The sequence below is a fragment of the Sediminimonas qiaohouensis DSM 21189 genome, from assembly GCF_000423645.1.
Lineage (GTDB): Bacteria > Pseudomonadota > Alphaproteobacteria > Rhodobacterales > Rhodobacteraceae > Sediminimonas > Sediminimonas qiaohouensis.
Window position 1 is genome coordinate 1 of record NZ_AUIJ01000023.1, and the last position, 42763, is coordinate 42763.

Consider the following 42763-nt stretch of genomic DNA (forward strand, 5'->3'; position numbering starts at 1 on the left):
GGATACCACCGCCGAAGCCGCGTCGAGACCAAAATGCACTGCGTGAAAATGCTGGGCCAGCGCCTCATGGCGCGGGACTTCGATCGTCAGGTTGCGGAAGTCCAAGTCCGCATCCTCGTCATGAACGGCTATACCGCGCTCGGCATACCCATAACTGAGCCCGTAGGATGAGTCTGTCTGGGGAAAGGGGGCGTCTGGCCTTCAACCAATTTGTGCAACAGAGTCATCGGGGCCTCTCATTTACCTGCCCCGAATGCCAGAAGGACTTCTGGGTCCCTGGAGAACGCTACGATGCATTGAGAAGTGACCAACGCCTAAATTGGGTGTGCGAATGCGGTCAATCTGGTTTCATCAGGCACATCCAGCCTGAGATCTTAGCTCTAAAGGACCAGAATACTTAGGTGCCGAAATGTCCCACCCAGGACCTGAAAACACTGACACATTTGCCTTGCCATCGTCCGCTTCGGGCGCAGAGAGCGGTCTTTGCATGAGGCATGTCGAACGGCAGATCCGTCCGCATAGCTATTATCTGACCTACACGGCTCCCTAAGATTCTTCGGGAGCCGTTGCTCGTCATGGTTACGCAGTCACAAGGGGTTTCGCCCACGCGTGCACCATTTACTGCAAAGGGCTGCGTTCTTTGCAGGGCGGCCAAGGCGGCATTTGTCTTGGAAATACGGGCCGCGCGTGCGAGTCTTGAGCCAAGCAACCGACAGGCATGCCATGGAGCCAACAGACCTCGACAGCCAATCGGCGCCGCAAGACATCGTGATGGATCTTGCAACGCAGGTTCAAACCTTTGCCGAAGGGTTGCTGAGGCCGTGGAACGCCTACCAGGTCGCGATCGCGCTGGCGCTGCTGCTGGTGGCACACGTGGCCGCCCGGATACTGGCGCCGCGGCTGCACGACTGGCTGCGCGGGCGCGAAGGCTGGCCCAAGTGGCGGATGCGGGCGATGGTGATCGTTCACCGGAGGCTGCGCGTGCTGATCTTCGTGGCGCTGATCTGGCCCGTTGTCTGGATCATGGGCGAGGTGACGTGGCCAAGCCGGTCTTACCTGCTGGACATCATCGGGAAACTGGCGCTGGCGTGGCTGGTGATCGCGGTGCTGTCGCGCCTGATCCAGAACCGGTTCCTGCGTCAGATCATACGCGTCGGGGTCTGGATCTGGGTGACGCTGTCGGTGCTGAACCTGACCGACAGGGCGCGCGCGTTGCTGGACAGCGCCGCCATGAACATAGGCGAGACACGGTTCAGCCTTTGGCTGATCCTGCAGGCGGCGGTGTTGCTGACCCTGCTGATCGTGGGGGCGCGGTTCCTGTCGCAATCCTCGGCAAGCTCGATCCGGCGCAACGACGATATATCGCCGTCGATGCAGGTGCTTCTGATCAAGCTGCTGCAGGTGCTTTTGTATGGTGCGGCCTTTATCATAGGCTTGCGCACCGTTGGCGTGGACCTGACCGGGTTGGCGGTTCTGTCGGGGGCGATTGGCGTTGGCCTTGGTTTTGGCCTGCAAAAGGTGGTGTCGAACCTGGTTTCAGGGGTGATCATCCTCTTGGACAAGTCGATCAAGCCCGGCGACGTGATCAGCCTGGACGAAACGTTCGGCTGGATCAGCAGCCTTGGCGCGCGGTATGTCAGTGTCGTCACGCGCGACGGCAAGGAATTCCTGATCCCGAACGAGGACCTGATCACCGGGCAGGTCGTCAACTGGTCCCATTCGAACGAATTTGTGCGACTGGACATATATTTCGGCACCGCCTACGGCGACGATCCGCACGAGGTACGCCGGATCGCCGTCGAGGCCGCCAGGGGCGTGGACCGGGTTCTGAGCTTCAAATCGCCGGTCTGCCATATCGTGGGGTTCGGGGACTCCTCGGTCGATTACATCTTGCGCTTCTGGATCAGGGACCCCACAGGGGGGCTGACCAATATTCGCGGCAACGTCTACCTGGCGCTGTGGGACGCATTCCAGGCCAACGGCATCTCCATCCCCTTCCCGCAGCGCGAGGTGCGCATGCTGGACGGAGCGGGCGATTGATTTCGGCAGGTGCGCGCCGCAAGGCGATGGGGTTTCATTGAAATGTCGTCTGCCGCTTGCTATTTTGGCATTATGTCCAGCGCCGGGACACTGGCGGCGTGAAAAAAGGAGGACGATGTTCTGTCTCTCAATCTCGAAGCGGCGCGGACCGCGACGCAGGGGGCGCCGATGACCGGCGCACCGGCAAGGAATTCCGCCCAAGATGCGACGAGCGAGGAATTGCTGGATCGCATCATTGCATCCCTACAAGACGACAAGGCCGAAGACATCGTGCAGATCGACCTGCGCGGGAAAACGGCGATTGGCGACTACATGGTTATCTGCTCGGGGCGGTCCTCGCGGCAGGTGGCGGCGATCGCCGAGAAGCTGGCCAAGCGACTCAAGCAGGACCTGGGCCGCGTGGCGCGTGTCGAAGGCAAGGATGCGGGTGATTGGGTGCTGATCGACACGGGCGACGTTGTCGTGCACATCTTTCGGCCCGAAGTGCGCGAGTTCTACCAACTTGAAAAGATGTGGGCGCCGACAGTGGCGAGCACAGAAAGCTGAATGCGCGTACATCTGTGCGTAGTCGGGCGGCTGCGGGCCGGGCCCGAACGCGATCTCGTTGACGACTACCTGGCCCGTTTCGACAAGACCGGACGCGCCATGAACCTTGGCCCCGCGCGCGAGCACGAGGTCGAGGATAATCGCGGCGGCGGCATGAGCGCCGAGGCCGCGCTGCTGGAGCGGACGATCCCCAAGGGGGCGCTTCTGATCACCCTGGACGAGCGGGGGCGGACCCTGAGTTCGCCGCAATTCGCGGACAAGCTGCAAGGCTGGCGCGACGAAGGGCGGCAGGATCTGGCGCTGGTGATCGGGGGGGCCGATGGCATCGCGCCCGAGCTGCGCAAGCGCGCCGATTTCAGCTTGTCCTTCGGCGCGATGGTCTGGCCGCATATGCTGGTGCGGGTGATGGCGGCCGAGCAATTGTATCGCGCGGCGTCCATTCTTGCCGGTAGCCCCTATCACCGCGCCTGAGCCGCGAAGTGGGCGGATTTCCGGCCAGATGCGCCACCTTGCGGGGAAACCGGTTCACCTGCCGGGCCAGACGCGCTAGGACGGGGCCAATCAAGGCAGGAGCAGACCGATGAACACCCCCAAACCCGTTGTATTGTGCATACTTGACGGCTGGGGCCTGTCGGAGCAGCGCGAAGCCAATGCGCCAGCACTGGCCGACACCCCGAATTTCGACGCGATCATGCAGCAGGGCCCCAATAGCCAGCTTATCACGCATGGCCCCGACGTGGGCCTGCCAAGCGGGCAGATGGGCAATTCCGAGGTTGGGCACACCAATATCGGCGCGGGCCGGGTGGTGGCGATGGACCTTGGCCAGATCGACCTGGCGATCGAGGATGGCAGCTTTGGCCGGAACGAGGCGCTGACGCGGTTCATCGACAAGATGGCAACCTCCGGTGGGACGGCACATCTGATGGCGCTGATCTCGGACGGGGGGGTGCACGGACACCTGACCCACGCGCTGGCCGCCGTGCGCCAGATCGCGGGGGCGGGTGTGCCGGTGGCCCTGCACGCGATCACCGACGGGCGCGACGTGGCGCCGTCCTCGGCGCAGGGTTTTGTTGCAGAGCTGGAACGCGGCCTGCCGGAGGGCGCGCGTATCGCCACGCTATCGGGGCGCTACTTCGCGATGGACCGCGACAATCGGTGGGACCGCGTCGCGCGCGCCTACGGCGCCATGATCGGAGGTGCGGCGGATCAGCGGGCCGAGGATGCGCAAGGGGCCATCAAAGCGGCCTATGCGCGGAATGAGACCGACGAGTTCATCGCCCCCACGGTGATCGGCGATTACGCCGGGGCGCGCGATGGCGACGGGGTTTTCTGCCTCAACTTCCGCGCCGACCGCGCGCGAGAGATCCTGCGCGCGGTGGCCGAACCGGGGTTCGACGCGTTTGACACGGGCGCGCGGCCCGAATGGGCGGCTTTGCTGGGCATGGTCGAATACTCAAAGTCCCACAACGCATGGTTCGACACGGTATTTCCGCCCCGCGACATCGTGAATACGCTGTCGGAATGGGTGGCCAAGCAGGGCCGCACACAGTTTCACATCGCGGAGACGGAAAAATATCCGCATGTCACCTTCTTCCTTGCCGGCGGGCGCGAAGAGCCTGAACAGGGCGAGGATCGCTACATGGCCGCCAGCCCCAAGGTGGCGACCTATGACATGCAACCCGAAATGTCGGCCGAAGAGGTGACCGATCACCTGGTTCAGGCGATCGAGGCGCGCTATGACGTGATCGTGGTGAACTACGCCAACCCCGACATGGTGGGCCACACCGGCGATCTGGACGCGGCGATCGCGGCCTGCGAAGCCGTGGATCGGGGGCTTGGCCGCGTGTTGCAGGCGCTGACGGCGGCGGGTGGCGCGATGCTGGTGACTGCCGATCATGGCAATTGCGAGGTGATGGTAGACCCTGATACTGGCGGTCCGCACACCGCGCACACGACCAACCCGGTGCCCCTGATCCTGGTTGGCGGGCCGGAGGGTGCGGTGCTCGATTCCGGGCGGCTGGCCGATCTGGCGCCGACGCTGCTGGATCTCATGGAGCTTGATCAACCCCCGGAAATGACGGGGCACAGCCTGTTGCGATGATACGCGCCGCGCTCATAGCCCTAGTGCTGTCCGGTGGGGCAGTGGCGGCCGAGCCGTCGGCCACGCAGGCCGCGCAGCAGGCAGCAGAGCGGTTGGAGCAGGCGACGCGCGCCCTGAACAACGCGCAGGATGCCCAGGACCGTATCGCGGCGCTAACCGAGACGCTGCGGGGGTTCGAGGACGGGCTTGAGGCGATGCGCACGGGATTGCGCAAGGCGTCGATCCGCGAGCGCCAGCTATCCCGCGATCTGGCCGCGCGCGACGAAGAGGTCGCGCAACTGCTGGGTGTCCTTCTGACGATGGGGCATGACCCGGCGCCGGTATCCATCTTGCACCCGGCGGGTCCGGTGGGCACGGCGCGGTCTGGGATGATCCTGGCCGAGGTGACGCCGGCCCTCAACGCGCGGGCGGCCGATTTGCGCGACTCGCTGCGTGAAGTTGCGACACTGCGCCTGCTGCAGGAAAGCGCGGTGGAGACCCTGGAAAAGGGCCTGCAAACCGCGCAAGAGGCGCGCGCGACGCTCAGCCAGGCAATCAGCGACCGCACCGACCTGCCGCGCCGGTTTGCCGCCGACCCGGTGAAAACGGGTATCCTGATCGCCTCGACCGAGACGCTGGCAGGGTTCGCAAGCGGGCTATCGGAGATCGGCGATGGCGGGGATGCGCCCGCCGACGAGGCGCTGGAGGCGCGCAAGGGCACGCTGCGGTTGCCGGTGCAGGGGCGCATCCTGCACCGTGCGGGGGAAACCGACGCCAGCGGGGTCACGCGCCCCGGTCTGGTGCTGGCGACACGGCCGCGGGCATTGGTCACAACGCCGGCGGCGGCGACGGTGCGGTATGCCGGGCCGCTACTGGACTACGGAAACGTGATCATCCTGGAGCCGCAAGCGGGCACTCTTTTCGTGCTTGCAGGGCTGGATGTGGTTTACGGTGAAACCGGACAGGTCCTGCCCGAGGACAGCCCACTGGGCCTGATGCCCGGTCAGGACGCGGAAATTGGTGCCATTGTGCCGCAATCGGGCGATGGTGCTGGAAATGACAATACGGAAACGCTCTATATAGAGGTCAGACAGGACGACTCACCGGTTGACCCCGAGGATTGGTTCCAAACGCAGGAAGGATGATTGAACGATGAAGAAATTCGTCATGGTAGCGATTAGCGGCATTCTGGCCGGTATCGTCGCGACAACGCAATTGACCGGTCCGTTGCTGGCGCAGGATGGCGCGCAGAAGACCGACGTTTATCAGCAACTCGACCTGTTCGGGGATATTTTCGAGCGTATCCGCGCGCAATACGTCGAGGAGGTGGACGAGAGCGAACTGATCGAGGCGGCCATCAACGGCATGCTGACATCGCTGGACCCGCATTCAAGCTACCTGTCGCCGGATGACGCCGAAGACATGCGCGTGCAGACACGCGGCGAGTTCGGCGGGCTGGGCATCGAGGTCACGCAGGAAGACGGGTTCGTCAAGGTGGTGTCGCCGATCGACGGCACCCCCGCCGACGCGGCCGGTGTCGAGGCGGGCGATTTCATCACCCACGTGGACGGCGAGAGCCTTTTGGGTCTGACCCTGAACGAGGCGGTGGACCTGATGCGCGGCCCGGTCGGCAGCGAGATCATCATCACGGTCGTGCGCGAGGGCAAGGAACAGCCCTTTGACATCTCGATCATCCGCGACACGATCACCCTGACGGCCGTCCGCTCGCGCACCGAACAGGACACGGTTGTCCTGCGTGTGACCACGTTCAACGACCAGACCTATCCGAACCTCGAATCCGAGTTGAAGAAATCAGTCGAGGAAATCGGCGGCATGGAGAATGTCAAAGGCGTGGTTCTGGACCTTCGCAACAACCCCGGCGGCCTTCTGACCCAAGCGATCCGGGTATCGGATGCATTCCTCGATAAGGGCGAGATCGTTTCGACCCGCGGGCGCGACCCCGCCGAGGGAGAGCGCTATAACGCCACGCCCGGCGATCTGGCCGAGGGCAAGCCGATGGTGGTGCTGATCAACGGCGGCTCTGCCAGCGCGTCCGAGATCGTCGCCGGCGCCCTCCAGGATCATCGCCGCGCCATCGTTGTGGGAACCAAGAGCTTTGGCAAGGGATCGGTTCAGACGGTGATGCCGCTGCGGGGCAACGGCGCGATGCGCCTGACCACGGCGCGCTACTACACGCCGTCGGGGCGCTCGATCCAGGCGCTTGGCGTGTCGCCCGACATCGTGGTGCAGCAGCCCCCGCAACGCGAGGAAGACGGGGCCGACGAGGACACATCGGCGCGGCCTTCGCGTTCCGAGGCGGACCTGCGCGGGCGTTTGAACAACGACAGCCTGACCGAGGACGAGATCCGCCAGATCGAAGAGGATCGCGCAAAGGCCGAAAAATCCGCCAAGCTGCGCGATGAGGATTACCAACTCGCCTATGCGGTGGATATCCTCAAGGGACTGATGGCTCTCGGGCCGCAGGACTGAATCCAGGCGACAAGATCGGCGGCCCCAAGGTGTGCACCCTGGGGGCCGCCGACGGGCAAAGCGGGGGCGCCGGAATGACGGATGCCGAGATCGAAAACCTTCCCTATCGCAAATGCGTGGGCGTGATGCTGGTCAATGCGCGGGGCGAGGTGTTCGTCGGGCAACGGATCGACACGCCCACCCCGGCCTGGCAGATGCCGCAAGGCGGGATCGACCCGGGCGAAGGGCCGCGCGAAACCGCGATGCGCGAACTGGAGGAAGAGATTGGCGTCGCGCCCGATCTTGTCCGCATCGAGGCGGAAACGGATGGGTGGCTCTATTATGACCTGCCCCCCGACATCGTGCCGCATACGTGGGGCGGGCGTTTTCGCGGGCAACAGCAGAAATGGTTCCTGGCCCGTTTCCAGGGGCACGATGAACAGATCGACATCGCCACCGCGCATCCAGAGTTCTCACAGTGGAAATGGCTACCTGCGGATCATGTGCTGGAACAGATCGTGCCGTTCAAGCGCGCGGTCTACCGCGAGGTACTAGAGACCTTCGCGCACCGCCTTTGAGGCGGCGCGCGGGTGCCCTGACCGCTTAGCGTCGCTTGAGCCGGCGCATCAGGTCTTCGCTGGCGTAGCCATCGGGCGTCATGCCCTGCGACACCTGGTAGGCACGGATGGCATTGACGGTGTTGGGGCCGATAATGCCGTCGATCTTTTCCACGTCGAACCCCTTGCGGCGCAGGCGGCGCTGCATGTCCTTGCGCTCGGAAAACGACAGGGGCTTGTAGCCGCGCGGCCAGCTTGCCTGTATCGGCGGGCCACCGGCGAGGCGGTCGGCGAGGTGGCCAACGCCGATCACGTAGGCATCGGCCTTGTTGTAGCGCTCGATCACGCCGAAATTGTCAAAGATCATGAACGCCGCCCCCTGCGCCCCGGCAGGCAAGAGGATGGACGCGCGACCGTGGTTTGGCACTGCGTTTCCGTCGATCCCGCGCACGCCCATCGACGCCCACTCGGACGGCATGCGGCGCACGTCGCGCCGGGCCAGCGAATGATCGAAGCCGCGCGGCAAGCGCACCTCGACGCCCCATGGCTGCCCCTTGGTCCAGCCGAACCGTTTGAGATAGGCCGCCGTCGAGGCCAGCGCATCACCCGGATCGTCCGACCAGATATTGCGCCGCCCGTCACCGTCGAAATCCACCGCGTAGGCGAGATATGAGGTGGGGATAAACTGCGTATGGCCCATGGCGCCGGCCCAGCTTCCGCGCATGTCGCGCGGCGCCACGTCGCCCGATTGCAGGATCTTCAGCGCGGCGATCAGTTGCTTTTCAAAGAACGCGCCGCGACGGCCATCATGGGCGAGCGTGGCCAGCGACGCGATCACGTCGCGCTGTCCGCGGCGGGCGCCATAGGCGCTTTCGAGGCCCCAGACGGCGGCGACGATTTCCTTGTCGACGCCATAATGCGCCTCGATCGCGCGCAATGTGCGGGAATGCTTGCGCAGGGCCGCCTTGCCGTTGGAGACGCGGGTGGGCGAGGCGGCGCTATCGAGGTAATCCCATATCTGCTTGGTGAACTCGGACTGGTTGCGGTCTTTCTCGATCACCTCGGTATCATAGCGCACGCCGGCGAAGGCCCGCTCCAGCACGTCCTCGCGGATACCCTGCGCGCGCGCGCGGGCGCGGAAATCCTGCACCCAGCGGGCGAAATCCCCACGCGCCGGCGCGAGCTGCGGGTTGATCTGCATCGATGCAGGGCGCACCTCGGGCCGCAGGGATCGCTCGATCGGTCCGGCGCAGGCGCTGGTGGTGGCGACCACGGCCAAGGCCGTGGGGATGATAGATGTCAATCGCATTGCTCGGCCCCGCTTTGTGCTTGGTCTTTTGCGGTAAACTAGCGTGATTTTGTCGATTTCGGAAGAAGCGTTGTCAACCGCGCGCGAATTGATGCCGAGCAATGCGCGGAGCGTGGGCCATTATCCGCGCTTGCGCTTGGCCTTGCGCTTGATCTTGTCGGTCTTTCGTTTCGCCTTGACCTCGGCACGCCGCTTGGGCCCCCCGCGCCGCCTGCTGCCGCCGCCCGGCGCGGGGCGCGGTAGCTCGTCCCCCTCGATCGCCAGCAGCTCCAGCGCGAGGCCGCCGCTAACCGGGGCGGCCTCGGTCAGGCGAACGGTAACGCGCTGGCCCAGCGACAGGGTCAGGCCGGTATCGGCGCCCATCAGGGTGCCGGCGTCGCGGTCGAAATGGAAATACTCCTGCCCAATGGTACGAATGGGCACGAGGCCGTCGGCGCCGGTTTCGTCCAGCTTGACGAACACCCCGAACTTGGCAATGCCGCTGATCCGGCCGGTGAATTCGTTGCCGACACGCTCGGCCAGGAAGGCGGCGAGGTAGCGGTCGGTGGTGTCGCGCTCGGCGGTCATGCTGCGGCGCTCGGTGTCGCTGATATGGGTGGCGGTGGCCTCCAGCTCTTCGATCTCAGCGGGGCTCAGGCCGTCGTCGCCCCAGCCATGCGCGGTGATCAGGGCGCGGTGCACGACCAGGTCGGAATAGCGGCGTATCGGCGACGTGAAATGCGCGTATTTCTGCAGGGAAAGCCCGAAATGCCCGAAGTTTTCGGGGCTATAATAGGCCTGCGTCATGGCGCGCAGGGTGGACAGGTTGATCAGCTCGTCCTGATCGGTGCCCTCGGCCTGCGCCAGCAGCGCGTTGAGGTGCGATGTCTTGAGCACCTGCCCCTTGGCCAGAACGAGGCCGGCGGCCTCGGCCACCTCGCGCAGCGCATCGAGCTTTTCGGGCGCGGGTTCCTCGTGGACGCGGAAGAGGAGCGGCGATTTCTTGGCGGTCAGAGTCTCGGCGGCGGCGACGTTCGCGAGGACCATGAATTCCTCGATCATCCGGTGGGCATCGAGGCGGTCGGCGAAGTTGACCGACAGAACCTTGCCCGCGTCGCTCAGCACGATCTTGCGCTCGGGCAGGTCCAGGTCAAGCGGCTGGCGGCGGCGGCGGGCCTCGGCCAGGGCGCGGTAGGCGGCGAAGAGGGGGTGGATCACCTCGTCCACCAGCGGCGCGGTTTTGTCGTCGGGGTTGCCATCCTCGGCGTCCTGCGCCTGTTTGTAGGTCAGCGCTGCCGAGGATTGCATGATCCCACGCGTGAACGTGTGGCCTAACTTGTTGCCATTGCTGTCAATTTTCATCCTGACTGCGACGCAAGCACGTGGGACGCCCTCGTGCAGGCTACACAAATCGCCGGACAGGCGATCGGGTAGCATCGGCACGACGCGGTCGGGGAAGTAGCTGGAATTGCCGCGCTTGCGCGCCTCGTTGTCCAGCGCCGAGCCGGGCCGGACGTAATGCGCGACATCGGCAATGGCGACCCAGATCACGTGCCCGCCCTCGTTGCCGGGGTCGTCATCGGCATGCGCCCAGCAGGCATCGTCGCGGTCGCGTGCATCCCACGGGTCGATGGTGATCAGGGGCCTGTCGCGCAGATCCTCGCGGCCCGACAGGCCGGCGGGTTTCATCGCGTCCGCCTCGGATATCACCTTGTCGGGGAAGGAATCGGGAATGCCATATTGGTGAATCGCGATCAGGCTGACGGCCTTGGGCGCGGAGGGGTCCCCCAAACGTTCGACCACGCGGGCGCGGGGCAGGCCCATGCGGGCGCGCGGGCCACTCTGCTCGGCCTCGACCAGCTCGCCGTCCTTGGCGCCGCCGGTTGCGCCTGCGGGCACGTTCCATTCCTTGCCGTCACCCTTGTCGATGGGCACGATGCGCCCGCCCTCGTCGCCGGTGCGGAACACGCCCAGAACGCGACGCGGATTGGCGCCGATGCGGCGGATCAGGCGCCCCTCGTAATGGTGCGCCTCGCCCTTGACCTCTTGCAGGCGGGCAAGGATGCGGTCGCCTTCGCCCAGCGCCGGATCAGAGGCGCGCGGGATCATCAGGATCACGGGCTCGACGCCCTCGCCCTGCCACTCCAACGGGCGCGCCAACAAATCGCCATCATCGCTTTGGCCGGATACCTGAACCACGCTGACGGGCGGCAGGCGATCGGGGTCGCGATACGTCTTGCGGCGCTTTTCGAGGTGGCCCTCGGACTCGAGCTCCTTGAGGACGCGCTTGAGATCGATCCGCGCAGCCCCCTTGATGCCAAAGGCCTTGGCGATATCGCGTTTCGAATTGAGGGTCGGGTTGTCGGAAATCCATTGCAGGATCTCCGCCTTGGTGGGGATATGGCTCATGCCGTTCCAGTAACACAGGCACCAACGGGCGTCATTGGCGAAAATGCCCCTGCGCGCGGGTCATGGCCAGATCGGCGGAGGTGTCCACATCGTGCAACGTATCGACCAGCGCGATTCGCGCGCGGGGCAGGCTACCCATGCTGTCGGAAAGCGCATGTTCACTGGACCAGCGCACCGAACGAAAGAGGGTTGCAGGCGGCGGTGTGGTGCGTTTCATCCCCACCAGCCAGAACCCCCCGTCGCCCGCCGGGCCGAACACCGCGTCATTGCGCCCGAGCGCGGCAAACGCCCGCGCGATATGGACGGCGCGAACGCCGGGAATATCGCCGCCGATGATGCAGGCCGGGCCGGGCGGAAGGCCGCGCAGGATACGCGCCATCCGCGCGCCCAGATCACCGCCGCCCTGCGCGATGCGCGGCAGGTGCGCGGGCCAGGCGCGGCTATGCAACCCGGCATGATCGGGCGAGACCGCGAGAACGAGCTGCCAGCGCGGATCATCCAGCCGCCGCAGCACGCGGGCCACCTGATGGCGGAACCACCACACCGCGGGCACATGCCCGATCTCGCGGCCCAGCCGGGTTTTCACACGCCCCGGGCGCGGTTCCTTGACCATCACCACAAGGCGCGGACGGCGGCGCATGTCAGCCGAAGAATTCACGCAACACGCGGGTATAGACCGCCTTGAGCTGCTGGATCTGGTCGATATCGACCCGCTCGTCGACCTGGTGCATGGTTTGGCCGACAAGGCCGAACTCGACCACCGGGCAGTGATCCTTGATAAAGCGCGCATCCGACGTGCCGCCGGTGGTGGACAATTCCGGGCGGGTGCCGGTTTCGGCCTCGACCGCGCCGCTGACCAGATCGGACAGGGCGCCGGGCGGGGTGAGGAAGCTTTCGCCGGAGATTTTGACATCGACATCGACGCTTAGGCCAAACTCGGCGGCGACGCGATCTGCCTCGTCGCGCAGCCACTCGCTCAGCGATGCGCCGGAATGGGTGTCGTTGAAGCGGATGTTCACCGTCGCCCGCGCCTGCGCCGGGATCACGTTGGTGGCCGGGTTGCCGGTGTCGATGGTCACCACCGCCAGCGTCGAGGGATCGAAATGATCGGTGCCGGTATCCAGCGTGTGCGATGACAGCCGGTCCATCAGCCGCGCCATCGCCGGAAGCGGATTGTTGGCGCGGTGCGGATAGGCCGAATGCCCCTGCACGCCTGTCACGGTGAACCACGCCGACAGCGATCCGCGCCGCCCGATCTTTATCATCTCGCCCATGTGGTTGGGGCAAGTCGGCTCTCCCACCACGCAGGCGGCCATCGCCTCGCCCTCGGCCTGCATCCAATCCAGCAGGGCGGTGGTGCCGTCGATCGACTCGCCCTCCTCGTCGCCGGTGATGGTCAGGATCACCGCGCCCTCGGGCGGCGTGTCGCGCACGAAATCGATCGCCGCGGCAACAAAGGCCGCCACGCCCGATTTCATGTCGCAGGCGCCGCGCCCCCACAGCATGCCATCGCGGCACTCGGCGCCAAAGGGATCGACGGACCACGCCGCCGGCTCGCCCACCGGCACCACGTCGGTATGCCCGTTGAAGCCGAACGTTCGCGGGTGCCCTTTCGCCCCCCAGCGGGCAAAGAGGTTCGCCACCCCGCCGCGATCCACGCGGGTGCAGGCAAATCCGGCGTGTTCCAGCATCCCCTGCAACAGCACCAGCGCGCCGCCTTCCTTTGGCGTCACCGAGGGGCAGCGGATCAACCGCGCAGTCAGCTCCACCGCGTCGGTTGGCGTGGGCGTGTGGTTTGGCATTGCTGGCTCCTTCTTTTGCGTCGTGGCTGCGCGCCGGGCGCCTGCGTTGCGGAAATGGCGCGACGCCCGTCCGTCCCGCACGGGCGGGTCCGAATGGACTTAACAGGCGCGCAAGCGGCGTGCTAGGCTCTCGGTAATAATAGCCCGAGGCAGGGCAGACCGAGCAGGCGACCCGCGCAAAGCCGACAGAAGCACGGCGGCGGGGCATTGTAGTAACATGGATTCAAGAAGGGGCACCCCCCTTAGCGCTGCGGGCTGTGCTGTCTCCAACCGGGTTGGGGCAGGATGACGATGTATTGCAAAGGCGACAGAGCGCCGAACATGGGCCGCACGGCGCCCCACGGACGAGGCGCCTAGGATGGCGTGGATCGGCATCGCGGGCCCGAATGAGCACCTGTTCTCGATTCTGGGGCTGGAGGCGGACACGCCGCCCGGCCGCCATGCCCCGCCCGATCTGTCATGCGCCGATAGCCTGCTTGCGCGCGGCACGATCCTTGTCGAGGCGACACTTTCCCCGGATCGGCGGCCCCAGACCCTGATCGGGTTCAACCGCGATCACCCGTGGTGTAGTAGCCTCTCGCTCAATACCCTGCCCGGCGGCGGCGTTGCCCTGGTTTTGACGCAAGGCACCGACGTGATCCACGCCACCCTGCCCGACAGGTTGCCTGCGCGCGGCGAGACGGTGCGCATCACCTATGCCTGGGACGCGCCCGCCCGTCATGGCCGCCTCAGCGTCGAACACCCAAGCAGCGGGCGCATCTTCCTGACCGATGTCGAGGCGCCCAAACCGATTCCGCTCACCGATCTGCGGCTACTGGTGCACGATCCGGCCTGGACCGAGCCGGGCGGCGAGATCAGCCTGCTGGCCGTTTCCACCACGCCCGAGCCGATCGGCCCGCAACCCACGCTGCGCCCCGATGTGCCGATCGCAACCCCCGGCGGCTACAGGCCGGCCGGATCGCTGCGCACCGGCGATCTTGTCCGCACCATGACCGGGCAGAGCGTGCCGGTGCTGGACGTGCTGCACCGCACCGTTCCCGCCAGCGGCAGCTTTGCCCCGGTGCGCCTGCGCGCGCCCTATTTCGGGCTTCGCCGCGATATCGTCGTGGCCCCGGATCAGCACCTGGTGATCGGGGGGTCGGATGTTGAATACACCTTTGGCCGCGAACGGGTTTTGGTCCCTGCCCGGCACCTGGTGAACGGCACGTCCGCGTTGAATGAGCGCAGCGGGCCAACCACCCGGTACGTTCAGGTCCTGTTGCCCGGTCACGAGGTCCTGATCGCGGCAGGCGCCCCCGCTGAAAGCCTGTTCATCGGTCGCTTGCGGCGCAAACGTGCCCTGTTGGCCGCCAGCGTGCTGCACCGCTATCCGCGCGCCTACCTGCCCGAGCACGCGCAATCGGCCTACCGCGTTTTGAAACCCTACGAGGCGATGACCCTGGCGGCGCAGCGCGCGGCGTAAGCGATCAGTCGTAATGCGGCGTGATCTGCGCCACGATGACCGAATTCTCGTCAAGCGCGCGCTGCATCAGGGCGCGCTCGTCCTCGTCCATCTCGTGCCCTTGGGCGGCGCGCTCTTCTGCGGTGCCGTACCCGGTCACATCCAGCGGCGCCTGGTCGGCCTGCTTGAGAATGGCAACGGTCTCGCGCACGGCTTCGGCCTCGTCCACGCCGGAGGCATAACACATCAGCGCCGCGCCCGTGGCCCCCTTGGGCAGGCCATCGCCATCCTTGCGGCCCAGTTGCACCAACAGGGTATAAACCTTCTGCCGGTTGGGTTTATCGGTCTTGTCGGCCATCTTGCCTGCTTTCATCTTGCTCAAAATACTCCCGCCGGAGGCGTCCACGGCAGCCGCACGCGCCCCGGCGGGGGTTGGATCAATCCCGCAGCAATTCGTTGATCGAGGTCTTGGCGCGGGTCTGCGCGTCCACGCGCTTGACGATCACCGCGCAGTAAAGGTTGAGGTTGTTCTTCGTGGGCATCGATCCGGACACCACGACCGATCCGGACGGCACTTCGCCCATGAACACCTCGCCGGTTTCGCGATCGACGATCTTGGTCGATTTGCCGATATAGACCCCCATGCCAAGGACCGATCCCTCGCGCACGATGCAGCCCTCAACCACCTCGGAACGGGCACCGATAAAGCAGTTGTCCTCGATGATCGTCGGACCGGCCTGCATCGGTTCCAGCACGCCGCCGATGCCGACGCCGCCCGACAGGTGCACGCCCTTGCCGATCTGCGCGCAGCTTCCCACGGTAGCCCAGGTATCAACCATCGTGCCCTCGTCCACATAGGCACCAAGGTTCACGAAGGACGGCATCAGGACAACACCCGGCGCGATATAGGCCGAACGGCGCGCGACGCAGTTGGGCACCGCGCGGAACCCGGCGCCTTGCCAGTCGCTGTCGGACCAGCCCTTGAACTTGCTATCGACCTTGTCCCACCAGCCACCGCCCTGCGGGCCGCCGGATTGCTGTTCCATGTCCTTGATGCGGAACCCCAGAAGGACCGCCTTCTTGGCCCATTGGTTGACGTGCCACTGCCCGTCGTCGCCAGGCTCGGCGACGCGCAGCTTGCCGCTATCGAGCGCATCGAGCGTGGCCTCGATCGCGTCGCGCGTCTCGCCCTTGGTGGCGGGGGTGATCTGATCGCGGGTTTCCCACGCGGCCTCAATGGCGGTTTCGAGTTGGGCGTTGGACATGCGGGCACACTCCCTGATTTTTCGTGTTGCGGCTCAACCCTCGCCTATAAGGTCTGATGGGGCGCCCTGCAATGCGGCGCTGCGCGGGGCATGCGCGACATGGGCGCATCAGGCGGCACGCCTTGCGGCTTTCGCTGGCAATCTAGGCTGTCAGCCGATAGGTCTGGGGCAGTATTCAACATCGGGGTTTCACAGTGACCAAGAAGGATAGGAGCCGCGTCTTTCGCGATGCCCAAGCCGATTTCCACAGCGCGCACGGTGTGCCCGACACGCCGCAAACGCGGGCGCCGTCCTACAAGCTGGCTTTTGCGGATGACGATTTCCTTTGCAGAGATGAATTGCGCCCGGTGAGGTTGCAGCTTGAGCTGTTGAAACCGCAATTGCTGATGGATGAATACGGCATCCACAGCACCGTGGTTCTCATGGGTGGCTCGCGTATTCCGCGGCCCGAGCACAAGCAGTCCGCGCGCACGCAGACCTTGGCGGATCTATCGCACTACTACGACGAGGCGCGCGAATTTTCGCGGCTGATGACGCTCAGGTCCCTGGAAAACGGGGATCATGAGAACGTCATCTGCACCGGTGGCGGCCCGGGTGTGATGGAGGCGGGCAACCGCGGTGCGCATGAGGCGGGCGGCGTTTCCATCGGTTTCAACATCGTGTTGCCGCATGAACAGGCACCGAACGATTTCGTCACGCCGGATCTGTGCTTCAACTTCCACTATTTCGCGATCCGCAAGATGCATTTCCTGATGCGCGCAAACGCGATCTGTATCTTTCCCGGCGGGTTTGGCACGCTGGACGAGATGTTCGAGAGCCTGACGCTGATCCAGACAAACCGCATGCGGCGAATTCCATTTCTGCTGTTCGGTCACGAATTCTGGAATCGAATCATCAACTGGGACGCGTTGGCCGACGCGGGCACGATCAGCGACGAGGATCTGGACCTGTTCCGGTTCGTGGAAACCGCCGCCGAGGCGGTCGATATCATCGACAACTGGAACTACGATCAGGACCCGGTCAAGGGGTGATCGCCCCGCTCAGGCGGCGGTTGGCAGGTGGCACAGCTCTTCGCCGCCCAGCATCGATGTCACGCAGACCCCGGCATCGGTTTCCTTGAGCTTGTAGCCATACCCGGCCAGGCGGTGTTTCCATTCGCGGGGGGAAACGGCCTTGCTGCGTTCGCGCAGGACAAAATCGCGGATTTCGTTGGCCTCGGTGTCGTGCTTGATATGGTCGTTCAACATTGTGATGCCCTCCTGCATCTGGGTTTCGATACAGGCACGCTGCGCGCCCAGCATGGCAACAATTCATCCGGATTGAGGCAATTGAACGGCGATCTGTGAACAATAATGGCGGCACAGGCCTGTCACGCGTCGCGGTGCACGGCCTGTAACTGCCCGCGCGCCTCGTCATGTGCACGTGCGGCGCGCACCAGCGCGCGGAAAAGGGCCTGCTGGCGGCGAGCGTAGAACAGGTGCTCGGGATGCCACTGCACCCCGATGGCAAACGGATCGCTGTCGCGCTCGATCGCCTGAATCATCCCGCCGCGATCGCGCGCCGCCACGCGCAGGCCCTTGCCAAGGCTATCTACCGATTGGCTATGGAGGGCATTGACCGTCATCGGCTCGGCCCCGGCGAGGGCGGATAACAGGCTACCCGCCTCAAGGTGCACGATCTTGCGCGGCAGGATGGTCCAGCGCCTGTCGCTGGCGGTGTAGGTGCCATAGGCGTCCTGATGCAGCGTGCCGCCCAGCGCCACGTTGATCATCTGGCTGCCGCGGCAGATTCCCAGAACCGGCAGGCCCGCCTTTGTGGCGTCGCGCACAAGGCGTTGCTCCAATGCGTCGCGGTCATGATCCAGCCGCGCCGAGGTCACCAGCCGCCCGCCATAAAGATCGGGCGATATGTCGTCCCCGCCGCCGATCACCAGCCCATCCACGTCGGCGACGTCGGGGCGGTGGTCGCCCGGGCTCCAGCGGCGGGCGCGTCCGCCGGCCATCCAGATGTTGAAGGCGATCAGCGGAAAGATGCGCCATCCCGAGCGCCGTGACACCGTGACACCGATCAGGGGACGCGTCATGCCGGGCGCACCCCGCCCGCATCGTCCAGTCGCGCCCGGTGCAATATGGCACCGGCGCGATCCGCCCAGTGTTGCCGCAGCAGGGTCAGGGCACCGTGATCGTCCAACCACGCATCCGCCAACGCCCCCAGCAGCGCGGTGTCGGCCGCTACCCGCTCGACCGTGATCCAGCGCTGCCATTCCTGCGCGATGGACCAATCGGGATTGTCGATGCGGCTATCGGGCAGGCGGAAATGAAAGGCGGGCCGCGCTGATGTGGCCTTGGGCAAGGTATGCGCGACCAGATCGGGGCGCAGATGTGCAAAGATCGGCAGCATGTCGAGGCCGCGGTTCCGCGTCGGGGTACGTTGCAGGTAGAGGGTGATCACATCGGTCAGCGTCGCATCGGGGCCAAGCCCAATCAACCCGCGCACGAAATCCGTTGGGTACGGGTCGGAGAACGGTAGAACGCGGCGCGACTCGTCGATCGGGTTGGCGCTGCGCATCCAGTCTTCGATCAGGGCATAGGCCAGCAAAGGCCGCACGATATCGGCATCACGATCCGAGGCAATCTCGATATTGAGGTGCAGGCCGAAGCCGAACAGCAAGCCGCCCTCACTCCCCAGTGCGCCGGCATGACGCAGCGCGTCGCAAAGCCCCACAAGCGCCTTCAGCCCGTTCATGTCAAGCGGATCGGTCACGATCTCGACCGGGATCACCTCGCGCCCGATCTCAAGCGCGAAATCGCGCAGGGCGCTGCGCTCGGCCTTGCGCAGGAAGATGTCCAGATACACCTCGATCTTGCCGATACTGCTCTGCGTGATGGTCCAGAAGGGGCCATCCCCTTGGGTGGCTATGCCGCCCAACGTGGCGGTGCAGACCTCGGCCACGCACGCCTCGGACAGGCCGCCAAGCTCGATCTCGACCCCGGTTTTGCGCGGCTTCCCATCCGCATTGAGCGGCGTGGGGAGGGGGGCGAAATCGGGGTCGTCGGGCATGGACGGTATCCTTGGCGGTGCGGCCTGAACGCTGCGGCGAGTGTACACACCTGACACGAGGTGCCAATGGCCTGTCGCTGACATCTGGTGACCGGCCGAGGAACCGCGCATCGGCGGGCCGCGGTGCGGCGATCCTACGCTGGTGGAGTGCGCTTTATGCCCGCCAAATCCGAAAAACCTCAGAGCATTGCGCAGGTGGCAGCCAAATCGCCGTGCCGTCACGCCGGAGGCGTGCCGATGATGGGCGGCGCCCCCGCGGGGCGACGTGCGGCCCGGCGCTGCGCGGCGGCGCTACGCGCCCTGATTTCGCGCATTGGTGCCAGGCCGAAACCAGACCCCCACTGCCGGACATAACCCCCTAGCCCAGGCCGCTTTCGGCCTCGATCTGGCGGCGGGATTTGCGTTCGCGTTCGCTGGCCGATTTCAACTGTCCGCAGGCGGCCATGATATCCTCGCCGCGCGGGGTGCGGATGGGGCTGGCATAACCGGCCTTGTAGATGATGTCGGCAAAGGCGTGGATGCGGTTGTTCGACGACCGCTTGTAGGGGGCGCCGGGCCATTCGTTGAACGGGATCAGGTTGATCTTGGCCGGGATGCCCTCGATCAGCTTGACCAGGCGGCGCGCGTCTTCGTCGCTATCGTTGACGCCCTCCAGCATCACGTATTCGAACGTGATCCGTTCAGAGTTGGACGCCTTGGGATATTCGCGCAGCGCGTCCAGAAGCGTTTCAATGTTCCAACGCTTGTTGATCGGCACCAGCTTGTCGCGCACCTCGTCCGTGGTGGCGTGAAAGCTGACCGCCAAGAGGCAGCCGATTTCGCGCGCGGTGCGGGCGATCTCGGGCACGACGCCGCTGGTGGACAGGGTGATACGCCGCCGGCTAAGCGATATGCCCTCGCCGTCCATCGCGATCTTCATCGCGTCGCGCACGTTGGCGAAGTTATAAAGCGGCTCGCCCATGCCCATAAGCACGATGTTGGACAAAAGGCGCGTCTCGTCCTTCGGCTCGCCGGGTTTGGGCCATTCACCAAGATCGTCGCGCGCCATCATGATCTGGCCGACGATCTCACCGGCCGTCAGGTTGCGTACCAGCTTTTGCGTGCCGGTATGGCAGAACGAACAGGTCAGGGTGCACCCGACCTGCGAGGAGACGCAAAGCGTGCCGCGCCCTTCCTCGGGGATATATACGACCTCGACCTCGTGACCGCCGGCGATCCGAACCAGGTACTTGCGGGTTCCATCCTCGCTGACTTGGCGGCTGACCATCTCGGGGATTTCGATCACGAAGGCCGCGTCCAGATCGGCGCGGTACGCCTTGGAAAGGTTGGTCATCTCGGCAAAGTCGCGCACGCCCCACTGGTAGATCCACTGCCAGATCTGCCCGACACGCATCTTGGCCTGCCGCTCAGTGGTGCCCATCGCGATCAGTGCCTCGCGCATCTGGTCGCGAGTCATCGCGACGAGGTTGACCTTCCCCTCCTGCGGCAGCTTGCGCGGGAGTGTCATCACGTCCTGAGTTATCGGAGCCTTGGCCGTCATTGCGCATTCATCCCATGAAGTGAAGCCGCCCCCTTACAGGATTCGGCCCCGAAAGCCAAAGCAAACTTTGACCTCTCCGCGGATCACCGCGCGCGGCGCATCCGGTTATTGGCAGCGCTTCTCGGCCTCTTCCAGCGCCGCGGTGAACCCCAGAAGCGAAAACTCGTCCTCGGTCTTGGTCCCGCGCGAGGACATGGCGGTGAGCGTCGCCTTGGTTCCGGCCTTCATCGCCGCGATGATCTTGGCATCGTCGTCCGATGACGCGGGCCAAGCCCATTCGCCCTCGGTAAACAGATCGAAATCGGTGCCGTCGACATCAAGGTTCACGGTGGACCCTTCATCGAAAGGGTAGCCGCCGGTGAAGGTGACTTGCCCGGTGACATCGGCCTCGGGGCGGTAGAACGCCATCAACAGGATCTCGCCGCGCCGCACGGATACGACGCGCCCATCGCGTGTGTTGACGGTTTTCTTGGGCGAGGAAACCGCCCAGCATTCCTTGGGATCGGAATCCTCGAAAACGCTCCAGTCGGTTTTGGCCGCGACCTGATTGTCGCTTTCTTCCTGCGCGAGCGCGCCCGACGCCACAAACGCCATCGCCACACCGGCCAAACCACCTGCAATTCGTGAAATCATCGTCCAGCCTCCAGCCGTCCTAGCCTCAATACCTCGGGGCCCATGCATGCCTGTTCCGACATCTTGCACAAGGGCCATTTCCTTCTCGACAGTGCTACATTAGCCTGAAACAGACCACCAGAGAAAGAGCAATTGGCGAATTTTCGCTATCGCCAGAACAGACCCGTCGAAAGGACCAACCGCCAATGACACACCCCGTTCCACTGGCAGAAATATGGCGCGGCCCATTCCTGGAAAGCGTGCACAGCGGTCATGCCGTCGTATGCGACGCCGGCGGCGAGGTGGTGCATGCCTGGGGCGATCCCACGGCGACCGTGCTGCCCCGGTCATCGGCCAAGATGATACAGGCGCTGCCGCTGGTGGAAAGCGGCGCGGCCGACGCCGCCAGTTTGTGGCAAGAGCATCTGGCGCTGGCCTGCGCCAGCCATCAGGGCGCGGATATCCACACCCGCCGGGTGCGCGGCTGGCTGGAGCATATCGGCATGAGGGACAGCGATTTCCGCTGCGGCGCGCAGGTGCCCGCGGACACGGACGCGGCGCATGCGCTGATCCGCGAAAATGCGCGACCCTGCCAGTTTCACAACAACTGTTCCGGCAAACATAGCGGGTTCCTGACCCTGAACAGGCATCTGGGCGCAGGTCCGGAGTATATCGAGCCGGACCACCCCGTGCAGAAAGCGGTGCGCGAGGCGTTCGAGGATGTCACCGGGCAAGATAGCCCCGGCTACGGGATCGACGGGTGCTCGGCCCCGAATTTCGCAACGTCGCTGAACGGCATGGCCCGCGCGATGGCGTTCTTTGCGGCAGCCCGCACCGACGACAGCGCCCCCCGCGCCAGCGCCGCCGCGCGGCTGCGCGAAGCGATGGCGGCCTATCCCGAGCTGGTCGCGGGCGAGGGACGCGCCTGCACAGAGTTGATGCGCGCAGCAGGGGGGCGCGTTGCCCTCAAGACGGGGGCAGAGGCGTTTTTCGTCGCCATGATCCCCGAGAAAAAGCTGGGCGTGGCCCTGAAGGTGGCCGATGGCGGAACACGCGGGGCGGAATGCGCCATCGCCGCGATATTGGTCAAGCTGGGCGTACTGGAGCCAGAGCACCCCGCCACCCGCAAGCGCATGAACGCACCGATCCGGAACTGGCGGGGAATCGAGACCGGCATGATACGGCCATCGGCGGAGATGGCGTAGCAAAGGTGGATTTCCGCCCAAATCGCGCACAGCCCCAAGCGACGTCCTGCCATCCGCGATGACACGCATTTGTCGCGGCAGTTCATCGCCGAGGCAAATCACCCGTTTCGGCCCCTTTCCGCACGATTGAGGCCCCAGCGGGACGACAGGGCAGACAGCCCCGCATACGCCCGGCAGGGTCTGTTTCCGGGGGCGATTGAACCCCCGATGCAGTAACCCTAACAGGAGCAGAAACATGTTCAGGAAAATGACTGTCACAACCCTCACCCTCGCCCTCGGCCTGCCGGGAGTCGTTCTGGCCGAGACCGGAGCGAAGATGGATGCCGATGGCGATGGCATGGTGACGACATCCGAGTTCGAGCAAGCCTACCCAGAGGCCGATCCCAACACCTTTGCCACGATCGATGCCAACGGCGACGGCGCGCTAAGCGCCGAGGAAATCGAAGTGGCGAAGGCCGACGGCACCCTGCCCGAAATGGACTCGGAAGGCTGATCTGCCTGCTTTTGCGACCGGGATGCGCGGTATTTTCCGCGCTTCCCTCCTCCCTGTCACACGCTTGTCCACCCACCCAGGGCCCGGCCCTGGGTGGGTTTTCAATACAAGGGGCCAATCCTGTTGTCCGGATGCCACTTCAAGCAGTTCCAAACGACGTGTAGGAAAAGCATACTCAGGACAGATCGACCAATTTCCATATGACCACGATCATCCATAGCCACGGACAGGACACCCATATGAGTACCGACGCCGCATTCTGGGATAAGATCGCCGCGAAATACGCCGCGCGCAAGGTTGGCAACCCAACCGCATACGAGGAAACCCTGGCAGAGACGATCGCGCATCTGGGCGCGAATGATCGGGTTCTGGAGTTGGGCTGCGGCACGGGGACCACCGCGCTAAAGCTTGCGCCGCACGTCAAATCCATGGTCGCCAGCGACATATCCACCGAGATGATCGCCATCGCGGAACAGAAACGGCAGGCAGAAGGGGCGGAGAATGTTCGCTTTGTCGCCGCGGGGCTTGCGGAGGCTGGCGCCGATGAAGGGCCCTTTGATACGGTGCTGGCCTTCAACCTGTTGCACCTGGTGGCCGATCTGGACGAGGCGCTTGCCACGATCCACGCGCGGATCAGGCCCGGGGGGCTGTTCATCTCGAAATCGGGGTGCATCGGCGAAATGAACGTGCTGTTCCGGCCGTTGATCCGGGCAATGCAGTTGATTGGGCGCGCACCCTATGTTCGCATCATGAAAAAGCCCGAATTGGAAGCCGCGATCGTTGGGGCGGGTTTTGTGCTGGAGCAGTCGCGGTGTTTTACTGGCGCGCCTGAATCGCTTTACATCGTTGCGCGTCGCCCGTGATCACGTGCCGGCGAATTCGTCCCGCGCATAGCCTTGCAGGAACAGCAAAGCGGTCAGATCGCCGTGGTTGATGCGCACGTCGCATTGGGCGGCGACCGTCGGTTTGGCGTGCAACGCCACGCCGGTGCCGGCGCGTTCCAGCATGCCCAGATCGTTGGCCCCGTCGCCAACGGCGATCACGTCAGCCTCGGGGATATCCAGGTGTTTTGTCACCCGCTCCAGCGCGTTGATCTTGGCGGCGCGGCCAAGGATGGGGTGCGCCACCTCGCCGGTGAGGCGGCCATCCTCGATCAGCAAGACATTGGCATGCGTCTCGTCAAAGCCAAGCAACCGCCCGACATGGTGGGTAAAGGCCGTGAACCCGCCTGAGACCAGAACCGCGTAACCGCCCATCGCGCGCATCGTCGCGACCAGTTCCGGCCCACCGGGGGCCAGCGTGATGCGGGTTTCCAGCACACGGGCGATCACCGATTCGTCCAGGCCCCTGAGCAGGGAAACGCGCGCCTCCAGCGCCTCTTCGAAGTCCAGCTCGCCGTTCATCGCACGGGCGGTAATGCCTGCGACATGCGGCCCGACCCCGGCCTCGTCCGCCAGTTCGTCAATGCACTCCTGCCCGATCATGGTGCTGTCCATATCCGCCAAGAGCATCGTCTTGCGGCGGCCTTGCGCGGGCTGAATCACCAGGTCGACCCCCTTGCGTTGCCACGCCTCCCACGCCGGCCAGCGATCATCGGGTACCTCGGGTAGCGTGAATTCCGCCGCCTCGCCCGGCGCCAGCCAGACGATATCGCCGCCCTGCCACGCGTCGCGCTGTGCGGCCACGGTGGCCTCGGTCAGGTGCGGCTGCTCCGGGTTGGTCAGGAGGGTGGCAATATACATGGCGAGTTTCCGATCGTAGCTGCTCGACGTCGTGAATGGACATTCAAGCGGCGCTATAGCGACATTTTTTCTGTTGTGAAACCCGGCAAACCTCGCTAACAGCGTCAGTGGGACACCCCTCCCCAACGAGGGGCGCTTATCTGGAAGGGTAGCAAAAATGACGACTGAACAACCGGCAACGCGGCCGGGCAATCCGCGTTTTTCCTCCGGCCCTTGTGCCAAAATCCCCACATTCGACCTGTCGAAGCTGTCTGACGCGCCGTTGGGCCGCAGCCACCGCGCCGCCGTTGGCAAGGCCAAGCTGAAGGCCGCGATCGAGGGCACGCGCGAGGTGCTGGGCATCCCCGACGACTATCGCATCGGCATCGTTCCGGCCTCGGATACGGGCGCGTTCGAGATGGCGATGTGGTCGATGCTGGGTGAACGCCCGGCCGAAATGGTCGCGTGGGAATCCTTTGGCGCTGGCTGGGTGACCGACGTGGTCAAGCAGCTCAAGATCGATGCACAGGTGCACGAGGCCCCCTACGGGCGGATCGTGGACATGGCCGCGCTGAACTACGACAACGATGTCTGCTTTACCTGGAATGGCACGACAAGCGGCGTGCGCGTGCCCGATGGCGGCGTCATCCCGGCGGACCGCGCCGGCCTGACCATGTGCGACGCAACCAGCGCCGCCTTTGCGCAGGATCTGCCTTGGGACAAGCTGGATGTGACGACGTTCTCCTGGCAAAAGGTGCTTGGCGGCGAAGCGGCGCATGGCATGCTGATCCTCAGCCCGCGCGCGGTCAAACGACTGGAAAGCTACACGCCTGCATGGCCCCTGCCCAAGATCTTTCGCCTGACCAAGGGCGGCAAGCTCAACGAGGGTATCTTTGAGGGTGCGACGATCAACACGCCCTCCATGCTGGCGGTCGAGGATTACCTCGTCGCGCTGGATTGGGCGCGCTCGGTGGGCGGGCTCAAGGGCCTGATGGCGCGCGCAGACGCCAATGCGCAAGCGATTTGGGACTTCTGCGAAAGCCGCGACTGGATCGCCAACCTGGCCGAGGATCCGGCGACGCGCTCGAACACCAGCGTGTGCCTGAAGTTCACCGACGATCGGATCAAGGACGGTGCGACATTCGCCAAGGCCGTGGCCAAGCGGCTTGAGGCCGAAGGCGTGGCCCTGGATATCGGGGCGTACCGCGATGCGCCGGCCGGCCTGCGCATCTGGTGCGGCGGCACGGTGGAAACCTCAGATATCGAGGCGCTACTGCCCTGGATCGACTGGGCGTTTCACGCCGAGATTGCCGCGCTCGGCGAACCGGCGTGACGCCGATTTCTTGAAAAGAAATCGGCCCGGAGTCTTTTCAAGACTCCGGGCCCTTCCCCTGAATTTTCGTTGAAGGACCACAGACATGGCTCCCAAAGTACTCGTATCCGATAAACTCTCCGAAACCGCGGTTCAGATCTTTCGCGATCGCGGCATCGACGTTGATTTCCAGCCCGACCTGGGCAAGGACAAGGACAAGCTGCAGGAAGTCATCGGCAACTATGACGGCCTCGCGATCCGCTCGGCCACCAAGGTGACCGAGAAGATCCTTGCCGCCGCCGACCACCTGAAGGTGATCGGCCGCGCCGGGATCGGCACCGACAATGTCGACAAGGAAGCCGCCTCGAAAAAAGGCGTGATCGTGATGAACACGCCTTTCGGCAACTCGATCACCACGGCCGAGCATGCCATCGCGATGATGTTCGCCGTGGCACGGCAGATCCCTGCAGCCAGCGCAAGCACCCAGGCCGGCAAATGGGAAAAGTCCAAGTTCATGGGGGTCGAGCTGACCGGCAAGACCCTTGGCGTGATCGGCGCGGGCAATATCGGCTCGATCGTGTGCGACCGCGCCCGCGGCCTGCGGATGAAAGTGATCGCGTTCGACCCGTTCCTGTCCTCGGAAAAGGCCGAGAAGATGGGCGTCGAAAAGGTGGAATTGGACGACATTCTGACGCGCGCCGATTTCATCACGCTGCACGTGCCGCTGATTGACGCGACCCGCAACATCCTGTCGCGCGAGAACCTGGAAAAGACCAAGAAGGGTGTGCGCATCATCAACTGTGCGCGCGGCGGCCTCGTGGATGAGCAGGCCGTGGCCGACCTGATTGAATCCGGGCATATCGGCGGCGCGGGCTTCGACGTGTTCGCCGCAGAGCCGGCGACGGAAAACCCGCTGTTTGGCCTGCCCAATGTCGTGTGCACCCCGCACCTGGGCGCAGCCACCACAGAAGCACAGGAAAACGTCGCCCTGCAGGTGGCCGAGCAGATGTCGGATTACCTGCTGACGGGTGCGGTGGCCAACGCGCTCAACATGCCATCGGTGACGGCGGAAGAAGCCAAGGTCATGGGGCCGTGGATCAAGCTGGCCGATCATCTGGGCAGCTTCATCGGGCAGATGACCGATGAGCCGATCAAGGCGATCAACATCCTCTATGACGGGGTGGTGTCCGAGATGAACCTCGAGGCGCTCAACTGCTCGACGGTGGCAGGCATCATGAAGCGGGCCAATCCCGATGTGAACATGGTCAGCGCGCCGATCGTCGCCAAGGAACGCGGCATCAAGATCAGCACCACCAACCAGGACAAGTCCGGCGCATTCGAGGGCTACATGAAAGTGACGGTCGTCACGTCCAAGCGCGAACGCTCGGTTGCGGGCACCGTGTTCTCGGACGGCAAGCCGCGCTTCATTCAGATCAAGGGCATCAACATCGACGCCGAGATCGGCGCGCACATGCTCTATACCACGAACGAGGACGTGCCGGGCATCATCGGCACACTTGGCCAGACGATGGGCCGGGCCGGTTCGAACATCGCCAACTTCACCTTGGGCCGCGCGGCCTCGGGCGGGGAGGCGATCGCGCTGCTTTACGTGGACGAACCCGTTGCCGCCAACACGCTCAAGGAGCTGGAGGCGACGGGCCTCTTCCGGCAGGTCAAGCCGCTACAGTTTGACGTGGCCTGATACCGTCCACCATCGACGCAAGCACAGCGCCGCCCCGATCGGGGCGGCGCGCCTCGTTTCAGGTGGTATCGCCACCCGCGTTGCGCAAAACGATAAACAAGAACAAAAGCATGGACGCCACGCTCAGAATCGAGCCGACCTTGGCCAGTGTCTCGCCTGTTTCACGCAGCGCCATGACTATACCGGGCACGATGATCACCACCCCAAGAACCGCCAACGCGAAATGCAGCTTTGGCAAAACGCCCTGTGCGGCCCTTGGGCACAGGTGGTAATAGATCCCGAACAACGCCAGCGTCACCCAACCCAGAAGGTTTAGGTGCGCATGCGCGGGTGATAGCAGGTGATTGTTCGTCGCCGACATTTGTATGCCCCATGCCATGCCTACAACTGCGGCCACGACACCTAGGGCGAAGAAGTATAGTGCAAGTCCCCTCATCGATCTCACTCCCCTATTCGTGCCCCCTCTTTTCCATGGGGAGCATGCCAGTCAGGGTACATCAGATCGGCCATTCGCGAAATTTCATTCACATATCAACGATTCTGCATATTGAAGCGCGACCTGCAAAAGTGACGGAACGTCCCCCTGCCCTTTGCCAAGATGCTGCGTTAGCATGGCGGCAAATTCAAAGGACAAGAGGACCAGATGAGCGATATCGTGATACTCGGCGGTACCCGAACCGCGATCGGAACCTTCGGCGGCGCACTGGCGGGCGTGCCGCCAACGCAATTGGGCGCGATTGTCGCCCGCGAGGCCCTCAGCCGGGCCGGCGTGACACCCGACCAGATCGGCCACGTGGTATTTGGCAACGTCATCAACACCGAACCGCGCGACATGTACCTGAGTCGCGTCGCCGCGATCGAGGCGGGCATCCCCGACACGACCCCGGCGATGAACGTCAACCGCCTGTGTGGATCGGGTGCGCAGGCGGTGGTATCGGCGGCGCAATCGCTGATGCTGGGGGATGCGGAGTTCGCGCTGGCGGGTGGCGCCGAATCCATGTCGCGCGCGCCCTATATCGTGCCGGATCAACGCTGGGGCGCCAAGATGGGCGATATCCGCACGCTCGACATGCTCCTGGGCACGCTCAATTGCCCGTTCGGCACCGGCCATATGGGCGTAACGGCCGAGAACGTGGCCGATGAAAACGATATCAGCCGCACCGACCAGGACGATTTCGCCCTGCAAAGCCAAGCCCGCGCCGCCGCCGCCATCGAGGCCGGGTATTTCAAGGATCAGATCGTCCCGGTCGAGGTGCGCGCCAAGCGCGACACGATTCAGTTCGACACCGACGAGCACCCCAAACCCACCACCGCCGACGCGCTGGCCGGGTTGCGCCCGGTGTTCCGCAAGGACGGGACCGTCACCGCAGGCAACGCCAGCGGCATCAACGATGGCGCCGCCGCGCTGGTCATGGCGCGCGCGGAAGCCGCCAAGAAGGCCGGGCTGACACCCCGCGCGCGGCTGCTGGGATACGCCCACGCCGGTGTGCGCCCCGAGGTCATGGGCATCGGCCCCGTCCCCGCGGTCAAAGCGCTGCTCACCAAAACCGGCCTCAACATCGGCGATTTCGACCTCGTCGAATCGAACGAAGCCTTCGCCGCACAGGCCGTCGCCGTCAACAAGGGCCTCGGGCTGGACTCCGCGATCGTGAACCCGAACGGCGGCGCCATCGCCCTGGGCCATCCCGTCGGGGCAACCGGCGCGATCCTGACCATCAAGGCCCTCTACGAGCTTGAGCGCACAGGCGGCAAACGCGCCCTGATCACGATGTGCATCGGCGGCGGCCAGGGCATAGCGCTGGCGATCGAACGGCCCTGACCGCTCAAAGCCACCCCTGCTGCATCTTCTGGCCCGAAATATCCCGGGGGAATCGCCATCGGCGATGGGGGCAGCGCCCCCTCCCCCGCTCAGTCCAGGCGCAGCTGCGCGTGATCTGCGCGGCCCTCGGCATCGATCACCGTCAGCGTCAGAAACCCCCGCCCGGGATCGGGTAGGGTCACCTCGCGCCGACGCGCGCCGGTGACAACGGGGCGCCCGTTGGCTAGCCAACTGAACGGCGGCACGCCGGCGCGCACCTTGGCGGTCAACCCCTCCTGCCTGACAGGCAGGCGCGCTCCATCGGGCGGGAAGGCAAGGCGTGGCGCATGCCCCCGCGCGGCGCGCCTGGCCTCCGGCCCGCGCGGGCGAAACACCTGCAGCGGCGTAGGCAGGCCCGCGTTCGGCACCATCAACGCCCCCGGCGGTGGCGACGGCAAGGGTACGGGCGCGCCTCCCAATCGTTCGAACGCAGCAAACAGGACAGGCGCGGCCAGATCCCCGCCAAAGGCGCCGGGCACGGGCGTGCCATCGGGCCGGCCGATCCATACGCCCACGACATGCGCGCCGTCATAGCCAACAGCCCATGCATCGCGGTGACCATAGGACGTGCCCGTCTTGTAGGCCATCGGCCAAGCGCGCGCGCCCGGCGGCGGGGATAGGCGCGACAGGATATGCCCCACGTGCCACGCGGCCGCCGGACCAACCAGGCGCTGCGCCTGCTCATTGTCTCGCGCACCGCGCCTCCAGCGCAAATCGACCACGCGGCCACCATTGGCGAGCCCCGCGTAGAGCTGCACCAGCCCCTCAAGCCGCAATCCGACACCGCCCAGGGCCACCGCCAGCCCCGCGCGCCCGCCGGGCAACTGCGGGTCGGCGCCGGCGCGGCGCAAGCCGGCCATCAACCGCGCGGGCCCCAGCGCCCGGGTCAGGCGCACCGCCGGGATATTGAGCGACAGCCGTAGCGCGTCCGACACCCGCAGACGCCCGCGAAACTCGCCGTCGAAATTCTGCGGCGCGTAGCCCCCGAAATCCACGGGCGTATCATCGATCAGCGTTTCAGGGTGCGCCAGCCCCTGATCGAAAGACAGCGCATAAACCAGCGGCTTGAGCGTCGAGCCGGGCGAGCGCAGCGCGCGGGTCATATCGACATACCCCTCGCGTGGTCCGGCGCGGTATCCGCCCGACCCGACAGAGGCGAGGATCTCGCCATCGCGGTGATCGGCGGCAACAATCGCGATCGACAGGTGCCGCGACTTGCCCTGCAATACCTGCCCCGCAAGCCGCTCGAACCGGCGTTGGACCGGCGCGCGCAGCGTCAGATCATGGCGGCGCGCATCCGGCGCGTCCGCCACGGCCCGGTCAGCCATATGCGGGGCCAGCGCCGGAAACGCGCGGCGGGCGGACGGCACGGGCGCGCGTAGCGCCGCCTGATGCGCCTCGGCCGTCAGCACTCCCGCCTGCACCATACGGGCCAGGACGCGGTCGCGGGCCACGCGGGCGGCGGCCGGGTTCTCATCGGGGCGGCGCGCCTCGGGCGATTGCGGAAGCGCCACCAACAGGGCCGCCTGCGCCGGCGTCAGGCGCGTCGGCTCTTTGCCGAACCACGCCAGCGTGGCCGCGCGCACGCCTTCAAGGTTGCCACCATAGGGGGCCAGCGTCAGATAAAGCGTCAGGATCTGCGCCTTGTCCATGCGCCGCTCCAGCGCCAAGGCGACCCGTATCTGGCGCAGCTTCCCCGTCCATTTGCCTGTGCTTCCCTCCTCCAGAAGGCGCGCGACCTGCATGCTCAGGGTCGAGGCCCCCGATATGATGCGCCCGCTGATCGCCGCTTGGGCCCCGGCGCGCAGCATCGCGCGCAGGTCCACGCCGTTGTGATCCTGGAACCGCTTGTCCTCATAGGCCAGCAGCATCGAGATATAGAGCGGATCAACCTGATCCGGCCGCGCGCCAAGCCGCCAGCGCCCGTCGGCGACCGTATAGGCGCGCAGCAGCACCCCGTCGCGATCGCGCACCTCGGTCGAGGTGTCGACGATATGCGATGGCAGGTCCGTGGCCGCGATCCACCCATCCAACGCATCACGTGCCAGCGCCGCAGTGAACAGCACAGCAACCAGCAGCAGGATGCCATAGCGCCTCATGGCGTGACGGTTACACGGCCATCGCCGGTATGGGCGCGATAGCGCGGGCGATACATATCCTCGACCGAGGCGGCGGGGTGATGGAACTGCCCAGGCGATACCGCACGCACCATGTACGCAAGGCGAAACGGCGCCTCCCCGCGCCAGTTCACCGCCGCGAGAAAGCGATCGGATCGGAATTCGGCGTGTTCGGCGCTGGCTGGCTCTAACCAATCCAGCGCGCCGATATCACCCGCGCGGAGCAGGTTGGGATTGTCGATCTCGAACCCTGCGGGCAATGGATCGGTCACCATCAAGCGCGCGCCGATCCTGTCATACGGCGTGATCTTGAGCACCACGACAAGGCGGGTACCCGTGGCCACGCTTTCGGGGCTGACCTCGCGCCCTTCCGGCGTGAAATACCGCCTCTCGATCCCCATGCCGTAGCCGCCCGGCGATACCTCGCCTTGGGGCACGCCAAGGGTGGTCAGCGTGATTTCGGCAGGGCGGTCGCGGGTATTGCGGATCTCGGTCGGCGTGGCGGTCGCGTTGTCTTCGAGAACGTGCACCAGCGGGCCATCGGCGGGCGCCCCATCAAGCGTCAGGCCCGAAACATCGGGCGTGTCGATGAGCGCATGCGCGGCCAGCAGGGACCACGCCGATTCCTGCGTTGAAAGCGGGCCATCCGCCGAGGCGGCGACGACGCGCTGCATGAGGGCGCCGCGATCCACCTGCTCACTGCCCGCAGCAGTCGCAAGCGCCAGAACCCCGGCGGCATCGCGCAGATCGGTGCCGTAATCCGTGCGCCAAACGGGCGCGCCGGGCGCGGGACCATCGCCACCTTGCTGCGCAATACGCCGGGCCGCGCGGGCGAACATCGCATCGGCGCGGGTGGGGTCGCCATAAGCCGCCAGTGCCGCCCCCAGCTGCGCCTGCGCCAGAGGCGTTGCGAAATCGTCGGCTTTTTGGTCGGCGTAGTAGCGCAAATCGCCCATGGCGGCGGCCCCTTCGCGGGCCAGCACCATCAAGGAATAGGCAATCGCCTCGCCGCCCCCGTCGAAATCGGGCGCGTAGTTGACCCGGTTACGCAGGTTGTCCAGCGCCAGATCAAACGCCTCATCCGGGACGTCATGGCCCTTGGCCCGGGCGCGGGACAGGAAATCGGTCACATAGGCATCAAGCCAGAAATCGCCCGACCCCGCACGCCACAAGCCAAAGCTGCCGCTGCTGGACTGCCTCGTCAGGATGCGGCGGACCGCCTTTTCGACCCGATCAGACAGATCATCGGCGTGGCCCAATCCCATTACGTCCGCCACTTGCCCAAGGTAGAGCAGCGGCATCGCCGCGCTGGCAAGTTGCTCGGTGCAGCCATAGGGGTAGCGATCAAGCGCTGCGATCAATCCGGGCGCATCCAGCCGCGCCAGCGGACCGGCGGAAAGGATCGCCGATCCTGTGCCCGCTTGAAACCCGGCAAACACTTCACGGTTCAGCGTGAACGCATCCCCCGCGCCAAGGCGGAATCGCCTTGTCTGAGACACCGGCGGATCGTTCGCGCGCACGCCCAGCGTTAGGGTCTTGGTCAGCTGCCGCCCGTCCGGTGTGGTCAGGGCCACGCGCAGGGCGTAATCGCCGGGCGCGCCCGCCTCGATCGGGATGTCCACCCGGGCGCGGCCATTCTCGGCCAGCGTTATCCCAGAAGGCACCGCATCAGGCGCAATCCGCAGACCGTCATCGGCGGTCACGTCCAAACCCATCCGCCCGGCGGCACCATCGGCGTGGGTAAACTCCAACAGCAAGCGCGAGCGGTCGTTCGGCGCAAGGAAGCGCGGCAGGCTGGCGTTCACCACAACGGGATCGCGCACCACGACATCGGTCTGCGCCTGCCCGACGCCCGCCGCCGACCACGCCACGGCCATCAGGCGCACGGTGCCGTTGAAATCGGGCATATCGAACCGGACATCGGCGCGGCCGCCCGGGCCAACCGTGACCATCCCCGAGAACTGCGCGACCAGCTCCTCGGTCGGGGGCGGGGCCTTGGTGGTGGGGGCGGCTGCGGCATCCCCGCCCGAGCGGACCTGCCCGATGGCACCGTTTCCACTATCGATCAACCGGCCATAGAGATCGCGTATCTCGACCCCGAGCCGCCTTTGGCCAAAGTAATGCGCAGAAGGATCAGGGCTTTGAAACCCGGTGAGGTTGAGGATACCCAGATCAACCGCCGCAACGGTGACATGCGCGCGGGCGCCTTCGGGTAGCCCGCCAATCTGAACGCTGGCCTCAAGCGCCCCGCGCGGGCGGATCTGCGCGGGCGCATTTAGCGTGACATCAAGCTGCTGCGCGCCGGGATCTATCGCTGCATGCGCCAGCCCCAGCGCACGCACCGGCTCCTGCCCGATGTCGGCCTGCACCGGACGAATGACCGAGGCCGTCACGTAGGCGCCCGCCCCCCATTCATCCGTCACCGGCAATTCGACCAAGTTCTCGCCCTTGGTGACCTCGACCGCCTTCATGGAGATCACGCGGTCGGACATGACCGTGATCAACGCCTTGCCCGCGATACGCGGGACCATGCGAAGCTGCGCGATATCACCGCTCCGGTATCCGGGCTGATCAAGCGACATCTCAAGCATATCAGGCGTGCGCGCGGCATCGGCCGGCGCGTACCACCCCGCATGGAAGCCGACGGAGCTGGCTGCATAGGGACCATCGAGCGTTTCAACCACCAGCTCATACCGGCCCCAATCGACGCGCGCGGCCACCTCTTGCGGGGTATCGCCCAGACGTGCCTCGCCACGGCTGACGCGGGTGCGGCGTGTGATCGGCTCCCAGTTCCAGTTGCCGTTCTGCTGATACCACTGGTAGCGGGTTTCAACGCGGTTGAGCGTCCACCTAACACGCATATCCCGCGCCGGAGCGCCGCCGCCGGGACCAATGGCGCGTAGATCGAACGCGGCCTCGGCACCTTGCGCGACCGAGCCGTCAAACAGCGGCTTGATCCCGATGAGCGGCGCATCGGGCATGACAGGGCGGGTGATGCTGCGTTCAACCGGGCGGCCGGACCCTTCGGTAACGCGCACGGTGGCCTCGGCCATCATCGGGCGCCCCGCGCCGGGCATATCGGGTAGAACAAGGGGGATTTGCGCCTTGCCGGCCGCATCCGTGCTGACGGCGGGCAATGACCCGGCGCTGGGGTTCGATACCTCGTCATGACGGCCAAAGCGGTAGCCGGGGTAGCCCTCCAGCGTGTCGCGCGGGCGCACCGTGACCGTGCCCTCAACCGCCAGATCAGCCCCCGGTGCGCCAAAAAGATACCGCGCCGCCACCGACAGCGGCGGCGTATCACCGGGGCGGATCGGCCCATCGGGCAGTGACAGATCGACATCGATCCGTTCCGGAAGAAAATCCTCGACCAAGATCGCGGTGCTGGCCAGGGCCGGTGCCTCCACATCGGTGCGCACCTCAAGCCGCCAGCCCCCGCGCGGCACGTCCGCCCCCAGATCGAAGGCATAGACATGCCCACCATCCCGGCCATTCACCGACACCTTGCGTGTATATTCCACCCCATCGGGGCGCGACAAGATCGCGGTCAGCGGCAAGTTCGGCGTTGCGCGCGCTTGCCCGTCGCGGGCCAGCACCGTGGCATGGATCGTCTCGCCCGCACGGTAGGCGCCACGATCGGTGGTCAGAAATACATCCACCGGGCCCGCCGGCTCGCGCCCCTCGACGCCGCGGTCGGACAGATCGAACGCCGGACCGGTCAGCGACAGAAACGCCAGGTCGTCCCCCTGTCGCACCGTCACCATCGCGGGCGCCGCGCCGCCGGTGCCGCGCACAAGCCCCGGATCAAAGCGCGCATGCCCCTGCGCATCGGTTTTCACATTGTCCAGAACGCGGTTGGCGCGCGACAGCAGCTGCACCTTGGCGCCTTCGCGCGGGGCGGCATCGCCAAGGCCCCGAACCAGCACATGCAGCCCGTCATTGCCCTTGAGCGTCGTTATCCCCAGATCGGACAGGACAAACCATTGCGTCGCGCCCGGCTGATCATACTCCGCCCGGCCGGGGATACCGGCGGTCAGCGCATATAGGCCCGGCGGCAAGTCGGCGATGATGTCGCCCATCGGCAGGCGCGTCGTCATCTCCTTGTTGAGGCGGTTTTGCACGTCGCCGTGTCCGGTCCAGACCACTTGCGCGACCTCCCCCGAGAACCCGCGCGCGCGCCATTGATCCAACGGCCGTCCGAAATACCCCTCTTGCACTGCGCGCAGCACGTTGCGGTCGGCCACGTGCCGCAAGGTCAGATCAACCCGGTCCAGGTTCACCGTCTCGATCGGCAGCGCCGCACCATCGCCGCGCGGCAACACGTAGGCGCGCCCGGGGAACACCGCGCTTGGGCTGCGGTCCCGCACATAAAGCGTAAGCGTCGTATCGCTCGTCAACGCCTCGCCACTGGCGGCTGGCAGGCCCTTGCGGAACGTAAGGCGGTAGCGTTGCCCGTGTTCGGCCCCGTCGATACACAGCTGCCGATCATCCGCCTGCACCGCCATCGTGGCATCGGGCAACCGCACGAAGGGGCCGTAATCCACGCCGGTCTTGGCCAGTGGCTCAGAGAATTCCGCGCACAGGCGTGGTGCGGCGGCGTCAGACTCGACCGTATGGCCGGTGATCCGAAAGCCGTACTTGCCAATCGCATCCTCAAGCGCCGAGGCGATATCCCGGCGCCCCTGCTGCGCCGCCTGTGCAAGGCGCAGGGCCGGGATCATGTCGCGCCCGCGATCCGACGCCTCAAGCGCGCGGGAAAGAACCAAAAGCGCACCGGCGTTTTGCTGCGGACTCAGAGCACGCAACGCCCCGTTCACGGCGGCGGACAGGGCGGGGGCGTGCATCTTGCGCTGCTGCGTGCGGTTATCGGTGTCCACGTCCAGCGCAAGCCGCGCGTATTCGGTCCATAGTTCGCTGCGGTCAGCTTGGGCCAAGGCGGCGCCGGTCCAGTGCAGCGCGCCTTTCAGATCGCCCTTGGCGCGCCGTTGCTGCGCCGCTTTCAACAATTCGACCACATCCCATTTGCCGCCCGCGTGCTTGCGGCCAAGGCCGCGGGCCTGATCGCGGGCGCCCTCAAGCGTGGCAGATCCAAGGAAATCCAATGCCTTGGACCGGTCTTCGGCCGCGCGCAGAACCTCCGGATCGGTGCTGCGCAGCTCGGCCGACAGGGCACCCTCGTATGGCTCACGCGCGCTGATACCGCCCTTGGGGAAGCACGCGTTCGAGCGGGTGTTGAACGTGAACGCCTTGCACCGGGCATCCGACAAACACGCCGTTTCGCACGCTTCGTAGGTTGTATCGTACAGCGCCTGCAGGTCCGAGCCGTAGAAATCGACATCGCGGCTAACCACCGCCCGGCGATCGGGCACGTAGCGCGCGGCATCGCCCTGCGCCCCCGATTGCGACACGGCAAAACCCGGCAGAACAAGCGTGGCCACCAGGACGACAGCGGATACGGCGTGACGCATAATCATTCTCCTTGGCAATCCAGTGATGGTGCCATGCACCCCTGCACATTGGCAACGATTCCCCGCCATTCGGGCGCTGTCGCATCGTCCTTAATTTGTTGTTCATGGCCTTACCCGATGCTGCGCAAGATCAACCGGGCGTGCCAGAGGGCGGACATGAGCCTAGCAAACAAACTTGCCGAGGAGCGGCGCGCGCGCCTTGCGGCGGAACGCCTGCTCGAGCTCAAGCAGGCCGAACTGTTCGCCGCCAATCGCAAGCTTGGCCTGCACGCACGGGCACTATCCGAGGAGATCACGCAGACCCGTGCGCAAGTGCAGACGGTGCAAGACGAAAACCAGCGGGTGAAATCCGACTTGTCTGCCGCCCAGGAACAGGTTCAAATCGTCGAGCGGCGCTTGTGGCAATCAATCCAGACCATTCGCGACGGGTTTGCAATCTTCGACGGCAACGATGTGATGATCACGGCCAACCGCGCCTACCTGGTTATCTTTGACGGGCTTGAGGAGGTGCAGCCGGGAATATCCTATGCGCGGTTGCTGCAACTGCTGACCGAAGAAGGGATCGTCGATACCGATTTCCGGTCTCCTGCAGCGTGGCGCGACATGATGCTGAACCGCTGGCAATCGCCCCACCCCGACCCCGTGGTAATCCGCCTGTGGAATGACGAGTATATCAAACTGATCGACCAGCGCGGCGCAGGTGGCGATGCCGTGACACTGGGTTTGAACATCACCGAAACCGTCCGCCACGAGCAAGCATTGAAAGAGGCGCAAGAGCGCGCCGAGGCGGCCAACCGCGCGAAATCGGCATTCCTGGCCAACATGAGCCATGAGATCCGCACACCGATGAACGGCGTCGTGGGTATGGCCGAACTGATGAGCGAGACGAATTTGACCGAAGAGCAGGAGCTATACGTCGACACGATACGCAATTCGGGCGAGGCGCTGTTGGTCATCATCAACGATGTGCTGGATTACTCAAAGATCGAGGCGGACAAGCTGACCTTGCAACCCGAGGCCTTTGACCTTGAGCGGTGCATACACGAGGTTGTCATGCTGACCGCGCCCGCCGCCCGGGACAAGGGGCTTGAGCTACTGATAGATTACGACATGTTCCTGCCGACGATGCTGATCGGGGATGCCGGGCGCATTCGGCAGGTTCTGACCAACCTGATCGGCAACGCGGTGAAATTCACCCCCAGTGGGCATATCCTGGTGCGGGTGGTCGGGCTGCAATCCAACGGTGGCGGCGATACGGATATTCACATCACGATCGAGGATACCGGCATCGGCATCCCGGCGGACAAGATCGACCACGTATTCGGCGAATTCAACCAGGTCGAAGATGACCGCAACCGGCAGTTCGAAGGGACCGGCCTTGGCCTGTCCATAAGCCGGCGCCTGATCGAAATGATGGGCGGGCAGATCTGGGTGGACTCGCAAGAGGGCGAGGGCAGTGCTTTTGGCATTCGCCTGACCCTGCCCGCGGCCACGCCCGACGAAGGCGACGCGCCGCCAGACCTGCGCGGCATCCTCAAGCATGTTCTGGTGTGCGATCCGCTACCGGTAAATCGCCAGGTTCTGACGCGGCAGGTTGAATCGCTTGGCCTGCGCGTGACTAGCACCACCACCGCCGAAGAGGCGCAACACGCCATGGACGATACCGTTGATCTGGTGCTCTGTGACCACACGCCGCCCGGTCTGGATGGTAAGGCGCTGGCGCGTGCGCTGGCCGCTGGCCCCGGTGCACCCAATGTCGTCGTTCTGAGCGCGGACCCCGCCGACGTCGACGCGGATGGCTCACCCGCCGGCGCGCCGATCGTCGCGCGCAAACCGATGGCGCGGCAGGCACTGTTCCGCCTGCTGTTGGAAATGGCAAGCCGTATCGGACCGGCCCACACCCCCCGCCCCGAAGACGCGGCGGACGTAGAAAAAGAGCCCGCAGCGCCCCCACCAGCCGCGCAAACATCACGCAGATCGATGCGGGTGCTGGCCGCCGAGGACAACCGGACCAATCAGCTTGTCTTTAGCAAGATGGTCAAATCCCTCGATATAGAGTTGCGCTTTGCCGAAAACGGCGAGGCCGCGGTGGTGCAATTCCAGAGCTTTGCGCCCGACATGATCTTCATGGATATCTCGATGCCGCGGATGGATGGCAAACAAGCCACCGCCGCGATCAGGCGGATCGAAGCAGAGACCGGCGGCCACGTCCCCATCGTGGCCTTGACCGCCCACGCGGTGGAGGGTGATCGCGATGCCATATTGGCCGCCGGTCTGGATGTTTACCTGACCAAGCCGCTGAAGAAGGGCGCCATTGTCGATGCCATCGTCGCGCATGCCCCGGACGACGCCGCGCCGCCCCTCGCCGCACCGGCGAAAGCGTGATCAGCCCGCATCGCCAGCGCGCAGGAAAACCATTCTATTGCCCTCGGACAGGTCGGGATCATACCGATATCCACCAGCGTCGAAATCGCGCAGCGCCTGCGGATCGGTCAGGCGGTGCTGGATGATGTAACGCGCCATCGCGCCGCGCGCGCGCTTGGCATAAAAGCTGACGATTTTCGGCGTGCCGTTTTTTTCCTCCATGAACACCGGGGTGATCACCCGCAAGTTCAACGCGCCTGTTTGCACCGCGCCGAAATACTCTTGGCTGGCGCAGTTGACCAGAACGTCGGTGCCAAGCGCGGCAGCTTGGTCGCCAAGCGCACGCGCAATGGCATCACCCCAGAAATCATAGAGGGTCTTGCCGTGATCCGTCCTGAGGCGGCTGCCCATCTCAAGTCGGTACGGCTCGATTTCGTCAAGCGGGCGCAGCACCCCGTAGAGACCCGACAGGATGCGCAGATGGTCCTGTGCCCAGCGCATTTCATCGGCGTCCAGGCTGCGCGCCTCAAGCCCCTGATAGGTGTCGCCGGCGAAAGCGAGCGCGGCCGGTTTCTTGTCCATCGTGCCAAAATCGCGGAACCGCTCGGCGTTGAGCCGGGCGAGGTTGTCACTAATCCCCATGACCTTTTGCAGATCGGCCGCCGACAGGCCGCGCGCCACAGCGGCCAATTCCCTGGCCTGCTCCATAAACTGCGGGCGCGTCGGCGCCGCGCTGTCCACGGTGGACATGTCCAGTTTCTTGGCCGGCGATACGACGATCAGCATGGGCGCTCTCCTGCTTGAAATTCCCCACCCGGACCTAGCCCGCTTCGCGCAGAACGTCCAGAAAGGCCGCGCCGAACCGGTCGGCCCGCCGCTTGCCCAAAAGGCGCTCCAACGCCGGGGCATCGCCCGGGCGCATCTGCGCCACGCGTGCCAGTTGCGAGGCAGAACAGCTTAGCGGCTTGTCCACCCCGTCGTCACCGCGCGCAAGATCGGTCTGCACCTCGACCAGGCGGTCATAAACGCCCCCTTCGGCGCGGCCGGCCAGCTTGCGGCGGCTTGGGTGTACTGCCTCCGCCGCGCCGTTGATCACCGCCAGAAAGGCGTCGCCGTAACTTTCCAACTTCTTCGCCCCGACGCCGCCGATGCGCGCCATTTCATCCAGTGACGCGGGGCGCTTTTCGGCCATCTCGATCAGGGTGCGATCGGTAAACACCACGTAGGCGGGCACGCGTGCCGCCTCGGCCAGCGCACGGCGCTTGGCCTTGAGCGCGGACAAAAGCGGCGCGTCCTCCTCGGACACCAGCGCGCGCGCCGCCGGGCGGCGTTGCTGCGCGCGCATCACGTCGCGCCGCAAGGTGATCTTTTCGTGATCGCGCAAAATCGGCAACGCCCGGTCCGTCATCCGCAGGGCGCCGTGGCGTTCGGGATCGGGGCGGACCAGGTCATGCCCCATCATCTGCCGGAAAATCGCCTGCCACTGGGGGCGGGAAAACTCGCGCCCGACCCCGAAGGTCGGCAACCCGTCATGCCCCCGCGCGCGCAGCTTGTCGGTCTCGTTTCCGGTCAGGATATCGATCAGGTGCCCGGCGCCAAATCTCTCGTCGGTGCGCAGGATCGCCGACAGCGCCTTGCGCACCGCCTCGGTGCCATCGAATGTCTCGGGCGGGCGATCACACAGGTCGCACGCGCCGCAAGGCTGCGGCACCTCTTCGCCGAAATAGCCAAGCAGGTTTTGTCGGCGACAGACAAGCGCCTCGGCCAACCCCAGTAGCGCATTGAGCCGCCCATGATCCGCCGCCCGCCTGTCGGCAGGCGCGAGGCCCTCGTCGATCTGGCTGCGGCGCAGGCGGATATCCTCGGGGCCGTAAAGGGTAAGCGTCTCGGCCGGGGCGCCATCGCGGCCTGCGCGGCCGATCTCCTGGTAATAGGCCTCGATAGACTTGGGCAGATCGGCATGTGCGACCCAGCGGATATCGGGCTTGTCCACCCCCATGCCAAACGCCACCGTCGCCACCACGATCAACCCATCCTCCTGCTGAAACCGGGTTTCCACGCCGCGGCGATCCTCGGCCTCCATCCCGCCGTGATAGTGGCAGGCGGCATGCCCCGCCTCGCGCAGCGCCTGCGCAAGGCCCTCGGTCTTGGCGCGCGTGCCGCAATAGACGATACCCGATTGCCCCTTGCGCCCACCAGCGAAGTCAAGGATTTGCCGCCGCGGCCCATCCTTGGGCGCAAAGGTCAGATGGATGTTTGGGCGGTCGAATCCATGCAAGAAGCTGCGCGGCGCCTGCCCATCGAACAGGCGCGCAACGATCTCTTCGCGGGTTTCGGCGTCGGCGGTGGCGGTGAACGCGGCCAGCGGCACATCCAATGCGCGGCGCAACTCCCCGATCCGCAGGTAATCGGGGCGGAAATCGTGGCCCCACTGGCTGACGCAATGGGCCTCGTCCACGGCGATCAGGCTGACGCCTATCCGCCGCAACATGCCAAGCGCCGAACCGGACGACAGACGCTCGGGCGCGATATAAAGCAGCTTGAGCCGCCCCGCCTCCAGCGACTGCCAAACCGCATCGGTTTCCGCGTCCGTATTGGCCGAGGTAAGCGCCCCGGCCTCGACCCCGGCAGCCCGGAGCGCGCGCACCTGATCGCGCATCAGCGCGATCAACGGCGAGATCACCACCGTCACACCGTCGCGCAACAGCGCAGGAAGTTGGAAACACAGGGATTTGCCGCCGCCCGTGGGCATGATGGCAAGGACGTTGTCGCCGCGCGCCACCGCATCGACGATATCCTGCTGCCCGGGGCGGAAGGCGTCAAACCCGAATACCTCGCGCAGAAGCGGCTGAGCGCCTGACATGGATCACCTGCAAGATTGTCTATATCTGCTCTTGCCGGAGTATTCACATACCAGACTTGCCCGGGCAAGCCCTACTCGGGTTATCGCAGCAGCAATTCGGGCAGGATAAAGTCGCGCAGGGAAATCACGATGATGAACGCCACCAGCGGCGCCAGATCCAGGGGCCGCGTATCAGGCAGGAACCGCCGGATCGGGGCATAGATCGGCTCAAGCAGGCGATTGAGGCCATACCAGATCTGCGCCACCAGTTGCTGACCCAGGTTGAGAACCTGGAAATTGATCAGCCAACTCATGATGATGTGGGTGATCATAATGAAAAACGCCACATCCAGCAGCAGGCGCAGGGGTCCGTAGATTGCCATCATGGGTCTTGTTGTCCGTTTTGAATTCAGCAGCCAAAGACCTAAGCACTTCTGGCCTTGTCGGCAAGGGGCCCGGCATGTGCCGGGCCCACTCCCTTACATATCCGGGTAAATCGGGAATTTTTCGCACATCTTCTCGACGCCTTCGCGGACGGCTTTCTCGATCTCGGCGTTGGCGTCTTCGCCGTT

General features: G+C 65.2%; 34 protein-coding genes and 1 pseudogene. 17 read left to right on the forward strand and 18 right to left on the reverse strand.

All coding sequences use genetic code 11. The annotated features are described in order from the left end of the window. The 8 genes and pseudogenes from G568_RS0114235 to G568_RS0114270 all read left to right on the forward strand — a co-directional run. Positions 1-171, forward strand: a pseudogene (locus G568_RS0114235) (IS5/IS1182 family transposase); the annotation flags it as partial. A 552-nt stretch (positions 172-723) separates the two neighbouring features. Further along, complete coding sequence (locus G568_RS0114240) at positions 724-2040, forward strand: mechanosensitive ion channel family protein (RefSeq protein ID WP_026758659.1); 1317 nt, start codon at positions 724-726, stop codon at positions 2038-2040. Between the two features lie 168 nt (positions 2041-2208). Beyond that, positions 2209-2586: a ribosome silencing factor gene (gene rsfS, locus G568_RS0114245; RefSeq protein WP_051203027.1), complete on the forward strand. Its 378-nt coding sequence runs from the start codon at positions 2209-2211 to the stop codon at positions 2584-2586. Further along, positions 2587-3057 (forward strand): 23S rRNA (pseudouridine(1915)-N(3))-methyltransferase RlmH, encoded by a 471-nt coding sequence (gene rlmH / locus G568_RS0114250; protein WP_026758661.1) that lies wholly within the window; start codon positions 2587-2589, stop codon positions 3055-3057. 109 nt (positions 3058-3166) lie between these two features. After that, on the forward strand, positions 3167-4687 hold the full coding sequence (gpmI, locus tag G568_RS0114255) for a 2,3-bisphosphoglycerate-independent phosphoglycerate mutase (protein ID WP_026758662.1): 1521 nt from the start codon (positions 3167-3169) through the stop codon (positions 4685-4687). Further along, complete coding sequence (locus G568_RS0114260; protein WP_026758663.1) at positions 4684-5811, forward strand: murein hydrolase activator EnvC family protein; 1128 nt, start codon at positions 4684-4686, stop codon at positions 5809-5811. The genes gpmI and G568_RS0114260 overlap by 4 nt, the downstream gene beginning before the upstream one ends. Before the next feature lie 7 nt (positions 5812-5818). Beyond that, positions 5819-7156, forward strand: a complete 1338-nt coding sequence (locus tag G568_RS0114265) for a S41 family peptidase (RefSeq protein ID WP_026758664.1) — start codon at positions 5819-5821, stop codon at positions 7154-7156. Between the two features lie 74 nt (positions 7157-7230). Next, positions 7231-7713 (forward strand): RNA pyrophosphohydrolase, encoded by a 483-nt coding sequence (locus tag G568_RS0114270; protein WP_026758665.1) that lies wholly within the window; start codon positions 7231-7233, stop codon positions 7711-7713. A 25-nt stretch (positions 7714-7738) separates the two neighbouring features. Here the strand turns inward: G568_RS0114270 and G568_RS0114275 are convergent, their stop codons facing one another. The 4 genes from G568_RS0114275 to dapE all read right to left on the reverse strand — a co-directional run bounded on the left by G568_RS0114275 (position 7739) and on the right by dapE (position 13191). Further along, positions 7739-9001 carry a lytic murein transglycosylase gene (locus G568_RS0114275; protein WP_084627415.1) on the reverse strand — a complete coding sequence of 421 codons (1263 nt, stop codon included), beginning with the start codon at positions 8999-9001 and terminating at the stop codon, positions 7739-7741. A 120-nt stretch (positions 9002-9121) separates the two neighbouring features. Next, on the reverse strand, positions 9122-11389 hold the full coding sequence (rnr, locus tag G568_RS0114280; protein ID WP_026758667.1) for a ribonuclease R: 2268 nt from the start codon (positions 11387-11389) through the stop codon (positions 9122-9124). Positions 11390-11420: 31 nt separating this feature from the next. After that, positions 11421-12029, reverse strand: a complete 609-nt coding sequence (locus G568_RS0114285) for a TIGR04282 family arsenosugar biosynthesis glycosyltransferase (RefSeq protein WP_026758668.1) — start codon at positions 12027-12029, stop codon at positions 11421-11423. A gap of 1 nt (position 12030) precedes the next feature. Beyond that, positions 12031-13191 (reverse strand): succinyl-diaminopimelate desuccinylase, encoded by a 1161-nt coding sequence (gene dapE, locus G568_RS0114290; RefSeq protein ID WP_026758669.1) that lies wholly within the window; start codon positions 13189-13191, stop codon positions 12031-12033. Between the two features lie 358 nt (positions 13192-13549). Here dapE and G568_RS0114295 point away from each other — a divergent pair, with 358 nt between their 5' ends. After that, on the forward strand, positions 13550-14653 hold the full coding sequence (locus G568_RS0114295) for a Hint domain-containing protein (protein ID WP_026758670.1): 1104 nt from the start codon (positions 13550-13552) through the stop codon (positions 14651-14653). A 4-nt stretch (positions 14654-14657) separates the two neighbouring features. On the opposite strand, the gene G568_RS0114300 is transcribed toward G568_RS0114295, so the two are convergent. After that, positions 14658-14990, reverse strand: coding sequence for a hypothetical protein (locus G568_RS0114300; protein ID WP_026758671.1), 333 nt, complete (start codon positions 14988-14990; stop codon positions 14658-14660). Between the two features lie 79 nt (positions 14991-15069). After that, the gene (gene dapD, locus G568_RS0114305; RefSeq protein ID WP_026758672.1) at positions 15070-15897 is read right to left on the reverse strand and encodes a 2,3,4,5-tetrahydropyridine-2,6-dicarboxylate N-succinyltransferase; all 828 of its coding nucleotides are present in this window, start codon (positions 15895-15897) and stop codon (positions 15070-15072) included. A 194-nt stretch (positions 15898-16091) separates the two neighbouring features. On the opposite strand from dapD, the gene G568_RS0114310 reads away from it, so the two are divergent. After that, a complete protein-coding gene (locus G568_RS0114310) occupies positions 16092-16928 on the forward strand; it encodes an LOG family protein (RefSeq protein ID WP_026758673.1) in 837 nt (278 codons plus the stop codon). A gap of 9 nt (positions 16929-16937) precedes the next feature. On the opposite strand, the gene G568_RS0114315 is transcribed toward G568_RS0114310, so the two are convergent. The 5 genes from G568_RS0114315 to G568_RS0114335 all read right to left on the reverse strand — a co-directional run bounded on the left by G568_RS0114315 (position 16938) and on the right by G568_RS0114335 (position 21130). Then, positions 16938-17144: a hypothetical protein gene (locus G568_RS0114315; RefSeq protein WP_026758674.1), complete on the reverse strand. Its 207-nt coding sequence runs from the start codon at positions 17142-17144 to the stop codon at positions 16938-16940. A 122-nt stretch (positions 17145-17266) separates the two neighbouring features. After that, on the reverse strand, positions 17267-17980 hold the full coding sequence (locus tag G568_RS0114320; protein ID WP_026758675.1) for a gamma-glutamyl-gamma-aminobutyrate hydrolase family protein: 714 nt from the start codon (positions 17978-17980) through the stop codon (positions 17267-17269). Beyond that, positions 17977-18957 (reverse strand): amidoligase family protein, encoded by a 981-nt coding sequence (locus G568_RS18945; protein WP_037374240.1) that lies wholly within the window; start codon positions 18955-18957, stop codon positions 17977-17979. Before G568_RS18945 ends, G568_RS0114320 begins: the two co-directional genes overlap by 4 nt. 358 nt (positions 18958-19315) lie before the next feature. Then, positions 19316-20497, reverse strand: a complete 1182-nt coding sequence (gene rlmN / locus G568_RS0114330; RefSeq protein ID WP_026758676.1) for a dual-specificity RNA methyltransferase RlmN — start codon at positions 20495-20497, stop codon at positions 19316-19318. Positions 20498-20602: 105 nt separating this feature from the next. Then, a complete protein-coding gene (locus G568_RS0114335; protein WP_026758677.1) occupies positions 20603-21130 on the reverse strand; it encodes an invasion associated locus B family protein in 528 nt (175 codons plus the stop codon). Positions 21131-21315: 185 nt separating this feature from the next. Here G568_RS0114335 and G568_RS0114340 point away from each other — a divergent pair, with 185 nt between their 5' ends. The 3 genes from G568_RS0114340 (at position 21316) to G568_RS0114350 (ending at position 23670) form a co-directional block, all read left to right on the forward strand. Further along, positions 21316-22314, forward strand: a complete 999-nt coding sequence (locus tag G568_RS0114340; protein ID WP_026758678.1) for an asparaginase — start codon at positions 21316-21318, stop codon at positions 22312-22314. Between the two features lie 247 nt (positions 22315-22561). After that, entirely contained in the window at positions 22562-22807 is a 246-nt protein-coding gene (locus tag G568_RS0114345) for an EF-hand domain-containing protein (protein ID WP_245582952.1), read from the forward strand. A 200-nt stretch (positions 22808-23007) separates the two neighbouring features. Next, positions 23008-23670: a class I SAM-dependent methyltransferase gene (locus G568_RS0114350; RefSeq protein ID WP_245582953.1), complete on the forward strand. Its 663-nt coding sequence runs from the start codon at positions 23008-23010 to the stop codon at positions 23668-23670. Here the strand turns inward: G568_RS0114350 and serB are convergent, their stop codons facing one another. Further along, a complete protein-coding gene (serB, locus tag G568_RS0114355) occupies positions 23671-24549 on the reverse strand; it encodes a phosphoserine phosphatase SerB (RefSeq protein ID WP_026758681.1) in 879 nt (292 codons plus the stop codon). Between the two features lie 157 nt (positions 24550-24706). Here serB and G568_RS0114360 point away from each other — a divergent pair, with 157 nt between their 5' ends. Next, positions 24707-25861 carry a phosphoserine transaminase gene (locus tag G568_RS0114360; RefSeq protein ID WP_026758682.1) on the forward strand — a complete coding sequence of 385 codons (1155 nt, stop codon included), beginning with the start codon at positions 24707-24709 and terminating at the stop codon, positions 25859-25861. An 85-nt stretch (positions 25862-25946) separates the two neighbouring features. Beyond that, positions 25947-27542 carry a phosphoglycerate dehydrogenase gene (gene serA / locus G568_RS0114365; protein WP_026758683.1) on the forward strand — a complete coding sequence of 532 codons (1596 nt, stop codon included), beginning with the start codon at positions 25947-25949 and terminating at the stop codon, positions 27540-27542. Between the two features lie 58 nt (positions 27543-27600). On the opposite strand, the gene G568_RS0114370 is transcribed toward serA, so the two are convergent. Beyond that, complete coding sequence (locus tag G568_RS0114370; protein WP_026758684.1) at positions 27601-27978, reverse strand: hypothetical protein; 378 nt, start codon at positions 27976-27978, stop codon at positions 27601-27603. Between the two features lie 207 nt (positions 27979-28185). On the opposite strand from G568_RS0114370, the gene G568_RS0114375 reads away from it, so the two are divergent. Beyond that, the gene (locus G568_RS0114375) at positions 28186-29361 is read left to right on the forward strand and encodes an acetyl-CoA C-acyltransferase family protein (RefSeq protein WP_026758685.1); all 1176 of its coding nucleotides are present in this window, start codon (positions 28186-28188) and stop codon (positions 29359-29361) included. Between the two features lie 89 nt (positions 29362-29450). On the opposite strand, the gene pbpC is transcribed toward G568_RS0114375, so the two are convergent. After that, positions 29451-31499: a penicillin-binding protein 1C gene (gene pbpC, locus G568_RS0114380; RefSeq protein WP_037374242.1), complete on the reverse strand. Its 2049-nt coding sequence runs from the start codon at positions 31497-31499 to the stop codon at positions 29451-29453. Further along, positions 31496-36991, reverse strand: coding sequence for an alpha-2-macroglobulin family protein (locus G568_RS0114385; RefSeq protein ID WP_026758687.1), 5496 nt, complete (start codon positions 36989-36991; stop codon positions 31496-31498). Before G568_RS0114385 ends, pbpC begins: the two co-directional genes overlap by 4 nt. Positions 36992-37141: 150 nt before the next feature. Between G568_RS0114385 and G568_RS0114390 the strand changes: the two genes are divergently transcribed. Then, positions 37142-39370, forward strand: coding sequence for a response regulator (locus G568_RS0114390; RefSeq protein WP_026758688.1), 2229 nt, complete (start codon positions 37142-37144; stop codon positions 39368-39370). Here the strand turns inward: G568_RS0114390 and yaaA are convergent, their stop codons facing one another. The 3 genes from yaaA to G568_RS0114405 form a co-directional block, all read right to left on the reverse strand. Beyond that, positions 39371-40135, reverse strand: coding sequence for a peroxide stress protein YaaA (gene yaaA, locus G568_RS0114395; protein WP_026758689.1), 765 nt, complete (start codon positions 40133-40135; stop codon positions 39371-39373). A gap of 34 nt (positions 40136-40169) precedes the next feature. Then, the gene (gene recQ, locus G568_RS0114400) at positions 40170-42212 is read right to left on the reverse strand and encodes a DNA helicase RecQ (protein ID WP_026758690.1); all 2043 of its coding nucleotides are present in this window, start codon (positions 42210-42212) and stop codon (positions 40170-40172) included. An 80-nt stretch (positions 42213-42292) separates the two neighbouring features. Next, on the reverse strand, positions 42293-42577 hold the full coding sequence (locus G568_RS0114405) for a YggT family protein (protein WP_026758691.1): 285 nt from the start codon (positions 42575-42577) through the stop codon (positions 42293-42295). Positions 42578-42763 lie beyond the last annotated feature (186 nt).

Excerpts from the sequence above, each read along its gene's own strand:
- G568_RS0114240 (WP_026758659.1), top strand. The coding sequence starts at position 724 with ATGGAGCCAACAGACCTCGACAGCCAATCGGCGCCGCAAGACATCGTG.
- rsfS (WP_051203027.1), top strand. The coding sequence starts at position 2,209 with ATGACCGGCGCACCGGCAAGGAATTCCGCCCAAGATGCGACGAGCGAG.
- rlmH (WP_026758661.1), top strand. The coding sequence starts at position 2,587 with ATGCGCGTACATCTGTGCGTAGTCGGGCGGCTGCGGGCCGGGCCCGAA.
- gpmI (WP_026758662.1), top strand. The coding sequence starts at position 3,167 with ATGAACACCCCCAAACCCGTTGTATTGTGCATACTTGACGGCTGGGGC.
- G568_RS0114260 (WP_026758663.1), top strand. The coding sequence starts at position 4,684 with ATGATACGCGCCGCGCTCATAGCCCTAGTGCTGTCCGGTGGGGCAGTG.
- G568_RS0114265 (WP_026758664.1), top strand. The coding sequence starts at position 5,819 with ATGAAGAAATTCGTCATGGTAGCGATTAGCGGCATTCTGGCCGGTATC.
- G568_RS0114270 (WP_026758665.1), top strand. The coding sequence starts at position 7,231 with ATGACGGATGCCGAGATCGAAAACCTTCCCTATCGCAAATGCGTGGGC.
- G568_RS0114275 (WP_084627415.1), bottom strand. The coding sequence starts at position 9,001 with ATGCGATTGACATCTATCATCCCCACGGCCTTGGCCGTGGTCGCCACC.
- rnr (WP_026758667.1), bottom strand. The coding sequence starts at position 11,389 with ATGAGCCATATCCCCACCAAGGCGGAGATCCTGCAATGGATTTCCGAC.
- G568_RS0114285 (WP_026758668.1), bottom strand. The coding sequence starts at position 12,029 with ATGCGCCGCCGTCCGCGCCTTGTGGTGATGGTCAAGGAACCGCGCCCG.
- dapE (WP_026758669.1), bottom strand. The coding sequence starts at position 13,191 with ATGCCAAACCACACGCCCACGCCAACCGACGCGGTGGAGCTGACTGCG.
- G568_RS0114295 (WP_026758670.1), top strand. The coding sequence starts at position 13,550 with ATGGCGTGGATCGGCATCGCGGGCCCGAATGAGCACCTGTTCTCGATT.
- G568_RS0114300 (WP_026758671.1), bottom strand. The coding sequence starts at position 14,990 with ATGGCCGACAAGACCGATAAACCCAACCGGCAGAAGGTTTATACCCTG.
- dapD (WP_026758672.1), bottom strand. The coding sequence starts at position 15,897 with ATGTCCAACGCCCAACTCGAAACCGCCATTGAGGCCGCGTGGGAAACC.
- G568_RS0114315 (WP_026758674.1), bottom strand. The coding sequence starts at position 17,144 with ATGTTGAACGACCATATCAAGCACGACACCGAGGCCAACGAAATCCGC.
- G568_RS0114320 (WP_026758675.1), bottom strand. The coding sequence starts at position 17,980 with ATGACGCGTCCCCTGATCGGTGTCACGGTGTCACGGCGCTCGGGATGG.
- G568_RS18945 (WP_037374240.1), bottom strand. The coding sequence starts at position 18,957 with ATGCCCGACGACCCCGATTTCGCCCCCCTCCCCACGCCGCTCAATGCG.
- rlmN (WP_026758676.1), bottom strand. The coding sequence starts at position 20,497 with ATGACGGCCAAGGCTCCGATAACTCAGGACGTGATGACACTCCCGCGC.
- G568_RS0114335 (WP_026758677.1), bottom strand. The coding sequence starts at position 21,130 with ATGATTTCACGAATTGCAGGTGGTTTGGCCGGTGTGGCGATGGCGTTT.
- G568_RS0114340 (WP_026758678.1), top strand. The coding sequence starts at position 21,316 with ATGACACACCCCGTTCCACTGGCAGAAATATGGCGCGGCCCATTCCTG.
- G568_RS0114345 (WP_245582952.1), top strand. The coding sequence starts at position 22,562 with ATGACTGTCACAACCCTCACCCTCGCCCTCGGCCTGCCGGGAGTCGTT.
- G568_RS0114350 (WP_245582953.1), top strand. The coding sequence starts at position 23,008 with ATGACCACGATCATCCATAGCCACGGACAGGACACCCATATGAGTACC.
- serB (WP_026758681.1), bottom strand. The coding sequence starts at position 24,549 with ATGTATATTGCCACCCTCCTGACCAACCCGGAGCAGCCGCACCTGACC.
- G568_RS0114360 (WP_026758682.1), top strand. The coding sequence starts at position 24,707 with ATGACGACTGAACAACCGGCAACGCGGCCGGGCAATCCGCGTTTTTCC.
- serA (WP_026758683.1), top strand. The coding sequence starts at position 25,947 with ATGGCTCCCAAAGTACTCGTATCCGATAAACTCTCCGAAACCGCGGTT.
- G568_RS0114370 (WP_026758684.1), bottom strand. The coding sequence starts at position 27,978 with ATGAGGGGACTTGCACTATACTTCTTCGCCCTAGGTGTCGTGGCCGCA.
- G568_RS0114375 (WP_026758685.1), top strand. The coding sequence starts at position 28,186 with ATGAGCGATATCGTGATACTCGGCGGTACCCGAACCGCGATCGGAACC.
- pbpC (WP_037374242.1), bottom strand. The coding sequence starts at position 31,499 with ATGAGGCGCTATGGCATCCTGCTGCTGGTTGCTGTGCTGTTCACTGCG.
- G568_RS0114385 (WP_026758687.1), bottom strand. The coding sequence starts at position 36,991 with ATGATTATGCGTCACGCCGTATCCGCTGTCGTCCTGGTGGCCACGCTT.
- G568_RS0114390 (WP_026758688.1), top strand. The coding sequence starts at position 37,142 with ATGAGCCTAGCAAACAAACTTGCCGAGGAGCGGCGCGCGCGCCTTGCG.
- yaaA (WP_026758689.1), bottom strand. The coding sequence starts at position 40,135 with ATGCTGATCGTCGTATCGCCGGCCAAGAAACTGGACATGTCCACCGTG.
- recQ (WP_026758690.1), bottom strand. The coding sequence starts at position 42,212 with ATGTCAGGCGCTCAGCCGCTTCTGCGCGAGGTATTCGGGTTTGACGCC.
- G568_RS0114405 (WP_026758691.1), bottom strand. The coding sequence starts at position 42,577 with ATGATGGCAATCTACGGACCCCTGCGCCTGCTGCTGGATGTGGCGTTT.